This window comes from Anabaena sp. UHCC 0399 (assembly GCF_034931465.1).
Lineage (GTDB): Bacteria > Cyanobacteriota > Cyanobacteriia > Cyanobacteriales > Nostocaceae > Trichormus > Trichormus minutissimus.
Genome location: NZ_JAYGGZ010000022.1, coordinates 27,146 through 84,816, shown reverse-complemented (window position 1 = coordinate 84,816; position 57,671 = coordinate 27,146). Strand labels below are relative to the sequence as shown.

49 protein-coding genes, 1 tRNA gene and 1 pseudogene are annotated in these 57,671 nt (G+C 41.5%); 34 read left to right on the top strand and 17 right to left on the bottom strand.

Annotated features, from left to right (window positions below; all coding sequences use genetic code 11):
* The first annotated feature begins 396 nt into the window (after positions 1–396).
* The 10 genes from VB693_RS13900 to VB693_RS13855 all read left to right on the top strand — a co-directional run bounded on the left by VB693_RS13900 (position 397) and on the right by VB693_RS13855 (position 7,649).
* Positions 397–600 (top strand): hypothetical protein, encoded by a 204-nt coding sequence (locus tag VB693_RS13900; protein WP_190696624.1) that lies wholly within the window; start codon positions 397–399, stop codon positions 598–600.
* A gap of 276 nt (positions 601–876) precedes the next feature.
* A complete protein-coding gene (locus VB693_RS13895) occupies positions 877–2,133 on the top strand; it encodes a GNAT family N-acetyltransferase (protein ID WP_323266781.1) in 1,257 nt (418 codons plus the stop codon).
* 214 nt (positions 2,134–2,347) lie between these two features.
* Entirely contained in the window at positions 2,348–2,809 is a 462-nt protein-coding gene (gene ruvX / locus VB693_RS13890; protein WP_323266780.1) for a Holliday junction resolvase RuvX, read from the top strand.
* 140 nt (positions 2,810–2,949) lie between these two features.
* Positions 2,950–3,522 (top strand): DUF3727 domain-containing protein, encoded by a 573-nt coding sequence (locus VB693_RS13885; RefSeq protein ID WP_190696621.1) that lies wholly within the window; start codon positions 2,950–2,952, stop codon positions 3,520–3,522.
* 281 nt (positions 3,523–3,803) lie between these two features.
* Complete coding sequence (locus VB693_RS13880; protein WP_190695889.1) at positions 3,804–4,343, top strand: YqeG family HAD IIIA-type phosphatase; 540 nt, start codon at positions 3,804–3,806, stop codon at positions 4,341–4,343.
* A gap of 411 nt (positions 4,344–4,754) precedes the next feature.
* Complete coding sequence (gene proB, locus VB693_RS13875) at positions 4,755–5,864, top strand: glutamate 5-kinase (protein WP_323266779.1); 1,110 nt, start codon at positions 4,755–4,757, stop codon at positions 5,862–5,864.
* Between the two features lie 412 nt (positions 5,865–6,276).
* Positions 6,277–6,909: a hypothetical protein gene (locus VB693_RS13870; protein ID WP_323266778.1), complete on the top strand. Its 633-nt coding sequence runs from the start codon at positions 6,277–6,279 to the stop codon at positions 6,907–6,909.
* Between the two features lie 138 nt (positions 6,910–7,047).
* The gene (locus tag VB693_RS13865) at positions 7,048–7,320 is read left to right on the top strand and encodes an N-6 DNA methylase (protein ID WP_323266777.1); all 273 of its coding nucleotides are present in this window, start codon (positions 7,048–7,050) and stop codon (positions 7,318–7,320) included.
* Positions 7,321–7,323: 3 nt separating this feature from the next.
* On the top strand, positions 7,324–7,467 hold the full coding sequence (locus VB693_RS13860; RefSeq protein WP_323266776.1) for a hypothetical protein: 144 nt from the start codon (positions 7,324–7,326) through the stop codon (positions 7,465–7,467).
* A gap of 97 nt (positions 7,468–7,564) precedes the next feature.
* Positions 7,565–7,649 (top strand) — tRNA-Ser (locus VB693_RS13855).
* A gap of 1,544 nt (positions 7,650–9,193) precedes the next feature.
* Here VB693_RS13855 and VB693_RS13850 read toward each other — a convergent pair.
* A complete protein-coding gene (locus tag VB693_RS13850) occupies positions 9,194–10,255 on the bottom strand; it encodes a J domain-containing protein (RefSeq protein ID WP_323266775.1) in 1,062 nt (353 codons plus the stop codon).
* A gap of 164 nt (positions 10,256–10,419) precedes the next feature.
* Here VB693_RS13850 and topA point away from each other — a divergent pair, with 164 nt between their 5' ends.
* Together topA and VB693_RS13840 are read left to right on the top strand one after the other, a co-directional pair.
* Positions 10,420–12,579 (top strand): type I DNA topoisomerase, encoded by a 2,160-nt coding sequence (gene topA, locus VB693_RS13845; protein WP_323266774.1) that lies wholly within the window; start codon positions 10,420–10,422, stop codon positions 12,577–12,579.
* Between the two features lie 281 nt (positions 12,580–12,860).
* Positions 12,861–13,031: a hypothetical protein gene (locus VB693_RS13840; RefSeq protein WP_414577768.1), complete on the top strand. Its 171-nt coding sequence runs from the start codon at positions 12,861–12,863 to the stop codon at positions 13,029–13,031.
* Positions 13,032–13,109: 78 nt separating this feature from the next.
* On the opposite strand, the gene VB693_RS13835 is transcribed toward VB693_RS13840, so the two are convergent.
* The 4 genes from VB693_RS13835 to VB693_RS13820 form a co-directional block, all read right to left on the bottom strand.
* A complete protein-coding gene (locus VB693_RS13835) occupies positions 13,110–13,967 on the bottom strand; it encodes a mechanosensitive ion channel family protein (protein ID WP_323266772.1) in 858 nt (285 codons plus the stop codon).
* Positions 13,968–14,254: 287 nt separating this feature from the next.
* The gene (locus tag VB693_RS13830) at positions 14,255–15,121 is read right to left on the bottom strand and encodes a mechanosensitive ion channel family protein (protein WP_323266771.1); all 867 of its coding nucleotides are present in this window, start codon (positions 15,119–15,121) and stop codon (positions 14,255–14,257) included.
* A gap of 98 nt (positions 15,122–15,219) precedes the next feature.
* A complete protein-coding gene (locus VB693_RS13825) occupies positions 15,220–15,435 on the bottom strand; it encodes a hypothetical protein (RefSeq protein WP_323266770.1) in 216 nt (71 codons plus the stop codon).
* A complete protein-coding gene (locus VB693_RS13820; RefSeq protein ID WP_323266769.1) occupies positions 15,419–15,880 on the bottom strand; it encodes a PIN domain-containing protein in 462 nt (153 codons plus the stop codon). The genes VB693_RS13825 and VB693_RS13820 overlap by 17 nt, the downstream gene beginning before the upstream one ends.
* Positions 15,881–15,940: 60 nt before the next feature.
* Here VB693_RS13820 and leuB point away from each other — a divergent pair, with 60 nt between their 5' ends.
* The 4 genes from leuB to accD all read left to right on the top strand — a co-directional run bounded on the left by leuB (position 15,941) and on the right by accD (position 20,074).
* The gene (gene leuB / locus VB693_RS13815) at positions 15,941–17,023 is read left to right on the top strand and encodes a 3-isopropylmalate dehydrogenase (RefSeq protein ID WP_323266768.1); all 1,083 of its coding nucleotides are present in this window, start codon (positions 15,941–15,943) and stop codon (positions 17,021–17,023) included.
* 258 nt (positions 17,024–17,281) lie between these two features.
* The gene (locus VB693_RS13810; protein ID WP_323266767.1) at positions 17,282–17,548 is read left to right on the top strand and encodes a hypothetical protein; all 267 of its coding nucleotides are present in this window, start codon (positions 17,282–17,284) and stop codon (positions 17,546–17,548) included.
* 116 nt (positions 17,549–17,664) lie between these two features.
* Complete coding sequence (locus tag VB693_RS13805; protein ID WP_323266789.1) at positions 17,665–18,474, top strand: A24 family peptidase; 810 nt, start codon at positions 17,665–17,667, stop codon at positions 18,472–18,474.
* 649 nt (positions 18,475–19,123) lie between these two features.
* Positions 19,124–20,074, top strand: a complete 951-nt coding sequence (gene accD, locus VB693_RS13800; RefSeq protein ID WP_323266766.1) for an acetyl-CoA carboxylase, carboxyltransferase subunit beta — start codon at positions 19,124–19,126, stop codon at positions 20,072–20,074.
* Positions 20,075–20,193: 119 nt separating this feature from the next.
* Here accD and VB693_RS13795 read toward each other — a convergent pair whose 3' ends face one another.
* The gene (locus tag VB693_RS13795; RefSeq protein ID WP_323266765.1) at positions 20,194–21,603 is read right to left on the bottom strand and encodes an MFS transporter; all 1,410 of its coding nucleotides are present in this window, start codon (positions 21,601–21,603) and stop codon (positions 20,194–20,196) included.
* A 301-nt stretch (positions 21,604–21,904) separates the two neighbouring features.
* On the opposite strand from VB693_RS13795, the gene VB693_RS13790 reads away from it, so the two are divergent.
* A complete protein-coding gene (locus tag VB693_RS13790) occupies positions 21,905–23,143 on the top strand; it encodes an ABC transporter substrate-binding protein (RefSeq protein WP_323266764.1) in 1,239 nt (412 codons plus the stop codon).
* Between the two features lie 8 nt (positions 23,144–23,151).
* Here VB693_RS13790 and VB693_RS13785 read toward each other — a convergent pair whose 3' ends face one another.
* On the bottom strand, positions 23,152–25,518 hold the full coding sequence (locus VB693_RS13785; protein WP_323266763.1) for an ATP-binding cassette domain-containing protein: 2,367 nt from the start codon (positions 25,516–25,518) through the stop codon (positions 23,152–23,154).
* Between the two features lie 159 nt (positions 25,519–25,677).
* Here VB693_RS13785 and VB693_RS13780 point away from each other — a divergent pair, with 159 nt between their 5' ends.
* From VB693_RS13780 to cobS, 5 genes are all read left to right on the top strand, one after another.
* Positions 25,678–27,336, top strand: a complete 1,659-nt coding sequence (locus VB693_RS13780; protein WP_323266762.1) for a protein kinase domain-containing protein — start codon at positions 25,678–25,680, stop codon at positions 27,334–27,336.
* Positions 27,337–27,370: 34 nt separating this feature from the next.
* Entirely contained in the window at positions 27,371–27,856 is a 486-nt protein-coding gene (locus tag VB693_RS13775; protein WP_323266761.1) for a hypothetical protein, read from the top strand.
* A gap of 30 nt (positions 27,857–27,886) precedes the next feature.
* Positions 27,887–29,305 carry a serine hydrolase gene (locus tag VB693_RS13770; protein WP_323266760.1) on the top strand — a complete coding sequence of 473 codons (1,419 nt, stop codon included), beginning with the start codon at positions 27,887–27,889 and terminating at the stop codon, positions 29,303–29,305.
* 540 nt (positions 29,306–29,845) lie between these two features.
* Entirely contained in the window at positions 29,846–31,612 is a 1,767-nt protein-coding gene (gene argS / locus VB693_RS13765; RefSeq protein ID WP_323266759.1) for an arginine--tRNA ligase, read from the top strand.
* A gap of 165 nt (positions 31,613–31,777) precedes the next feature.
* A complete protein-coding gene (cobS, locus tag VB693_RS13760; protein WP_323266758.1) occupies positions 31,778–32,551 on the top strand; it encodes an adenosylcobinamide-GDP ribazoletransferase in 774 nt (257 codons plus the stop codon).
* Positions 32,552–32,694: 143 nt separating this feature from the next.
* Here the strand turns inward: cobS and VB693_RS13755 are convergent, their stop codons facing one another.
* The 3 genes from VB693_RS13755 to VB693_RS13745 all read right to left on the bottom strand — a co-directional run bounded on the left by VB693_RS13755 (position 32,695) and on the right by VB693_RS13745 (position 34,571).
* Entirely contained in the window at positions 32,695–33,156 is a 462-nt protein-coding gene (locus VB693_RS13755; RefSeq protein ID WP_190696609.1) for a PPC domain-containing protein, read from the bottom strand.
* 69 nt (positions 33,157–33,225) lie between these two features.
* Positions 33,226–33,897: a ComF family protein gene (locus VB693_RS13750; RefSeq protein ID WP_323266757.1), complete on the bottom strand. Its 672-nt coding sequence runs from the start codon at positions 33,895–33,897 to the stop codon at positions 33,226–33,228.
* Positions 33,898–34,064: 167 nt separating this feature from the next.
* Positions 34,065–34,571 (bottom strand): GNAT family N-acetyltransferase, encoded by a 507-nt coding sequence (locus VB693_RS13745; RefSeq protein WP_323266756.1) that lies wholly within the window; start codon positions 34,569–34,571, stop codon positions 34,065–34,067.
* A 310-nt stretch (positions 34,572–34,881) separates the two neighbouring features.
* On the opposite strand from VB693_RS13745, the gene VB693_RS13740 reads away from it, so the two are divergent.
* Together VB693_RS13740 and VB693_RS13735 are read left to right on the top strand one after the other, a co-directional pair.
* A complete protein-coding gene (locus VB693_RS13740) occupies positions 34,882–35,181 on the top strand; it encodes a type II toxin-antitoxin system RelE/ParE family toxin (protein ID WP_323266755.1) in 300 nt (99 codons plus the stop codon).
* Positions 35,182–35,192: 11 nt separating this feature from the next.
* Complete coding sequence (locus tag VB693_RS13735; RefSeq protein ID WP_323266754.1) at positions 35,193–35,483, top strand: HigA family addiction module antitoxin; 291 nt, start codon at positions 35,193–35,195, stop codon at positions 35,481–35,483.
* 38 nt (positions 35,484–35,521) lie between these two features.
* On the opposite strand, the gene VB693_RS13730 is transcribed toward VB693_RS13735, so the two are convergent.
* On the bottom strand, positions 35,522–35,929 hold the full coding sequence (locus VB693_RS13730) for a VOC family protein (protein ID WP_323266753.1): 408 nt from the start codon (positions 35,927–35,929) through the stop codon (positions 35,522–35,524).
* An 18-nt stretch (positions 35,930–35,947) separates the two neighbouring features.
* Positions 35,948–36,547 carry a tRNA-(ms[2]io[6]A)-hydroxylase gene (locus VB693_RS13725; protein ID WP_323266752.1) on the bottom strand — a complete coding sequence of 200 codons (600 nt, stop codon included), beginning with the start codon at positions 36,545–36,547 and terminating at the stop codon, positions 35,948–35,950.
* A gap of 794 nt (positions 36,548–37,341) precedes the next feature.
* Between VB693_RS13725 and VB693_RS13720 the strand changes: the two genes are divergently transcribed.
* From VB693_RS13720 to VB693_RS13690, 7 genes and pseudogenes are all read left to right on the top strand, one after another.
* The gene (locus tag VB693_RS13720) at positions 37,342–38,961 is read left to right on the top strand and encodes a tetratricopeptide repeat protein (protein WP_323266751.1); all 1,620 of its coding nucleotides are present in this window, start codon (positions 37,342–37,344) and stop codon (positions 38,959–38,961) included.
* 133 nt (positions 38,962–39,094) lie between these two features.
* Positions 39,095–39,664: a hypothetical protein gene (locus tag VB693_RS13715; RefSeq protein WP_323266750.1), complete on the top strand. Its 570-nt coding sequence runs from the start codon at positions 39,095–39,097 to the stop codon at positions 39,662–39,664.
* A gap of 231 nt (positions 39,665–39,895) precedes the next feature.
* Entirely contained in the window at positions 39,896–40,429 is a 534-nt protein-coding gene (locus VB693_RS13710) for a cytochrome C (RefSeq protein ID WP_323266749.1), read from the top strand.
* Between the two features lie 333 nt (positions 40,430–40,762).
* A complete protein-coding gene (gene secA / locus VB693_RS13705) occupies positions 40,763–43,555 on the top strand; it encodes a preprotein translocase subunit SecA (RefSeq protein WP_323266748.1) in 2,793 nt (930 codons plus the stop codon).
* A 200-nt stretch (positions 43,556–43,755) separates the two neighbouring features.
* Positions 43,756–44,448: pseudogene (locus VB693_RS13700) on the top strand (DUF3800 domain-containing protein).
* A gap of 315 nt (positions 44,449–44,763) precedes the next feature.
* Positions 44,764–48,405, top strand: a complete 3,642-nt coding sequence (gene smc / locus VB693_RS13695) for a chromosome segregation protein SMC (RefSeq protein WP_323266788.1) — start codon at positions 44,764–44,766, stop codon at positions 48,403–48,405.
* 58 nt (positions 48,406–48,463) lie between these two features.
* A complete protein-coding gene (locus VB693_RS13690; RefSeq protein ID WP_323266747.1) occupies positions 48,464–49,447 on the top strand; it encodes a PRC-barrel domain-containing protein in 984 nt (327 codons plus the stop codon).
* 364 nt (positions 49,448–49,811) lie between these two features.
* Here the strand turns inward: VB693_RS13690 and VB693_RS13685 are convergent, their stop codons facing one another.
* From VB693_RS13685 to surE, 4 genes are all read right to left on the bottom strand, one after another.
* Positions 49,812–50,720, bottom strand: a complete 909-nt coding sequence (locus VB693_RS13685; protein ID WP_323266746.1) for a MoxR family ATPase — start codon at positions 50,718–50,720, stop codon at positions 49,812–49,814.
* Between the two features lie 244 nt (positions 50,721–50,964).
* Positions 50,965–52,047, bottom strand: a complete 1,083-nt coding sequence (locus tag VB693_RS13680) for a bifunctional riboflavin kinase/FAD synthetase (RefSeq protein WP_323266745.1) — start codon at positions 52,045–52,047, stop codon at positions 50,965–50,967.
* Between the two features lie 131 nt (positions 52,048–52,178).
* Entirely contained in the window at positions 52,179–53,075 is an 897-nt protein-coding gene (locus tag VB693_RS13675) for an MBL fold metallo-hydrolase (RefSeq protein WP_323266744.1), read from the bottom strand.
* Between the two features lie 467 nt (positions 53,076–53,542).
* Complete coding sequence (gene surE / locus VB693_RS13670) at positions 53,543–54,340, bottom strand: 5'/3'-nucleotidase SurE (RefSeq protein WP_323266743.1); 798 nt, start codon at positions 54,338–54,340, stop codon at positions 53,543–53,545.
* A gap of 221 nt (positions 54,341–54,561) precedes the next feature.
* Here surE and pheS point away from each other — a divergent pair, with 221 nt between their 5' ends.
* The 3 genes from pheS (at position 54,562) to clpP (ending at position 56,940) form a co-directional block, all read left to right on the top strand.
* A complete protein-coding gene (pheS, locus tag VB693_RS13665; protein ID WP_190695794.1) occupies positions 54,562–55,554 on the top strand; it encodes a phenylalanine--tRNA ligase subunit alpha in 993 nt (330 codons plus the stop codon).
* An 87-nt stretch (positions 55,555–55,641) separates the two neighbouring features.
* Positions 55,642–56,112, top strand: a complete 471-nt coding sequence (locus VB693_RS13660; RefSeq protein WP_323266742.1) for a shikimate kinase — start codon at positions 55,642–55,644, stop codon at positions 56,110–56,112.
* A gap of 213 nt (positions 56,113–56,325) precedes the next feature.
* On the top strand, positions 56,326–56,940 hold the full coding sequence (gene clpP, locus VB693_RS13655; protein WP_190695789.1) for an ATP-dependent Clp endopeptidase proteolytic subunit ClpP: 615 nt from the start codon (positions 56,326–56,328) through the stop codon (positions 56,938–56,940).
* Between the two features lie 97 nt (positions 56,941–57,037).
* On the opposite strand, the gene VB693_RS13650 is transcribed toward clpP, so the two are convergent.
* The coding region (locus VB693_RS13650; RefSeq protein ID WP_323266741.1) for a hypothetical protein at positions 57,038–57,671 on the bottom strand (634 nt) is incomplete at its 5' end.

The window sequence follows — 57,671 nt, the reverse complement described above, 5'->3', positions numbered from 1 at the left end:
ACAAAATGCTCGCAATCATTGCCAAATCAGGGTTTTCTCCAAAGTATTGGCTATAGAGAAAAGAACTGCGTACCGAGTAGAACTACTAAGACACTACAAAGTTAATAAAGCCACTTCCAGAAAATATACCCTGATCAGATAAAAATTTTTTACTAAATACAGCACGGCGTAAATAAACTACCTATTCCAAATCAACAAAACCCTTAAGCTGTCTTCATTTTGACTTTTGATTTTTGACTTTTGACTTCCGCGTAGCGGTACTAGCCCCTGATCCCCAGTCCCTCTTTTGCAAACAACCGTTAAACTTCGTTGCAAATTAAGAAGCCCAGCAAAACAACATGATAAGTTTTTATGATGTGAAGACACAGCACTAGAGATAAGGAGAACACAGTGGCAATGGAATCAAATTTATCCAAGGGCGCGGTTTTAACAAACGAAGATATCAGTGAATACGTTGCCCATCTACAGTTGCATATGACTCTACAAGCGCGCAATCTGCTTCCAACCCTCAAGCCAACACAGGAAGATAGTAGAGAACAATTGTTACATCAAACCCAAGCCACCGTTGAAAAGCTGGTTTCTCGTCAGGGCTTATACTAGATAGCACTGAAAAAGCACATAAAAGCCTTGTGTAGTCAGGGTTAATACTTCACTCCTGGGGATGCGTAGTTAAGAAAAAATATAATTAACAAAAAAAGCAAATAAAATAAAAGCAGATTATGTTGGGTGAACACCAAAAGTCTACTCAACAGGTCTGCTTCTTCTATTTTTTAAGTATTTTAGTGACGAAAATCACCCTTTTGGAGCAATAGTAAAGAACGGAAAGCCGTTAAGATAATTGCAGCAGTTCCTCTGTTCCCAGTTAGTTAAGGCTACATGGCAGCCCAAATTAAAATGAATTCCTTACTTCCCCAAAACCTCAGCGTTGTCATCCGGCCAGTCCAATACCGGGATCTGGATGGAATTGAGCGCATATCTCAAGAGTCATTCGCCGCCTTGTCTCCCAAGGGTATCAGCGTTGTGAAGCAGCAAATGGAATTGTTGCATCGCTGGTATGGGTTACTTCGATTTTTGAGTTGGTTTCCCAACCCGCTAAAATATCGTTTCTGTGCCTATGTAGCCGAACAGGGACGGATGCTCTTAGGGATGATTCAAGTATCACCGTTCAATCGGACACGCAGCACTTGGCGCGTTGATCGGGTGGTGTTGGATCGAGGTGCTGATAAGCAAGGAATTGGTTCGCAACTCTTACGCCATTGCTTCGAGTCGATTTTGGAAGCTCGGACTTGGTTATTGGAAGTGAATGTCAATGATCTAGAATCGCTAGCACTTTATCGCCAAAATGGATTTCAGCGTCTAGCGGAAATGACTTACTGGGAAATAGAGCCGGAACTGCTCACAGAACTAGCGCAAGCCGAACCAGACTTGCCTAACCTTCTACCTGTAAGTAATGCTGATGCCCAGTTACTATATCAATTAGATACAGCATCAATGCCGCCTTTAGTGCGTCAAGTATTCGATCGCAATAACCGCGACTTTAAAACCACTTTGTTCGCTGCATTGTCTGATGCTATTAAGCAATGGGTAACAAAAACCGAAGTAGTCAGTGGCTACGTGTTTGAACCCCAACGTAAAGCAGCCATCGGCTATTTTCAGGTGCAGCTTGATCGCAAAGGCGAAACCCCCCACGTCGCTACCCTCACCGTTCATCCTGCCTATACTTGGCTATATCCAGAGCTACTGGCTCAGTTGGCTCGCATTGCCCAAGATTTTCCCCAACAAGGGTTAAAACTAGCGTCTTCTGACTATCAGCCAGAAAGAGAAGAGTATTTAGAGCGCATTGGAGCGAAACGCATAGAACATACATTAGTTATGTCGCGCTCTGTGTGGCACAAACTACGGGAATCAAAATTGGTTTCCTTAGAAGGCATTCAGTGGACTGACGTACTCCAAGGCTTACAACCAGCCCGCAAACCCATACCTGGAGGGATGTCTTGGGCAGAAGCCAGACAGCAGCAAGCTTCAGAAATCCCCATCAAAAACCCGTCAGAATCAGTCAATTTTGGCTGCAAAAACTGTAATATTGATCCGTCTTGCCACCATGAATCAACGGATGGCAAACAGGAGAATTAGTCACTTCTGGGGACTATGAATTTTAGATTTTGCGGAAAGTTCTGTAGGCGGGTTTCCCGCCGTAGGAAACTTTTCAAGACAGATTTTAGATTTTGGATTGAATAATCTAAAATCCACTCATTGCAAAGCTGGGGACTGGGTAGACAAGGTAGACAAGGTAGACAAGGGAGTTAAATCAGTGAACTGTTTACTGTTCACTAATAACTGATAACTAATGACCACAAAGTATATATCAGCACTGGGATTAGATGTAGGTAGCAAGCGGATTGGCATTGCGGGATGCGATCGCACGGGATTAATCGCTACAGGGATAACAACTCTGGAGCGTAAATCCTTTGAGCAAGATGTGGTGCAAATCCGTAATTTAGTTCATGAACGCGAAGTACAGGTGCTGGTTGTAGGTTTACCCTATTCAATGGATGGCTCTATAGGTTTTCAGGCTCGCCATGTCCAAAAATTTGCGAATAGACTGGCGAAAGCTCTACAACTGCCTATAGAGTACGTCGATGAGCGACTAACTTCTTTTCAAGCCGAACAACTACTCATAGCTGAAAATCGCTCACCTTCACGGAATAAAGCTTTAATCGATCGCAAAGCTGCATCTCTAATTTTGCAGCAGTGGCTAGATAGCAAACGAGCTATTACCCACGGTTCAGAGATAGCTATAGAGTATTGATACCTTTGAACATGATATTCTGAAAGCTGTTACACAGCAGTTGTATTTAAATCTAAAGCTATTTGCTTGACATTATTAGTCATAAAACAGCAAAGCGATTTTCACAACTGTTGGTACTTATCAAGTTTCATCCATTAGCTATGTTTTCTTCTCCATTTTCTGAAAATAACGATCAAGCTCCCACAGGTTCCATCACTTTGACTGATGATAAGGGGCGAACCCTTGAATGTTACATAGAACATTCGCTTTCAGCAGATGGACAGGAATATGTTCTGTTGCTTCCTGTAGATTCACCCATAGAAATTTTTGCTTGGGAAGGTGATGACGAAGAAGAAGAAGCTGTTCTGGTAGAAGATGATGCCATAATTGACGAAATTTTTAGCACAGCTCAAGCTGTCTTAGCGGAGCAAAACTTGTTGCTAAAAAACACTGCTTACGCTTTGACAGTTGCTGGCGAATTACCACCGGTAGAAGATTCAGAACTTTTTACTCTAGAAATCGAAGAGGATGAGGCAGATTTAGAACCAGAGCAATTGCAATTACTTACCACCTTCTATCATGATGAGCAGGAGTACGCAATTTATACGCCGCTTGATCCACTGCTGTTTTTTGCCAGAATAGCAAAAACTGGCGAACCTGTATTACTGTCTCCAGAAGAGTTCCGCGAAGTGCAACCGCTTTTAGAAGAGCAACTTTTTAATGAAGTGGAATAAAATGAAAAGTTTCCAATTAAAAATTAAAATCTGGCATTTTTAAATTTTTAATTAAGAATTTTCAATACAACCGAAAAATTCTAGTCACAGAGTCAAGCAGTTATCATGACTTAGGTTGATTCAACCTGCAATTAAGTTACTGTGAAAATCAATATCAGGGGAAAGGTGACAGGGGAAAGGTGACGGGTGACAGGGTACAGGTGACAGGGGAAGCAGTCCGATAACTGTTGACTAATGACTAATGACTAATGACTAATGCTAATGATTAATTACTATTGACTATGACTTGGAACAAGTTCTTACAGCCTAATTTGATTTTGGATGGTTCTGTGTTGAACCTCACACCAGAGATTATTCAACATTATGGGCTGAAAGGGCTAGTGTTGGATGTCGATGAAACTTTAGTACCGATTAGAGTCGGAGCAGCTTCCCCAGAACTTAAGGACTGGGTAGAGCAAATGCGTATCTGTACATCGCTTTGCTTAGTGAGCAATAACTTGAGCGAAGCCCGGATTGGTAGCATTGCTCGCTCTCTGAACTTGCCATACTACCTAGGAGCAGCCAAGCCTTCCCGCAGAAAAATTCGTTCTGCACTCCAAGCGATGGATTTACCTGTGCATCAAGTAGGGATGGTAGGCGATCGCTTATTTACCGATGTCTTAGCAGGGAATCGTTTAGGTATGTTTACCATTTTGGTAGAACCCATTATCCATCCTGATGCTGCTCTGCGCTCCCATCCTATTCGTAACTTTGAAGTTTGGTTCTCAGAAATCCTCGGAGCTTCGATCATCTCCCAGGACACAAAAATTCACAAAGATTAATCAATACTTAAAGAATCTAAATCTAAAAAAATAATTAAGAAAAATGGTAAGCAGCAAAAAATCGAAGATTATAAGTATTAGTAACATGGGGTCAGCCAAAAAAGACCCTAGCCCATAACAAATTAAATATAAACTAGTAAAGCGTCAGCCTTCACTTATAGAAGGACTGGCGTTTTGCAATTTATTGGTTAATTAATTAGTCCAGAACTCAGGGCTTTTTTGCCCGAAGGAGAAAAGGATACAAGCCTCTAAATTCATTTATGGATAACTTAGAAACAATTGTGCCGCGATGCTTCAGCACAAAGCAGGAAAAGTCTTTGTTTCAATTTCTTAAATTTATTTATGGGGATTGTCATTTTTAATTTTTAATTTTTAATTTTTAATTTTTAATTCCCTAAAGGGGATTGACTAATGACCAAAACAATTGTCGTCAAAATCGGCACATCTAGCCTAACTCAACCACAGACTGGACAACTGGCACTTTCGACGATCGCCACTTTAGCAGAAACTCTGACTTATTTAAGACAGCAGGGTCATCGAGTTATTTTAGTGTCTTCTGGGGCTGTGGGAGTGGGTTGTGCGCGTTTGGGTTTAACCGAACGTCCTAAAGCGATCGCACTGAAACAAGCCGTAGCCGCCGTTGGTCAAGGGCGATTAATGCGGGTGTATGATGATTTATTTACCACCTTGCAACAGCCAATTGCTCAAGTCTTGTTGACTCGTAGCGATTTAGTCCAGCGCAGCCGCTATCTCAATGTCTACAATACTTTTGGTGAACTGCTGGGATTGGGGGTAATTCCTGTCGTTAACGAAAATGATACCGTAGCCATCGATGAACTGAAATTTGGCGATAATGATACCCTTTCGGCTTTGGTAGCCAGCCTTGTAGAAGCAGATTGGTTATTTTTGCTCACCGATGTCGATAAACTGTACTCTGCTGATCCCCGTTCTGTACCCGACGCGCAACCAATCTCTCTAGTGACGAGCATGAAAGAATTGGCAGAATTACAAGTGCAAACAGGCTCTCAAGGTTCACAATGGGGTACTGGTGGTATGGTGACAAAAATCTCAGCAGCGAGAATTGCGATCGCGGCGGGAGTGCGTACCGTGATTACACAAGGAAGATTCCCGCATAATATCGAGAAGATTTTACAAGGGGAAGCCATTGGTACACATTTTCAACCCCAACCAGAACCAACCTCTGCGCGTAAACGCTGGATTGCATATGGTCTTGTACCTGCGGGGAAATTATATTTAGATACAGGCGCGATCGCCGCTATCGTCGAAGCAGGTAAATCTTTATTAGCAGCTGGGATTAAAACCATTGAAGGCGAATTTGACAGCCAAGATGCAGTGCAATTATGCGATGTCAACGGTCAAGAGATTGCCAGGGGACTAGTTAACTACAATAGCACCGACCTGGAAAAGATTCGTGGGTGTCACTCTAGAGACATTCCCGCAATCTTAGGTTATGTCGGTGCGGAAACTGTCATTCACCGGGATAACTTAGTTCTGACTTAAAAGCAAAAACTCATCATACTTCAAGAATCAAAGAAATACCTCTAGAGTTTTGCTTGTTGAAGAACATAAAAGTGGGCATTATAAGCAGGACTTACGCAACTGGTACAGGGCGATTGCTTTCAGCACCAGCGAAGCTGATCGCAAACGAATAGTACAGCGCAATATAAACGTATTACTCTAAAAGAGATATCTTTCACTAGCTCCTATTCTCTAATTAAGAATAAAAAATTGTGGGAGCATCCAATTTTGGCAGATCATTTTTTTTAGAAACCCCATATAGTGGAGTTTCTGGCACTAGATAATTATGTTTTTTCCAAAAGTGAATGCACCCTCTTAAGTTCGTATCATTACTAAGTTGTCAGACTATTACCCTGGATGAATACATAACACCCATCAAATTGCATAGCTAACCATGTATAAAAATCCTTTAAAAGACAAAAAAATCTGGTTTTGGGTAATAGGAAATACTATTGGCTTAAGTAGTGGTATTATTACTGCTTTCTTTTCCACCTATACATATACACTAGAATACTTGCCTATATCAGGTGCTACTTGCGGATTCTTTTTGGGATTTGCCCAAGGTTTATTTTTACCAAAACTTTTCAATCAAAGAATCTTCGCAATCAATAATCATATTCTGGTTAAATGGATTTTAGCAACAACTTTCGGTATGTTTATAGGTGGGGGAATAACAAGCTTATTAGGTCGTTACATCTCTAACCCGGCTGTTGTTTTAATATCAGGTGTATTTATCACCATAATTTCCCTAAGCTTTGCTCAAGGATTGGTTATGAGATGGGAAATGAAAAAAATTTATAGCTGGTTATTTGCTAATCTTTTAGGCTTTTTATCTAGTGGGACAGTAGGTGTATTCGTATATTTTCTTTGCACTTCAATTGTCGTAGAATTAACGGGGGGCGGTTTGGGAGCTTTATTTGTACTTATACCTGTGGCGGGTTTATCAATTAGTTTATCTACTGGGTTGATTTATGGTAGCATTACTGGCTTATTTTTACTCAGATTATTAAATGATAAAAAAGTCTAAGGCAACATTTTTATAAAGATACTTTAGTGCAGTTCTTAAGTGCAGTTCTTAATTTATCTTGATTTCAGAAATGCCAATCAAGACTTTGCACATCTTGTTTATTCATGGCTAAGAATTCAGTAAATCCTATATCTAACATTGTTTCTACTACTGTTCCGCACCAATGAAACAGCCTTCCTTCAAACTAAATGCAAGCTATTAAATGACTGTAAACTGTGGTGTATTGTGAGCTTACTTGCTGGTACATTCGTAGCTGCTGGTGGGGGTGTAAAAGCCAATATTCTGTTCTTTACTCGTGGCCAGGTGACAGAGAAAATTTGGTATTATGACTTGTTTGATATCAAGATAGGAAAACGCACCCCACTAAGCCGTAAACACTTTAAAGAATTTTTAGAACTGTTACCCATGTAGGAATTGAAGCCAAAAACTTATGACCTCAAGGCGGTTAACCCTAACGTCAAGGTTGAGGAAGATACCCACACCCCAGAGGACTTGTTGGATTTTATTGAGGAGAAGGGACAGGAAGTGGCCGCAGCGTTGGCAGTGTTGCGGGGGTGAAGGGATGCTATGATGACAAGAGGAAACTGAGTCTCAGTAGTTTCCTAAACTCACTAGGATTGAACTTTTAAACACTCAAACCCGTGAGTTAATATCTGGAGAGGTGTCCGAGTGGTTGATGGTGACGCACTCGAAATGCGTTTTGGGGAAACTCAACGGGGGTTCGAATCCCCCCCTCTCCGTTTAATCTCATCTCAAGCTGTAGGATATGTCTCCTATTATTGCGATCGCAATGAGATATATTTTCCATAAATTTTGACCCCTTCAAAAAGTGCAGAGTCAATTTTGGACGTTACTTCCCTTAGATATCAAAAAAAGGGATATTTAAACACATCCTTTAGGAAGATGACCTATAACAAGAGTAGTTTTAAATTAATTCTGGTGTGTCGAATAACTGCTTTCTATGGAGGTTTAGCACTAGCTAAACCTTTTCTATAGGTATACAAAATTTTGGGTTATCAGGTGACAATATTTATTTCATTTCTATTAAATGTATATTTTAAAACTTGCTCACTAGATTTTAGGCTATGTTTACACACCTATTGATAGATGGACTAAAGTAGTATTTAAAATATATTACGTGGCATATGGTAAACTCTTGGTTTGTATAGGCTTGGATAACAACCAAGCCTATTTTGTAAAAACTTAAAAAACAATTTTTTATTTTAATATTTACAACTTTAATTAGAAAATAATATTTTGTTTAAATACTTTAATTAATTTAAAATAATCTGCTAATTATCAAGCAAAAACTGAATCAGCATCTTTCCATAGATGGGGGATATAAATTTCCTAAATAGGTAGAATTTAGCTTGTTAATGCCTGAAAAACGTGTGTGTACCCTGGATTATCTTCCAGGGTCTTCTTTTAATTTGATTAAATTTGTACATGAGACTTAGAATTAGACATAGGTTGGGTTGACGCAAGTAAACCTAACATAGATAAAGGTTTTGAGTTCTTTGCGTTAACCCAGGCTAAAAATTTTTGCCTCATTTAAGCCTTGTTATACCACTACAAATTGGGGATTTTTTAAATTGAAAATCTCTATAATGCTGAATACAGAATTAGTATTCTAGAATTGCATACCAGATTTTTTAAATTTTGTACACATCTTTTTGACAGATGAATTATTCTCAAATTAGGCATAAATTAAAAGCATATGGTAAACACCTGGTATGCCTAGGGGCTGAGTGATGACTCAAGCCTCTTTTTACTTTTTATTAGTTTTCTGGACATAAAATTTATTGCTGAGAAGTTAAATCTGACAAAATGATGAATTTACCATTTATAGCAATAAATTGATACATACTGAAGGAAGATGCTATGTCAAGACAGTCGTTTTAAATTAATTTTGTACGTTGTTAAGCACAGCAATTATAGAGGTTTGGTTAAAGACCAAACCTTTTTTATTATCAGCTAAATTAGCACATATCAGCTTTGAGATGATTTGTATACACTCTATAGGAAGATGAACTAAAGTAAGAGTAGGTTTACATTAATCTTGGTGTAGTAAATGCTTGGTATATATAAAGGCTTGGTTTAACCAAGCCTTTTTTTATGAGTAATGGGGTTATTTTTGGAGGAAATTTAAAGGTTAGTAGTGAGTTAGCTTCAAGAAACATAGATGACAGGCTTCCTTGCGGACGCTCTCTCGGAATTGTCAACTCTAGGATCATTAAAAATGGTGCAAGTTGAGAGTTAGTACAGTCTGCGCCTAACTTTCTTTCTAAAATACTATTATTCCGTCTAATTCTGACATCATTTGCTCAAGCATATCTTCCATCATTGCCTCATTCAATGAACGTAGAGTTACTGGACCACTCAGAAATTCTTTAATTGTCAATTTCTGGTCACGGAAATTTTGGACAAAATCACGAATTTCCGTGACTACATTAATCTGATGATCTATTGTCTCTAGCATCATATCAATAGAGTCAATACCTTGTTTAGCTGCTTTACGAGCATCAGCAACCATTGCGCCTTCAGGAGTATTTTTAGCTGAACGTAGTTCCTGTTTCAAGTTCTCATATTGATTGAGTAGAATTTCATTTTGCTGTTCTATAATTTTACATTTGCGAGTTAAATCATCTTCGCTATTATTATCGATAGATTCGCCGACTTGATGCTTTTGCTCTATTTCTAAGAGTCTTGCCAAATCCCCTTCTTGGTAAGCTTTATTGATTTCCTTCATGATTTCGGTATGGTACTGAAGGGTTTCGTTATCTTGGACTTTATCAGGGTGAAAAATCTCTGCTAACCTCAAAAATGTTTGCCGAACTTTTCTAGATTCATCTGTTCTAGTTGCAGAAGGAGATTCTATAGATTGTTGTGTTTCCCAAGCTTGATGGCTGTCTTTACTTGTTTCTTGGGAATTATCATCTTGAGGACGGAGATTTTCAAACAATTCATCTAGTTCTGTATCTGCATCAGAAACATCAAATTTTAAACTGATGATTCCTGTTAACTGGAGTTGTTGATAAACTGCTTCTATATTTTTTTTTGTTTGTTTACCGAACTTTCTTTTAGTTAAAATTTCTTTGAATAGAGTATGAATTTCTTGGTCAAGTTCTGCCATTTTTCGGAAATTGGGATTGGCTTTGTGAAATATCTCCGTGGCTAAAGAACGTATCTGGTCAACAAAATTCTTTAGTTCTGTTCGCTTTCTCTTAATTTGTTTCAGTAGCGATTGATGTTCCTTTTCTAATCCCTCTAAGCGGATATGTAACTCGGAAAGAGCCAAGGGTATTGTTTTGCTGGTGTGAGGTGGAGACGCAATTTTACGAGGCATGGAAGGTGTAGGTAAATTGAGGGCTTCAAGCAGAATAACTGTCAGGGTATGTATAAATCAACTGACACAAGATATATTTAGTATGTAAGTATTGATAGTACATAACTACTAAGTGTATGATCAAAAGTTGCTTCTGTTATAAGAGTATTTAACAAGCGGGTGCTATGGTGAAACGTCTTTTAGTCGTTGAATCCCCTGGTAAAGTTAAAAAACTTAGTCAAATTCTGGGTGCAGACTGGATTGTCCGTGCTAGTTGTGGTCACATTCGAGAACTCAGCAATGAAGGTGAGGATTCACTGGGATTTAGTATGGATGGCGGTAGTGTCCGATGCAACTATGTGCCGCGTGACCAACGGGCTAAGGAGACAATTCAGCAGCTAAAGGCGTTTACTAAGCAGGTTGACGAAGTTGTCTTGGCGACTGACCCAGACCGGGAGGGAGAAACGATCGCCTGGCATCTTAAAGAAGTGCTAGGATTACGTGATGCGAAACGAGTTATATATACTGAGATTACAGCATCGGCGGTGAGGTCTGCGATCGCTCGCCCCAGAAAGCTAGACTCTAACTTGGTAGGTGCAGGATTATGCCGCGACTGTTTAGATAAGTTGGTAGGTTATAAAGGCAGTCCCCTCGTTTGGGCATTAAATAACGGTGCTAAAAGTGTCGGTAGAGTCCAAAGTGCTACATTACATCTAATTTGTCAGCGCGAAAGAGAGATTCAAACTTTTGTTCCCCAAGATTATTGGAATGTCTGGGTAGATTATGCCGAGGGTTTCCGAGCTTTTTACAAGGGTATGGCAAACTCAGCCCAAGAAGCGGAACAACAAGCAGTAGAAACCCATGATGATGCCGCAGATAATACAACAAAAGCACCAGAATCTAAGCGTGTGCTGTCGGAAGCAGAGGCTACAAAGTTAGTCGAGGAAGCACGAAAATATCCTCACCAAGTTATCCAGGTGGAAGGTAAGACAGTTCAGCGTCAACCGCCTCCACCCTTTACCACCTCCACTTTGCAACAAGCAGCCGGTTCTAAGCTGAGATTTGCCCCAGACAAAACTATGCAGGTGGCGCAAAAGTTGTATGAGGCTGGGTTAATTACTTATATGCGAACAGACTCAGTAATATTGAGTCCTGAATTTTGTGCGAGTGCGCGTCAGTGGTTAGAACAAAATGACCCGCAGAACGTGCCACCCCAAGTAGCCAAGCATCGCAGCAGCAAATCTGCACAAGAAGCCCATGAAGCAATTCGCCCTACAGACGTATTTCGTCCCTCAGCACAATTACGAATTGAATTACCAGCCGATGAATTTAATTTATACGTGATGATTTGGAAACGGGCAGTTGCTTCTCAGTGTCGTTCTGCCCAACTCCGTAAAACTCAAGTGGTCACGCAGTCAGGGAATCTGTTGTGGCAAGCTAGAGGGCAAATCATAGAATTTTATGGTTATGCCAAGTATTGGAATAATCTCAGCAAGGATTCGGTTTTACCTTCTGTGCAGCAAGGACAAGCTCTAAATCTGAAAAATGCCAATTTTGAGCAAAAACAGACACAACCGCCGCCACGCTACAGTGAACCCAAATTAGTGCAGTTAATGGAGTGTAAAGGCATTGGTCGCCCTAGTACCTATGCGCCTACTGTCGCCACCCTCAAGCATCGGGGTTATGTGGAGTTGGCAAAGGGAAGCCTACAACCCACAGCTTTAGGATTAGAAGTTGATGCCTTTTTACAGAAAGCACTGCCGGATTTACTAGAAGCAGAATTCACCGCTAAGATGGAAGACGCTCTAGATGCGATCGCTCACGGTAAACAAGGCTGGCAACAATATCTCACTACTTGGAATCAGGATTACTTTGTACCAGCACTCACCAAAGCTAAAACTGTAGTGGTGGGCGTGTCAAATATTACGGCATCTGCTACACGCCAGTACGAAACCTCTAGGACGCGTTGCCCTGAGTGTAACAATTTTCTCTCTAAGATTAAAAGCAGTAAACTTAAGAAAAAATATTTTCTCAAGTGTACTAGTGGCTGTGCCAACATTGTACTGTTTTGGAGCGATCGCAGCAAAACTTGGGAAGCACCCAGAAATCAAGCCAGCGCAGGAGAGAATCAGCAAAAGCCGCCTGCTAAGGTCACGTCTTATCCTTGTCCTGTATGCAAACAGCCTTTAGAGGAGTACAGTTACACCAAAGATGGACAGCCCAAAACCATGCTGCGGTGTTCTAATCCCCAGTCACGCCAAGATAAAAAACATAAAGATGTCGCTTATTTCAGCACACAAAAAGGCTGGTGGAGTCCTAAGTTGGGTAATTTAGGAGAGTCATAACCTTGTTTAAATTCAAAATTTTGTTAGGAAGAATAAGAATAATTTTGAATTAATTAATTCTGGGTACATATGTTAACCGAAATGTATTGGAAGTGATGAGCCAAGGTAGATCAGGAAAATTGATAAGTGCAACAGCAACCCGTTCCCACAAGATTTGAAAATTTAAGCTAACATAGGTTTTGAATTAACTGTCAGTTTTAGACTTTATGCCTCAAAACCATAACAGCAATTCCCGAAAAACAAGAAAATTTAAACCTAAATTTAGTTATCTTTTGGTAACAATGGTTACTTTAGTAGTTGCATTTCCTTGGTTATACGAAGTTAAAACAAAAGCTGGAATTAATATATCAAAGAGTCGCCACGCGGGTACTTTTATCGAAAAGCATACACGAGGACTATTTCGATGTGAGTGGCTGTACCCTTATCATTGCGATCGCTCTCAGATGAATTAGATTAGCATCTTGGGTTTGTAGTAAGCACTTTAGTGCTTAGAAAATCAGGACTAAAATGCTTACTACAAACTTATAGTCTTATGAATTTCTCAAAGATGTAGAGGAAACAAAAGGCTTAGTTCCATCCTCAGAATTACCAGTAAATGCGTAGCGTTGTTCAGGAACAGGATAACCAGCTTCGCCAAAGGTTTGTTTGATGACTTTATTCGTGTCAAAATAAACCTGCCAGTAATGTTCATTATTACAATAGGGACGTACCGCTAATACAGTCCCTGCCAGATTAAAATCCAAAATCTCTACATCTGGGGCTGGGTTATTTAACACATGGGGAATTTGGCTGATTCGCTGTTTTAATAGCCTAATTGCTTCGTTATGATCAACTTTGTGATGTAGTTGTGCTGTTAGATCAACACGACGGTAAGGATTGACAGAGAAATTTTCAATATTGTCAGCAAAGATTTTATTATTAGCAACTATCGTCATCACATTATCAAGTGTATTGATAGTTGTTGTAAACAGTCCAATTTCTGCCACTTTTCCGGTTACACCTGCGGCTGATATCATGTCACCTATTTTAAAGGGACGAAAAATCATTAAAAAAGCACCAGCTGCAAAGTTTGCTAATAATCCACTCCACGCTGCACCAATGGCTATACCAATTGCTGCTAACAATGCAGCAAAAGAAGTAGTTTCAACACCAAAAAAGCCAAGAATTGCCACAATTAGAATAATTTTTAGCGTTATGGAAATAATATTCAGCAAATAGCTAATTAGTGTCGGCTCAATATTTTGGCTGCGGAAACCGCGACGTAGTAATTTTAAGCCAAAATCAATCAACCTTTGACCAATAATCCATATGGCGATCGCGCCTAATAATTTCAAACCAAATTGTGTTAAAAGTCCAATGGCAACCGGCCAAATTTGAGTTAAATTCATAGAATTTTCTCGATTTGTAAAATTACTAAAGTTGACAAGAGATTCAGGATAAATTTCTGAAATTATTGGTACTTGCCATAATGGTGTGAATAAGCAGAAAACCCCACCTCTTCCTAAAGAGAGGTTTTGTCGCTGCTGATTTTTAGAAGCTACTTACTTAGTTAGAGTTTTCGCTGAAACTAACAATAAATAATCAACTAAAAAAAGTAGATAAAGTATTTACTTTACCTACTTTGCACTTATTATTTTGTTGTTAATTTAATACATTGCAAATCAGCGCATAGTTTTTACTGTGAAATAAATTCACTTAATGAGCCGGTGGGAACTACAGCATTCATTGCAACTTCTGAAGGACTGCTGACAGCATAACGTTGTTCAGGAACTGGGAAACCCGCTTCACCAAAGGTTTCCTTAATAGCTTTATTAGTATCAAAATACACTTGCCAATAGTGGTCATTATTGCAATAAGGACGCACCGCTAATACTGGCCCTGCCAAATTGAAGTCGAGAATTTCGACATCTGGCGCGGGATTATCCAACACATTGGGAATTTGGCTAATCTTAGCCTTTAATAGCGCGATCGCCTGATTATGATCGACAGTATGATGCAGTTGAGCTACCAAATCAACTCGACGGTAAGGATTGGCAGAATAATTCTGGATATTGTCACCAAAGATTTTGTTATTAGCAACAATTGTTAACACGTTATCAAGTGTATTGATGCTGCTTGTGAACAGTCCAATTTCGACAACTGTTCCCGTCACACCACCGGCTGTAATAAAATCACCAACGTTAAACGGACGAAAGACAATTAAAAATGCACCAGCCGCAAAGTTGGCCAATAGTCCACCCCAAGCTGCACCAATGGCTATACCAGCAGCTGCTAGTAAAGCTGCAAAAGAAGTTGTTTCAATCCCAAAAAAGCCGAGAACTGCTACAACTAAAACGATTCTCAGGGTTACGCCAATGATATTGAGCAAATAATTAATCAGCGTCGGCTCAATATTTTGACTGCGGAAAGCGCGTCGCAGCAGCTTGAGTCCAAAATCAATCAGTCTTTGAGCAATCAGCCATAGCGCGATCGCACCTATAACTTTCAAGCCAAACTCGGTCAAGAGTTTCAGCGCAAATTCTCCAATCTGCGGCAAGTTCATAAATTATTCTTAATTATTGGTATTTATCAAAGAACATACTAGAAATTCTGCTCAAAATGCGTATAAATACTTTTTTTTAAGATTTAAGAATTTTTATTCTACTCACTTTGTTTTCGTCGCTCTTCAATGCGAGCGAAAATTTCATCAAGGGTGGGATTTCCTAATATTTCATCTCTATCGGTTGTGTAATCTCCACTACCTTTTTCAAATTGCTGCATAAATCGCGCCATTCCAGCAGGACCAAGAGCCTGAGTGAGTGCCTCTATTCCTAACCGTCTAATCTCAGCTTGAGTCAGCTTAGTTACGTCTAGCATCTATTACCTCCAGTACCCATCGTAATGGATTCTCTACTCTCACTTGTAGCATGGCACTGTATCTGGCTGCTAAACGCACCATTCTGTTATCAGTTGTTAATAAAACATCGGCATTTCCAGTTTCTGCACAAGCAATATGAGCCGCATCAAAAGCTTTAAAACCAAGAACAGCAAGTTGCCTCGCACGATATTTAACCTGTTCATTAGCTAGAATTTTGGTGTTGGCTACAGCCATCAAAATCATCATTTGCTGTTTTCTTTCTCCTTCCGGTGTCTGTTCCAACTCATCATCTATGACTTCACTTCCCAGTAATTGCCATTCACCAATCTGACAATGAGTTAAGATTATCCGCACTGCTTCTGTTTCCAAAAGAATGCGTTCTTGTGTCTGGTCATCGAAAGGCCGATTCAGACAACACACATCCAAATAAATTAAACACTCCATAGGTACATCTTGCTCGGTATGATATTTGATCTGCAAGCATTTACCGCATAAAAACTAGCTATGACTCAGAACTACCGTATTACCCTACTCCCTGGCGATGGCATTGGCCCCGAAATTATGGCTGTGGCGGTAGACGTACTGAAAGTTGTAGGACAGCAATTTGATATTCAGTTCGATTTTCAAGAAGCTTTAATTGGTGGTGCAGCCATTGACGCGACAGGTGAACCTTTGCCGGCTGCTACTCTAGAAACTTGTCGCAACAGTGATGCTGTTTTACTCGCCGCCATCGGTGGTTATAAGTGGGATACTCTCCCATCCCACCAACGTCCAGAAGCAGGTTTATTAGGACTCCGCGCAGGTTTGGAACTATTTGCCAACTTACGTCCAGCCCAAATTCTACCCCAACTTATAGATGCCTCCACCCTGAAGCGGGAAGTCGTGGAAGGCGTAGATATTATGGTAGTGCGTGAACTTACCGGGGGAATTTATTTCGGGAAACCCAAGGGCATTTTTACCACCGATACAGGCGAGAAACGCGGTGTCAATACAATGGTGTATACCGACTCCGAAATTGATCGGATTGGACGAGTAGCATTTGAAGCCGCACGGAAACGCGGGGGTAAACTTTGCTCAGTCGATAAAGCCAACGTATTAGAAGTATCGCAGTTGTGGCGCGATCGCATGATCAAATTATCCACAGAATACCCAGACGTAGAACTCTCACATCTATATGTAGATAACGCCGCCATGCAATTGGTACGCGCTCCCAAGCAGTTTGATACTATCGTCACAGGCAACTTATTTGGTGATATCCTTTCTGATGCAGCAGCCATGCTGACAGGTAGCATTGGAATGTTACCCTCTGCTAGTTTAGGTGCTGCAAGTCCTGGAGTATTTGAACCAGTCCACGGTTCTGCACCCGATATCGCAGGACAAGATAAAGCCAACCCCCTAGCCCAAGTTTTAAGCGCAGCGATGATGTTACGCTACGGCTTAGACCAACCCCAAGCCGCAGACAAAATCGAACAAGCCGTATTGCAAGTTTTAGCACAAGGCGATCGCACCGGAGATATCATGTCAGCAGAGATGAATCTTTTGGGTTGTCGCGCTATGGGTGACTCACTCATTAAAGCTATTAGTTAAGAGTGCTGTTGAGTGCTGAGTGCTGAGTGCTGAGTGTTGAGTGTTGAGGTAAGAGTCATTCTCCTCTGCTCCTCCCCAATCTCCAATCCCCAGGAGTTATTTAATTAATTTTGACTTTTGACTTTTGACTTTTGATTTGATTAGTCCCCAGTCCCTAGCCTTTTTCAATAATTTTCTAGTTTAATCGGCCAAATTGGCAACCGTTACCAAAAGTTTCAGCTAAACTAGAAGCAAATCTAGCAAATACGCAGCAATATAGTGTACGCTTTACGACAAGAGCAAGGAAAAGCTAATTTTACTGCCCCCAGAAGCCAGTCTCCTTTGATTGATCCTGCCGTAATCAGAGCTGCGGGGCAAATTTACTACACCCATTGTGAAGTACATCCTGAAATAGCTGGCCAACCTTCAGGTGTGGCAATTAATCGCATGACTCATCGGGGTAAAGTAATTTTTACCAGTCAACCGGTTCTTTTACCTCAAGAGTGTTTTGTACCCTTGAGCCAAATTGAATCTCATATGTATTAGTTATTAGTTATTAGTCAATGGTCATTAGTCATTAGTCAAGAGTAAAAATTAACTAACTCTCGACAAAGAACGAAAGATAAACGACAAATGACTCAGGACTTGTGACAAATAACTATATGGATACTTTGATGGTAGCCGTGGCGAGTATCATTGTTTTCGCCTTGGGTGCGTCTATTGGCAGCTTTATTAACGTTGTAGTTTATCGATTACCTGCTGGATTATCAATTCTCTGGCCGCCTTCTCGTTGTCCCCATTGCTTAAACCAGCTAAAAGCCTATGATAATGTGCCTGTGCTGGGTTGGGTGTGGTTAAAAGGGCGATGTCGTTATTGTAAAAGCAAGATTTCTCTGCGTTACCCAGTGGTAGAAGCGGTGACAGGGATAATCTTTCTCCTCATATTCTTTTTATTTAACGTCTCAATCCTGACAATAGGATATTGGGCTTTTTGTAGTTGGTTATTAGCATTATCACTGATCGACTTAGATACGATGACTTTACCCAATGCCCTCACCAAATCGGGGTTAGTGTTGGGAATTATCTTTCAAATGGTACTAGGTTATTTTACTGAAGCCAGCATTGAGGGAGTAGTCAAACACCTGATGATGGGGATAGTGGGATCTGTATTAGGTTTATGGTTATTTGATGCGATCGCAATTCTCGGTATTTTCCTGCAAAAAGAAGCAATGGGTGCAGGAGATGCCAAACTAGCAGCCATGATGGGTGCGTGGCTAGGTTGGAAGCATTTACTCTTGGCGGGATTTATCGCCTGTACCCTAGGAGCTTTAGTAGGTATCGGCGCAATTCTGCTCTCAAAACGCAAATGGGGGCAAAAAATCCCCTTCGGCCCCTTTTTAGCCGCCGGCGCATTCTTCACCCTATTCGGCGGCGAAGCAATTTTATCAGCTTACCTACGATTGTTTTTTTAGGGTTAAGTGAGAGAGTGCTGTTAGCGGTAGCGGGGCGTTTAGCCCGTGCTGAGTGGGGAGTGGGGAGTAGGCGATACTCATTCTGTCCTATCATCTATCATCTATCACCTGTCCCCAATCCCCAATCCCCAATCCCCAGTCCCCTGTCACCTGTCCCCAATCCCCAATCCCCAATCCCCAATCCCCTAAATTTTCATGACTGTAGCGTTCATTACCCCATTTACGCTTGACATTTTGGTAATATCAGCTTGTGACCAGTATCACCCTCTAATTGAAAAGTACCTGTTGGTAAATGCTCAATGCTTGTCAACTGGCAAGGCAAACCGCAATCTTGGGGGCAAGATTTCAAGTCGGAGGTTGAGGAAAGGCATACTGTTGGGGGGTTGGTATGATAACGTCTTTAATTTTGCCAATACATATACAAGAAGAGACGAACCAGAGACTTGTATTGGCATCAGTATTTTCGTTAAGCTGGCAACCAAAGATGCAAATTTAGGTCTGAATTGCTTATAAGCGTAATTTGGTGATGTAGTCAACAGTTACAGGCTAATAATCAATAGTCAATAAAATTACTCAAGACTAATGATAATTAAATTATCCTAGCTGCTTGACTGATTTTCGACCTCGTACCCACTTGAATAAGATAAAAATGGCAAACAACGAAGAATCACGCGGTTTAAAGTCTCTATTTGATTGGTTCGCAAATCGCCGTAAATCGGGAGCAACCAACCCCGAACGCCAAGAACGTGAGATTGCTGACGGGCTATGGCACAAATGTACTAAATGCGGTGTATTGACCTATACTAAAGACCTTCTAGCCAATCAGATGGTGTGTGCTGAATGCGGACATCATAATCGGGTAGACAGTGATGAACGTATCCGCCAATTGACAGATCAAAACACTTGGCGGCCAATCGACGAAAATTTGCGGCCTACAGATCCTTTGCAATTCCGCGATCGCAAAGCCTATAGCGATCGCCTGCGGGAAATGGAAGACAAACTAGGTCTTCTAGACGCAGTTAAAACTGGTTTGGGTCAAATCAACGGTTTACCCATTGCTCTAGCTGTGATGGATTTCCGCTTCATGGGCGGTAGTATGGGTTCTGTCGTGGGCGAAAAAATTACCCGCCTCATTGAACAAGCTACCCAACGACGTTACCCAGTAGTTATTGTCTGCACCTCCGGAGGAGCGAGAATGCAAGAAGGTATGCTCTCCCTCATGCAGATGGCGAAAATTTCCGCCGCCCTAGAACGTCACCGCGATGCTAAATTACTTTACATACCTGTTTTGACTAATCCCACCACAGGCGGCGTAACAGCTAGCTTTGCTATGTTGGGAGATATTATTTTGGCAGAACCTAAAGCCACCATTGGTTTTGCAGGTCGGCGCGTGATTGAGCAAACCCTCAGAGAAAAACTACCAGAAGATTTCCAAACGGCTGAAGACTTGCTCAAGCATGGCTTTGTCGATGACATTGTACCCCGTACCCAATTAAAGTCCACCCTAACCAAACTCATCGCTTTACACCAACCCATCCCTACCGCCCCTCCTATGGTGCTGTGGGAGACGATGAGTCTTAGTACCACAGCTGTTGAATGAAAAGGTGGGGGACAAGGGAAGGGGGACAAGGGAGAGAATTTTTATAAATCCCAATCCTTAGTCCCCAATCCCCAGGAGTTCTTTCATTTTGAATTTTGAATTTTGAATTGATTTGTCCCTCACTCCCTGACAAACATTAACGGAATCAAAGCTACTAGGCGCAACATACCCGAAAGAGCAAAAATTCCCAATAAACCGCCATGTTGAGCAAATTGGGCAATGCAGCTACCGATAGTTGTGCCTAAAGCACCACTAAAGCCAGCCACAGCAGACGCGATCGCAAAATAAAGTGACTGGTTTTTTATTGGGGCAATTTCTAACTGTATATTGTTACTACATAAGTCAATAGCTGCCCACGTTCCACCAGTTAAAATATGTAACAGTGGCAAGCACAACCACAAGTCAAAATTATTAGTATCTATCCCTAGCCATAAAAATGGTGTCACCGCTACTAAAACACCAATAAAAATCAGAATTAAACGATTACCAATTTTGTCTGCTAACTTGCCCCAAAATATCATCAATAGCATATTAGCTCCCACCTGCAAACTAGCATAAAGCGTCACCCAACTTACATCTAAATGCAGCGTATCCAGCATATAAAGGTTAAAAAAAGGTGCGCTGAGATTTACAGCCAGCATCCACAAGGCAGAATAAAACAGAAACATCAAAAAGTTAGAGTTTTTCCAGATACTGTCTGTAGTATTTACTGGTAGAGATGTAGTTTTGGGTAAAGATTTAGCTGTATTGCTATTTTCAGTTTGCTGGCGAGGATACTCAACGATCGCATTTTGGACTTTGGGATTAATATCTAGTTTGAAATACTGACATCCCAAGCTGACAATCCCAAAAACTATACTCACCAACAGCACTACACCATAACCTTGGAGAGTACCGCCGTACCAATGAGAAATCAACAAACCCGCTAAAGGTACACACAGCAAGTTAGTTAGACTCGCTGCACTATTGCGTATACCAAAATACCTACCTCGCAATTTTCGAGGAACAATCACGGCTAGCCAACTCAACCAAGATGCGCTCCCCAATCCCCCTAAAAGGTGGCTAGCTAAGACAATCGATAGAGTCAGTATTTCTAATTGTAGGGAATTCACCCATCCCCAACTAAAACCAACAACCCCAATCAATAAAATCAGCCACAACAGTCTACCAATTCCAACCGTCCACAGTGCATATTGAAATCGGCTGGTACTGCGTTCAGATAAGTAAGCACCCAACGGCTGAATCAGATTTACCAACATTGGGATCGAAGACATCATCCCAAACACCACCGGACTAGCATCTAACTCCACCAAGAAATTACTTAATAAGATCCCACCAGTTGCTAGGGAAAATACAGCTGCGAAAACCGCATCCGCAGTAGACGCTTTTAGACTCGTGCGAATCGCATTCTTAGTAAATCGGGTGCTAGATTTGGAGCTAGGAGTAGGAGTGAGAGGAGCTTGTAGTTGAGGAATCTGGGGAAGTTCCAGAATCAGAGACGAAGCTGTTTCAATCTGAACCGAATCCATAGACAGTATTTATGGGTAACGCACCCTAGCGTGAAATCAGCTTGAGGCATTCGGTATGCCCTCAGAAGCTTTGGTGATAATTCTCGATATTTTACCTTGCATTTCTCAATAAAACTTCGGAATAGGTAGATGAAAATTTATAAAATTTAACAAAAAAATTAAAATGTGTAAGTTAGGTTGAGGAACGTAGGTGCAGCCTTTCCTGGGGAACTTTGCACCTACATAAAGCCTAAACCCAACCTCCAATACACTTATCTGACCCGTATTGACTCGTTACTCACTACTCAGCACTATTTTTGTGATGAAAAAAAGCTTTTGGCGGTTTTGGGGAATAGTAATAGCGATCGCCATTACTATTATTAGTTGTCATAATCTACCCAAACCCAACCATGTCACCATCAAACTCAGTGGTTGGGGAGGTTCACCTGTAGAGCAAAGATTATTAAAACAAGTTCTGCAAGACTTTGAAACCGAACATCCCCAAATCAAGGTCAAATATGAGGTAATTCCTGACCAATACATGGATGTGATAAAAACTCGCCTGGTTGGGGAAGCCGCACCTGATGTTTTTTATCTAGATGCGCTGGAAGCTCCTTTTTTGATGAGTCAGAATGTCTTAGAACCTTTGAATAATTACATCACACCCAAATTTGACTTAGCAGACTTTGAACCAACTTTATTAAACAGCTTTAAGTATCAAAACTATATTTACGGTTTTCCCAAAGACTATTCCACCTTGGCACTGTTTTATAACAAAAAAGCATTCGCGGCGGCTGGGTTGAACACTCCGCCAACCACTTGGGATGAACTCCGCACCTACTCCAAGCAATTAACGGGTAAACTCAACAGATACGGCTTTGGAGAAATGCCGGAATTAGCACGTCAGATTTATAAAATTAAAGCCTTTGGTGGACAAGTCATTGACGCAAACGGTGACGCTGCATTTGCTAGTCAGCAAGCTTTGCAGGGATTACAGCTAGTCATAGACCAGTATCGTCAAGACCGTTCCTCAGCCCAAAAATCTGACGTGGGGACAAACTCAGGTAGTGAAATGTTTGGTCAGGGTAAGGTTGCAATGGTGATTGAAGGTAACTGGTCAATTCCTTACCTGCAAGAAACCTTTCCCGAATTAGAATTTGCTACCGCAGAAGTACCAACTATTAATAATAAAAAAGGCACAATGGTTTATACCGTTGCCTACGTGATGAGCAAGCAATCAAAACATAAAGCTGAAGCTTGGGAGTTAATTTCTTATCTCACAGGTAAAGCGGGAATGCAGAAATGGACAGGAAAAGGGTTAGCTTTACCAACACGCCAATCAGTCGCCGAGAAGTTGGGATATGACCAAGATGTGTTGCGATCGCCTTTAGTCGCTGGTGTTAATTACGCTACACCCTTGCAAGTTGGTAAACATCCAGCCACCATTGTCAACAATTTTGATAACCAGTTTATCAGTGCTTTATTAGGGCAGCAAACATTAAAACAGGCAATGTTGCGAGCGCAAAATGAAGCTAATCAGCAAATCCGAGCGATGGAGTGAACAGGTAATCAAAAAATATCTTTGCGCTTTTGTAAGTAAAATGTCATCATCAAATAAATGATTGTATGTAAGCACAAAACACCCCAATTTACACTTAAATTAGACCATGTGGCTTCATAGATAGATGTAGGTTCAAATGGTTGGGGAACTGTACTACCATTACCTAGGATGATTGGTGCAGGAACTAGGGCATTCAGATTAACTAAAGTACCATAAGCTCCCACTGACCAACGACTGAGCATTAACCAAGAAACTATACTAGCAGCACCTTCTATTTTGAATAAAACACCAGAAAAAATAATTTGCGGTAGCAATAGAAGTGGTAAAGCACTATTAGCTTGACTAATATTTTTTACAAAGGATGAAACTAGTAAACCTAGACTAATACTAGTTAAAAGTGTCAGAAATGTAGTGATTACTAATCCTAATTGCCAAGGGATTAAGTCGGGCTGTGGTGATTTAAAACAAATCAAAATTATTGTTGCTATCAATAAAGTTTGCAGAAGTGCTAAACCCGAAAGAATCGCTACTTTAGAACTGAGATAAGCCATTAAACCTAAGTTAACTAACCGTTCCCGCAGGTAAATTGCTGACTCTTTCACTATTTCTTGTAATGAACCAGAAAGTCCTACCCATAATGCTGCACAAGTAAAGATAAATAACACCCGCAAAGCTAAAGGTGCAAGGGTCACATCGGGTTGTTCTCCTAATACTAAGGGTTCTTGACCTCTGATGGCGAGGGTCATTAAACTAATTCCGATGGGTGCAGTTAAAAGTGCTAAACCAAGGTTAACGCGATCGCGCTTTTGAATCTGCAAGTAACGTTGCGCTAGAATCTGGAACTGTCCCCAAAAGGAAGTTCCAGAACCCTGTGAATTAACTAGATGTGTCTGTGGCGTTTGATTTCCAGGACTGAGGTGATTTTCAATATAAAACCGATAATCATCGGATTGGTGAAATCTGGTAGCCTGATCAACGACATTTTCGGGATTTTCTAGCTGATTATAAATATCCGCAAAATCATCTCTGACACCAAAAAACTGTAAACATTCATCAGGAGGGCCGAAATAACATAATCTTCCTCCTTGACCGAGAAAGACCACGCGATCACATAGTTTAATATTAGCTGTAGCGTGAGTCACTAAAACCACCGTCCGCCCTTGATCAGCTAATTTCCGCAGTAACTGCATCATCTTCTTATCCAACCCCGGATCAAGTCCTGAAGTCGGTTCATCTAAAAAAAACAACTTCGGATCAGCTAACAATTCCACGCCGATACTTACCCGTTTCCGTTGTCCCCCACTCAGTTGGGACACCTTCGCCTGACGACGGTGGGACATTTCTACATCTTGTAAGGTCTTTTCTACCACATTTACCACATCAATATCTGGTGGTAGTCGTAACTTAGCGGCGTAAGTCAGCACTTCTTCCACCGTCAATTCTTTGTGAATAATATCGTCCTGTGGGACATAACCAATATGGATGCGGTAGAGGTGGAAATTATTTCGCAGATTTTCACCATTGAGGTAAACTACACCTTGAGTTGTTTGCTCAATTCCCAACAGGGTACGCATCAAAGTGGACTTACCCGCACCGCTACCACCCACCAAAGCCACAAACTGTCCTGGTTCAATGGCTACAGATATATCATCCAAACGTCGCTTGTCTTTATCTTGAATGACCAAATCACAAGCATCTAAACGAATTTGATTACCTTGATCGATAAATTGTAATTCATCACCACGCAATACCAGGGCAAATGGCCCAATACGAATCAATGCACCTGGGGTGAGTACGGTACTGCTGTTAATTCGTTGTCCATTGACAAACACCCCATTGGTACTGTGATCACGCAGAATGTAGCGTCCTTGAGTATCAGTATCAATGGTGGCGTGACGACGGGAAACTGTAGGCGCGTCTAAAGGTAAACTAGAATCGCCATCGCGTCCCAGTAAAACAGACCTGTTTTTGAGAGAAATTCCTTGTGAAATCGGCGCAGGATTCACTACAGGATTGGCTGGATTATAGTATTTCAGCACAACCATATTTTGGGGATCTTGACCAATACTGATTTCTGTATCGTGTGTTAGATAATGCCCAGAATCGGAAGTGATGCGGATGCGATTAATATACAGTCCATTCGTACTAGGCTTTTGACCATCCCCATCATAAATTCGGTAATCTTTGCCATCTTTATATAACAAGGCTTGACATCGCCCCACAACTTGCCAATCTTCTGGGACAACTAGATCAGCCATTGATTGTTCACGCCCAATTATATGCTGTTGCTGGTTGAGTTCAAAGTGTAATATGTTTCCTTGTTTTTCCAAGCTTAAATATGGGTTCGTAATGACACCATTTTTATTTGTATTCATAGAATAAACGTTTTGTATAATTTTCTTGATTTTCAGTTAAATATATGTTTTTGCACCAAATTTTAACAAAGTATTTTTCTGATTTATAAAAGTATATATTCGGAGGCAGATGTATTCAATTATGCTAAAATAATTTTTAATTATTAAAATATAATAATTATGCAAACACCTACATTATTAAATCATCGCTATCGGGTGATTCGGGTATTGGGGGCTGGTGGATTTGGCGAAACATTTTTAGCAGAAGATACCCAAATGCCGTCAGGTCGGAGATGCGTTATTAAAAAGCTCAAGCCTGTAGAAAATAACCCGCAGATTTATCAGTTAGTGCAAGAACGGTTTCAACGAGAAGCTGCCATATTAGAAGAATTAGGCGATGGGTTCAATCAGATTCCTAAACTATACGCCTACTTTGTAGAAGATGATGACTTTTTTCTAGTCCAAGAATATATAGAAGGCGAAACACTACAGGAAAAGTTGCTGCAACAAGGACTTTTAAGTGAAAGTTCAGTCAGAGAAATTTTGAGTAATATTCTGCCGGTTCTGGATTACGTTCACAGTAAACGTATCGTCCATAGAGATATTAAGCCAGAAAATATTTTGATTCGCTATGCTGATGGTAAACCAGTGTTGATTGACTTTGGTGCAGTCAAAGAAACAATGGGAACAATAATGACTGTTTCTGGTGAATCCAGCCGGTCGATAGTGATTGGTACGCCTGGATTTATGCCCAGTGAACAATCAGCAGGTCGCCCCGTATTTGCTAGTGATTTGTATAGTTTGGGGTTAACAGCAATTTATTTGCTAACTGGTAAGATTCCGCAACAATTAGAAGCTGATCCGGGGACGGGTGAGCTGATCTGGCGACACCATGCTTTAAGCATTAGTCCCAGTTTTGCAGCATTTTTAGATAAAGCGATCGCCTCTCACTCACGCGATCGCTACTCCACCGCTAAAGAAATGCTTCAAGCCTTACAACATGGTGTAACACCAATCGCCCCAACCATACCAGTTTCGCCTCCTACATTAGTTTCTGCACCCCCAGCATATGTGCAGCAGCAGCAAACAGTAGTCTCCGCACCACCCGCAGGAGTTCCATCTCAACCACCTGTTTATTCTCAGCCACCAGCACCAGTTAGCAAAGGAATGGGTGATTGGCAAAAAGCAGTCATCATCGGCGGCGTAATTGGGGCCTGTGTCATTGGCGGTTTATGGATAACTAGGCCATCGGAAACGCAAACCAGTTCCACACCAGTAGAAACAAATGCTTCATCAACATCTGTCTCGACTCCTCAGCAACAGCAACAGCAACAGCAACAGCAACAGCAACAGCAACAGATACAATCTCCCAATCCACCTGTAGAAGAACCGATTAATCAAAGACCACCTGTCGAAGAACCGCAGTTTTCCTCTCCCAATTCATCAATTACCCAACAAGAAGCCGTAGCTTTAATTCAGAATTGGCAAGAGGCTAAGAGAGTTTTATTTGCACCACCTTATGATCGCCAACGTGGGGCTGAACTAACAACAGGTGAAGCATATAGAAAGAATATTGGATCAGGCAGTTCACAGGAATGGTTAGAAAATAATAACTCTTATTATAGATATGGCGTACAGAGGATCGATTCTGTTAGAAGATTTGTTGCTAATGACAACCAAGCAACCATCGAAGTTGTGATCACTGAAGATCGTAAATTGTATCGAAATGGAAAATTAATAACCGATAAAAATACTGCTTTTGAAACTGTACTAGTACGCTACTCTTTACAAAAAGAGAATGGGCAATTAAAAATAGCTGACTACGCTACCGTACCCTAAAATTAATCCTCCTTCAATTACTAGATGCAAATAAATGAAAAATACAGCTAGAAAGATTTCACCAGCACTATTTGGCATGACTTTGATTTGCTTTTTTTTGCCGTTCACGAAACTTTCCTGTCAGCAACAAGAAGTTATGACTTTAACTGGTATTCAGTTAGCCACAGGTACAAGTATTAAGCAACCTAGCTTTGGAGGAGTGGGAAAAAGAGAACAAAAAATACCAGGAGAGCCTTTAGCAATGCTGGCGATCGCTTCCAGTATTATTGGCTTTGCAACTAGTTTTATGAAAGCCAATAATACCGCGATCGCACCAGCTGGTTCTGGAGCAATTGGCTTCATTTTATTGTTAATGCTCAAGTCCAAAATTGATGATTCCATCGTCAGAGAAGGACAAGGTTTGATATTAGTTAGTTACGGATTGGGATTTTGGTTAGCGTTTCTACTTTTTGTCGCTGCAACTGTAATAAATATTTATAGCCTTATACCAGACAAAACAGAAGAGAATCCTCAAGAATAAATAATATTATCTTGTAAGAAGGTTGAGCTTGTGCCTGAAAACCCTCACATCAAACAACGCAATCAAATAATTACTGAACTGCAAGCAGACTTAACTCATGCTTATCAAGTAATTAACCAACAGCAAGAATATATCAATCAACTAGAAGAACAATTATCACAAAAATCTCCAAAGACACATATTTCCTCTGCACCTTCAGATAAATCAGCTTATCCACAAGGAAAAATAAAAACTCGATATCAGGTAAAAAAAAGAGTGTTACCTTATCAAAAAAAATCTGGTAAATTGTCTCAATTGCAGTTTACCGCCATAGTAGCTGTTGTTGTCGTATTCATTACCTTGATAGGTTCTGCATTAATGCGCCGACCCAGTTCCAATCCATCTAAACAAACTACAGATAAAGCTGCAACTTCACCCAAATCAACAACATCATTTCCACCTGCACCAAATTTAACACCTATTCCTCAAAATAAATCTAATCCTGTTATTTTGCCTCCAAAAGCATTAGTAAATTCAGAATTATCAGAATTAGTATATAACGTTCAAACTCCTCCCAACTTTCGCAAAAGTAAAACTCTGCAATCTACAGTTGATGCTGCTGTTAATCTAGCTGTTTCTCAAGGACTACCAAAAAAGCCATTATCAATTACATTAATTGATGTAAAAACTGGTGAATATGCACAATATCAACAAGAAAAGCCGAGGTTTCCCGCCAGTGTAATTAAAATGTTCTGGATGGTGTATTTATATGGTCAAATTCAAAATGGTAGGGCTGATGAGATAGCATTTACGCCATATATAGATGCAATGGTTAAAAAGTCTGATAATAATGCTGCTAGTACAGTTATAGATGCAGTTACTCAAACTGAATTCACAAAAGACTTAAAAGAAGAAAATTATCAAAATTGGCTAAAAAAACGCAATCAGTTAAACATTTTCTTTCAAAAAGCTGGCTATAACAAAATTAATATTAATCAGAAAACTTATCCTATAACTGATAAAAAAATCTATGAACCCCAAGGTGCTGATCTGAGAATGCGAGGCGACCCAAAAGACCCAATTAGAAATAAAATTACAACACAGCAAGCAGCTAGGATTTTGTATGAAATTTACAGTTCTCAGGCTATATCCCCACTTTACAGTGAAAAAATGGCTAACTGGCTATCAATAGATGCTGAGACAAGAATTGAGAAAAGAGAACAGCAAGATCCTAATGTGTTTAACCCAGTCAGGGGATATTTCAGTGAGTCTTTACCCACAGATGTTTACTTTGGTGGTAAAGCAGGCTGGACTTCTGCATCTCGTCAAGAAGCTGCATATATAGCCACAAGAGATGGAGCTACTTATATTCTAGTTGTCTTTGCTGAGGATCGTGCTTATGCCTACGACTGGAAAATTTTCCCCAAAATATCTGATTTAGTATTTAAACGTATGACAAATACTAATTAAAAAATTTAATCTTGCTCAAATTCAACTCATCACCAATGCTCATTGGTTCACAACCAGTGCGTAAGTCCTATAATAGTTACGCCTCTGGAGATATCGACCTCTGCTTGGGTGGAGAAATCCCTCCTAGTAAGCCCTGACTTTTCACGGGATCTGGTGGAAAAACCCTTTCCAAAGACGCGGAGCGGCTACTATACGAGAACGCTTTGGCGCAGCCTCTCGTAGAGAAGAGCGAACTCGCTAGAGTACCTCTCCCCTACAACTGTAGAGTAGAGACGTTGCATACCATGTCTCTACATACTCCCCCTTCCCTACTAGGGAAGGGGGTTAGGGGGCTAGGTTTCACGTTAGCTTTTCCACATAACGTGAAAAGTCAGCTAGTAAGCCGAGTCGGGGAAAGAGGAAACCCAAGAAGCGATTCTTGGAATCCCCCATTTAGAAAACGGGGGAGTATGTCAATAGAATGAAATAATCAAGCCTTGGAGAATCTCCAATCAACAAGCAGCCTATACTATAGCCCCCTCAAACAGATAAAATTTATATATGAATGCTACACAAGAACAACTAAAGGTAAAACTTGAGCAGGCTTTGGTCGCTGCTTTTGGGGATGAGTACGCTGGAGTAGATCCGATTTTAGTTGCTGCTAGCAATCCTAAATTTGGTGATTATCAAGCCAACGTTGCGTTGTCGCTGAGTAAGAAATTAGGACAGCAACCAAGAGCGATCGCCTCTGCTATTGTAGAAAAATTAGATGTCTCCGTAATCTGTGAAACTCCAGAAATTGCGGGGCCTGGTTTTATCAATCTCAAACTCAAAACCGCCTACCTAGAAGCCCAACTTCACGCTATTCATGCAGATACCAGACTAGGCGTTCCCACAGCTAAACACCCACAACGGGAAATCGTCGATTTTTCCAGTCCGAATATAGCTAAAGAAATGCACGTCGGACACTTGCGTTCTACCATCATCGGTGATTCCATCGCTCGTATTCTCGAATTTCGCGGACATGATGTATTGCGGTTAAATCATGTCGGTGATTGGGGTACGCAATTTGGAATGTTAATTACTTACCTGCGGGAAGTCTACCCAGAAGCCTTAACCACTGCAAATGCGCTAAATATAGGTGATTTAGTCAGTTTTTACCGCAAAGCCAAACAAAGGTTTGATGCAGATGAAGTTTTCCAAGAAACAGCACGCCAGGAAGTTGTCAGATTACAAGCAGGTGCAGAAGATACTCTCCATGCTTGGAAATTATTATGTGAACAATCACGCCAAGAGTTTCAAATAATTTATGACTTGCTAAATGTCAAAGTAACTGAACGCGGCGAATCTTTTTACAACCCCTTACTACCAACAATTGTAGAAGAATTAGAGAAATCTGGTTTATTAGTAGAAAATCAAGGTGCAAAATGTGTTTTCTTGGATGGCTTTACTAATAGAGAAGGTGAACCTTTACCCTTGATTGTGCAGAAATCTGATGGTGGTTATAACTACGCCACAACAGATTTAGCTGCACTATGTTACCGGATTCAACAAGATGAAGCCAAACGGATAATTTATGTCACCGATGCTGGACAAGCCAACCACTTTGCCCAATTCTTTCAAGTAGCGCGTAAAGCTGGATGGATTCCTGATGATGTCGAACTGGTTCATGTACCTTTCGGTTTGGTATTAGGTGAAGATGGGAAGAAATTTAAAACCCGTTCTGGCGATACTGTCAGGTTGCGGGATTTGTTAGATGAAGCAATTTCTCGCTCTCATAGAGACTTGGAAGCTAGATTAAAAGAAGAACAACGGGAAGAAACGGACGAATTTATTAACAACGTTGCTGAGATAGTTGGTATCAGTGCGGTGAAATACGCTGACTTGAGCCAAAACCGTACTAGTAACTACATTTTCAGCTACGATAAAATGCTGGATCTCAAAGGTAATACTGCACCCTATATGTTGTATGCTTATGCCCGGATTCAAGGGATTAGCCGCAAGGGTGAGATTAACTTTGCCGAGTTGGGAGATAATGCCAAAGTCATATTGCAGCATGAAACAGAATTTGCACTGGCTAAATTCTTATTGCAACTAGGTGAAGTGGTTAGCACTGTAGAGCAAGATTTGCAACCTAATCGGTTATGTGAATATCTCTACGAACTGAGTAAAAAGTTTAATGTGTTTTATGACCGCAATCAAGGAGTCCAGGTATTGAGCGCAGAAGAACCACTGCGGACATCCCGTTTAGTTCTGTGTGATTTGACAGCTAGAACCTTGAAATTAGGCTTATCTTTGTTGGGGATTCAAGTATTAGAGAGAATGTAATTTTGTAACCTGGCGACTGGAAGTCGCAGCTACACAAACAAAACCCACCTAGGTGGGTTCAAAACCCTTGATTTTTCATTAGTCCGCGCACTATTCGGACTTAGTTTGTGTAGCGAATTATATTTTCCCAAGACTTTTTAAACATCCTCTGATACCAATATAAATATGCTCAAACTATTCCAATGGGGGAAAAAAATACTATTTAAATTATTGGCAAGTTTGATATTTTATACTACTATTCCCTTGCCTTACATCAAGGATTTAGAGTTTCACGAAATAGCACATTTTGCGCCTTTTGTGGGATTGGTAATTGGTGGAATTTTAGGATTACTTGATGCAGGGATGAATTATTTGGGTATGCCATTGCTGATTCGTAGTGCTTTAATAGTAACTGTTTGGATGGGCATAACTGGCGGACTGCACCTAGATGGGGCGATGGATACGGCCGATGGTTTGGCTGTGGGTAATCCAGAACGACGACTGGAAGTAATGGCGGATAGTGCTACAGGTGCATTTGGTGCAATGGTAGCGATCGCCTTAATATTGTTAAAAACTACTGCCTTGGTAGATATCACAGACAACCGTTGGCTAGTTTTAATGGCTGCTTGCGGCTGGGGACGCTGGGGACAACAGCTAGCAATTCTCCGCTATCCCTACTTAAAACCTACTGGTAAAGGTGCATTACACAAACAAGCTATCCGTTCCTATCGAGATTTACTACCGGGACTGTTGTTAATGTTGGCTATCAGTGGCTTAGTTTGGCTGCTAGATCGACAGAAATTAGTTATACCAGTAGTAATGATGATAGCTGGGAGTGCGATCGCTACTTTCACAGGTGCTTGGTTCAACCACAAATTAGGCGGACACACAGGCGATACCTACGGCGCAGTCGTAGAGTGGACTGAAGCTTTATTTCTTTGTGTTTTAACTACTATGTAATTCGTAACGATGCTCCCCCCGCTACGCTAACCTAATTTGTAATTAAGTAGAGACGTATTATGCGTAAAGAAAATGCAATTTTGTGTTTCTACTTAATTACTCAGCACTCAATACTCAATACTCAAGACTCAGCACTCAGCACTCTACTTCATAGGTTGTAATTTTGTCACTTTCAATTTAAAAGCCCCAACTCCAGTTTCCCCAAAAGAACGGACACGAATAATAAAAGTCCCTGTTTCGTTAATGCGGGTAAACAGTAGAGAATTACTAGTACCATCAGGCCCATCATCATTTTCTGCTAATGTCGAACCATCGGGTGCTAGCAGTGTAATGATACTATCAAAACTTTCAGAAGTTAAATCAACTGCTAAGTTATCACCTTTATTCAACTTCACTGCATAATCACGAGCAAATCCACCCTGGCCGGTGGGAATATCTTTTTCTGAGAGCGTATCACTAATTTCTTTAAAATCAGTCAACATAATTGGACTGTACAACTTATTGTTTTGAGCCAAAGTTGCTGTTGTAGTGATACCAAGTACAAATAATGTCGCGGGAAATATGATGATTCTACTGAAATTTTTAATAATATCTCGACTGAGCATAGTAGGCGATGTTCCCAAAATAACAGGGTAATTTGGTTAATTATAGATTTCTCAGAGATAGCTTGCCCATTAATTTTTGATATATTTGTCTTTGACAGCAGTAGCAACTGCGGCTAACCCTAAGACTTTGATTCCAGATTGACACAGTGTTTGCACAGCAGACTTCGCAGTCGCGCCAGTCGTGTAAATGTCATCCACTAACAATACTGACGTTTTGGGGTGGAACTTGATAAAATCTGACCCAATAGCAAAAGCTTCAGCCAAGTTTTTTTCTCTATCAGCTCCCGATAAACCAAACTGTGCTTCAGTCTCGCGCACTCTTATCAAACCATTTAGTTTCAATTTTAATCCAGTTGTTTGACAAAAGCTTTGGGCAATTAAGGCCGCTTGATTGTAACCCCGTTGTTTTTGCTTACTGGCGTGCATGGGAATTGGTACGACTACAATTTGTTGCTCTTGATGAAGGGAATGTAATAACCAAGTTTCCCCTAGCCATTGTCCCAAAGGACGAGCAATTTGAGGTTGATGATCATATTTCATCACAGCGATCGCACGTTTGATCACCCCACCATACATCCCCCAGCCAAATACAGGTATTGGCTGTTTCCACAAAGCTTGCGGCTGTTGATGATGACATTTTTGTAACTGTCTGGTGCAGTTTTCACAAAACACACCAGATGTAGAACGTTGACACAAAGGACAGTTAGATTGCAGAAATAAATCAAGAAAACCTTTGAGCATTATTAGACCTCTTGCAAAAGTCCGAAAATAAGATGTGCCATTCTGAATGAAATGTAGAATCTTTGAGGTGTTTCGCTTCGCTCAACATGACAGCTTCAGCATTTATGCAAGAGGTCTATTTTACAGCCTCCTACTAGCACAGCAACGCACTAGCATCTCCTTCACTATCACCTGTCGCCTGTCACCTGTCGCCTATCGAGATATTTCACATAAACGCGATCGCAGCGTGAAGTTTCTACACCTGTCGCTGGCTGATAGCCATTGTGTTCATACAACTTGACTGCTTCTACCAACACACTGGCGGTTTCAATCCAAATTTGCTCAAAACCACGGTTGGCGATCGCTGCTTCTAACTGTTGTAACAAATATTTCCCTAATCCTAAACCCCTAACACTGGGTAAAAGATACATTTTCCTGATTTCAACGGACTTTTCCGCCCGATGGGTGGGATAGTATGCCCCCGTACCGACTATTTGGCTTTGGTGTTCAATTACCCAAAACTCGCCGCCTGTGGCTAAGTAACATTCTTCCACTTCCAGGACATCGCGGTCAGCAGCTTTAGGTTCCCAACCCAAACCGTATTCTGATAATACGTAACTGATGACGGCGGCAGCTTTAGTGCGATCGCTTTTTTGCCAGTTACGAATTAAGAAGTCTTTGTAGTGGCTGTTCATTACCATTTGTGGGTCAAGTTTGTACGGAAAAGTCTTCTGGATTTATTCCCGAATTTACCCAGCGTATAGCTTCTCTAGCTGATTCTAACTCAGGTAACACTCGCAAAGCATGAATTTATGTCCCTATATGCGAGTCAGGGAGTCGAGTTGTGGATCTGGGATTTCCTGACAAATGCGATGGTCTCCGACGATCGGGCATCACCTACTGTGGGGCATAGCTCATCGTTTCAATTTCTTATGCTAGGATATTTTTGAGAGTTACACGTTACGTAACCCATAACATATACTGCTGTTTTATTGCTATCCAAGTATGTCTCCGTCAGACGAATACACTAAATACAAGGATAAAAGAACGGAGAAATTTGCTTCAGGAGAAAGAGTTAAAGAGTTTCAATCTTTTGAAAGACAGGCTCAAAAAAGACTTGACATTTTAGAAGCAGCCCCTCACAAAGAAGCTCTGATGCAATTACCAAGTAATCGTTTCGAGTCATTAGGAGGCGATAGAAAAGGTCAGTACATTATCCGAATTAATGAGCAATGGAGAATTTGTTTTAACTGGCCTGATGATTTTCCTAAGCCCTTCAACATAGAAATAACAGATTATCACTGAAGGAGATTTAAATGGCACGTTCACCTATCCACCCTGGAGAAATTCTTGCTGATGAAATTATTGAACTCAGCATGACTGCGAGTGATTTAGCTCGTGTTCTCCATGTTCCTAAAAACAGAATTACCGAAATTATCAATGGTAGAAGAGGGATAACAGCTGATACAGCTTTGCGATTAGGACAATATTTTGGTACTGGTGGAGAATTTTGGCTAAATCTTCAGAAAAACTATGAATTGAAATTAGCTGAACAAACAGTAGGGAAGACAATTCGGGAAACAATTAAACAAGTAGCAAAAATCTAATTTAAATTTACACCCTCAATTCCCCATCCAGCAAAACCCTAATTCAAGCTGCTCATATTGCTGAATATTTCAATCAAATTACCATCAGGATCGCGAAAGTGGGCTGTTCTTAATCCCCATTCAGGACGATCCATTGGTTGCGTCACAATGATGGCATTCTTTTCTTTGAGATGATAATATAACTCATCTACATTATCCACTGCAAATACCAAAGCCATTTTATTTTGACACTCCATTGCTGAAGGTTGATAAGCACTAGGAATCGCTTCCGCCATTAACTCTTTTCTAAACAAAGCCAGCTTGACACCGTCCCCGGTATGCAACTCAGCGTAACCGCTATTTTCATCACCCCAATCAATAACAAATCCCAGCGCATCGCGGTAGAACAAAAAACAGTCTCTGTAGTTGGATACAAGTAACCTAATATGTGTTAACTGTAGGAACATAAATAACGTGTGATTCTATTAACTATGAATTCTCGGTTCTGGATGTAAATTTGCGAGTAACTCGCTTTCAACTATTGATAATTCATCTAGTCGTTTGGTGACAATTTCTCGGTCAAAATAAGTATCAGCTAAAACCCAATAAATACCGAAGTGTCGCGCTTCTGATGCCATTAAACTTTTATAAAACTTAGCTAATTCTAAATCAGGACAGTGTATAGCTAATAATCCTAAGCGTTCGTGACTACGCGCTTCAATTAAGCCAGTCACGAGTAAGGAATCTAAAAACCGTTCTGGTTCTTGAGGACGCACAGCAGCTTTCAACCCCGCACCATAGGGAGGTGGAGGTAAGGGTGCTAGAGGTATATTTCGCTTTTCTAGCCACTGATTCACCAAGTCAAAATGTTCGAGTTCTTCACGGGCGATCGCAGTTAATTCTCTCACCATTTTAGTGTTAGAAGGATAGCGAAACATAAAGTTTAACGCCACCCCTGCCGCTTTGCGTTCACAGTGGGAATGATCAAGCAAAATGATGTCTAAATTAGAAACCGCTTGTTCTACCCAAGCATCACTCGTTGGTTGCTTGAGTGCATTGATAGTTGACAACACGGAAGTAAGCACAGGGTAATAAAATTAAATAAATTGGCATTGCGCTGAATATCCCAGCAAACTAATCTTAATGTGACTGGCGATATTTTTATTTGTTTCTTTATATAAACTGCAAAAGCTTCTTTAATCAGAGGCGTTGGCGTTCCGCATCGTAGCATAACATCACAACTCAGTGATTTTAACGACTTGGAGGGATCTATTTCTTTATAATTATACCAATAAGTAAATCACCAGAATGCAGGAAATCACTTACCTAATAGCACAATTGTTGCTGTTAACTCAGATCCAATCAAACTAATTTAGGGGAAATTCCTCAACATCCTGGTGCTTTTTTAGCGGTATTTCCGCTATTAGGGTAAAAGTAAAGGGTTTTGAAAGCATATAACAGCTATTAGATTTTTTTTGTATCAACACGCACAGTTTCTGCGATTTTGAATCATTCACTATTAAGAACATTATTAAGCTATAAAATCTTGATATTAACAGAGTTATAGATTTTTTATTTTCTATGTCATGGGTAAAAATCATAAGATTTCAGACACCCTTTTTCTTTAAGCAATTGAGTTTCTTGGCAGTGATTCATGCTTGAGAATGGAATTAATTAAGATACTTGTATCTTTTAATCCACTAGCAAAAATCTGTGATAAACATATGAAAGAGGAAATAATATTGGTATATACGTACTTGTGTAACTCCTCTGTACATCGGTCAAAACATACAAATCAGTAAACTAAATGGAATATCAGGTTTACTTAAACTCGATATATCATTAAAATAATTTCAGCAAGAAATTCGCAGAACTTTACATGGACTGGATTACACTACTGCGATCGCTACAGTCTGATTTTATTAAAAGGTTATCATCTGGTTGTTTACTTCATTGTGAAAATGAAGGTCAATATAGTGAATTGACAATTATTGCCGGTGAAAGATTAAAAGCCTTACGTAATTTCTGCTGGCAAATGGCGGAAAAATATAAACGAGTTTCGCCAGTCCGGGATGTTTTTATTAGCTACCTCAAAGGAAAATTGGGTGAGGAAGTTGTTAAAGAACGTTTAGCTGATTTTATTACAGAAGTAGATTATGAAAAGCGATTTGGTGGTGATGGGAAGATAGATTTTACTCTCACTGCTGATCCATCTCTTGGTATTGAGGTAAAATCTCGTCACGGGAGTATTGATAGAGTGAGATGGTCAGTTAGTTCTGAAGAAGTTGAAAAAAATGCAGTGGTAGTCTGCATTTTGATTCAAGAAGTGGTGCATGAAGCACAATCAGAATATCACTTGTTATTAGCTGGATTTCTCCCCACGCGGATGATTAAATTGAAAACTGGTAGCATATCTTTCGGGATAGATCAATTATTGTATGCTGGTGGCTTATATTGTTATTTAGAACAGTTACAAGCTGCTAGCAATAATCATATTGTAAACAAAAAAACTCTATTGTACAAACATGATAATAAACCAGAATCCATCTCTCAGCTAAAGATAAAACAAGCAGATATTAACAATTCCATTGTATCCAGAGAAACAGATTTAAACCTAGACTATAAACAATTGGGTGATGAATGTTTTAGTAAAGGGGAGTATTCAGCATCTATTAGTCACTATACCCAAGCTTTAAAGCTGAATTTGCAAAATACAGAATTATATTACAAACGGGGTTTAGCTTATGATCAATTAGGAGATTATAAAAGAGCGATCGCAGATTATTCTCAAGTCATAAATATCAATATAGATGATGCTAAAGCTTACCATAAACGCGGTTTGGCTTTATCTCAATTGGGAGCATATGAAGCAGCAATTGATGATTATACCCAGTCAATTAGAATTAATCCTCATGGTGCTATCGCTTATAAAAACCGTGCAGAAGCACGCTCTTGTTTAGGAGATAATCAAGGAGCAATTGAAGATTATAATCAGGCAATTAAAATTAATCCTCAGTATGGGGATATAAATAAAAATCGTGATATTGCTCGTTATATTGTCGGCAATCAGCCGGGATTTAACCAAGCAATACAGCTTAACCCTAATGATGCCAATGCTTACAAGAATCGTGGTAATGCTCGTGCAGATATTGGAGATTATCAAGGCGCGATCGCAGATTATACTCAAGCAATACAGATTAATCCCCATCTTGCCGATGTTTATTATAACCGGGGTAACGTGCGTTGTGATGTAGGTGATGAAGAAGGTGCGATCGCAGATTACACCCAGGCAATACAAATTAATGCTAATTATGCCGATGCGTATTATAACCGAGGTAATATTTATGCTGGCATGAAAAATCTACAAGCGGCAATTATAGATTTTCAAAAAGCAGCAAATATCTATCGTCAAGAAGGGAATTTAGCAGCACTCAAAGATACAAAAGACAGAATTTTAGAGTTAGAAATAATAGAGTCAATCGATATTCTAAATTTTTAGTTTAAGAATACCACCCCACAAAAGCTAGGCTGTTTCTCCTCGCTTACCTATCGCATTTTTTCACTCATCCGTAATTTCAGCCAAAAAATTGGAAATACAAGTTAAGTATTCCATTGAAAATAGGCCTTGCAAAATGATGTTGAACTTAAAAAATCTTGGGAATGTATGTGCAGTAATTTTATTAGTTAGTGCTAGCAGCTTTCATCAGTCAGCTATAGCTAATACTAACAATCAAAAGCAAATATTAGCACAACAGCAAATTAAAACAGCTAACTCTCAGTCGCACCCAGCTTTTAACTCTATTTTGCCTAAATTAAAGCAAAAGAGCCAAATTAAAATCTTATTACCAAAATATATTCCTGAAACTGACGGCACAAACCCAATTTACGCCATTCTAGAAACTGCTACACCCAAAAAATATGAAATTCTCCTGGGTTTTACTCCTGACTGCACAGGTGGAACAGCTTGCCGTTTGGGTGTAATTTCTGCTGAAGCCGTCACCCGCAAAACACCCCGCCTCACTGGTAAACGTGTCATTTTAGCCAAGGGTATTACTGGCTATTTTGTAGATTTTCGTTGTGGTGCAAATTGCTCAGATGCTACCCTAACTTGGCGACAAAAGGGTGTGCAATATGTTCTTGGGTTGAAAGCTGGTAAACGTGAGTCTTTAATCAAAATGGCTAACTCTGCCATTAGTCTATAGATTCATAAAAATCTTTCTTCCCCTGTCACCTGTCACCTGTCACCTGTCACCTATTCCTAGCGTGTTACGATCTCCTACAAAATGTTGGGTAGGGTGCGTCAGTATGAATAATTTCTGAGTATAGTTAGGTTCTATCGCACTGACGCACCCTACAGTTTGGATATTTTTTTATCTGGAAGTCCCTTATCATTAGCTACAAGGGATAAATCTAAGTATCTGGGAATGTGAGGAATGTCAAATCAGGTTAAACGTAAATCCCGTACCCGCCAACTCAAACGCCGTCCGTTAGGATTAATCTTCACCATTTTGGCTTGGAGTTTGGTGATGGGTTGGCTGTTAGCCTTAGCCACTAGCGTCCAAAGTGCCACCCCTGTATCAAAAATTGGCACAGTTGATGTAGTTCCCGCAAGATACCAACTAGGACAGGAATTATATCTGGAAAATTGCGCTAGTTGTCACATTGCTTTGCCACCTGCGGTTTTACCCACCCAAACCTGGAAAAACCTCCTAGAAGACTCACAGCATTATGGTGCAACCCTTAACCCTCTATTAGATCCAAGTCGTACTCTAGTTTGGAGATATCTTTCTACCTTCTCACGCTCTCAGCTAAAAGACGAAGCAACACCCTATCGCGTGAACAATTCTCGCTATTTTAAAGCTTTACATCCCCAAGTTGATTTACCACGCCCTGTGCAAATCAGTAGTTGTGTCAGTTGTCATCCCAGTGCGAAGGAGTACAATTTTCGTCGCCTGAGTTCAGAGTAGGTATTGGGGACTGGTAACAGGTGACAGGTGACAGGGCAGAATGAGTATCGCCTACTCACCACTCATTACTCATTACTCACCACTCCCTAATCAGTCGGAGTTATCTGCCTCATCTGAGGGTGAAATGATACTATTAAAAGAGTTTCCAATTTAAACTGGGAAATCAAACGGATCATCTAAATACATAGATTGAATCTAATTTTTGCTGTTTTTGAGTTAATTTTCATCTCATACCCATCTATTACTTAAAATGGCTGGGTTGGGTTAAATTCTTATAATCAATAGCCAAAACCTTTTAATTCCCATCCCCTCAATTTATTTCCATAATCTGCCATGCTAAAACTCTTGTTGGGCGACCCCAACGCTCGTAAGCTGAAAAAATACCAACCCTACATTACAGAAATTAATCTCTTGGAGGAAGACATTCAAGCTCTTTCCGATGAGGATTTGAAAGGCAAAACAGCAGAGTTTAAACAGAGGCTTGCCAAAGACGAAACCCTGGATGATATTCTGCCAGAAGCCTTTGCTGTGGTCAGAGAGGCAGGAAAGCGAGTCTTAGGTTTGCGGCATTTTGATGTCCAGATGTTAGGCGGTGTGATTCTACACACTGGGCAAATTGCGGAAATGAAAACTGGTGAAGGTAAAACCCTAGTGGCTACCTTACCGAGTTATTTAAATGCGATCACTGGTAAAGGTGTACACGTAATCACGGTTAACGATTACCTGGCTCGTCGGGACGCAGAATGGATGGGGCAGGTGCATCGCTTTCTGGGTTTGAGTGTAGGGTTAATTCAGGCGAGCATGACTCCCAGTGAACGCAAGAAAAATTATGATTGCGATATCACTTATGTTACTAACAGTGAAGTAGGCTTTGACTACCTGCGGGATAATATGGCTACATCAATGGCTGATGTGGTACAGCGTAATTTTAATTATTGTGTAATTGACGAAGTAGACTCAATCTTAGTTGATGAGGCGCGGACACCATTAATTATTTCTGGTCAGGTAGAAAGACCGACAGAAAAATACATCCAAGCTGCGGAAATTGCCGTCACTCTGCAAAAAGATGAGCATTACGATGTTGACGAAAAAGCTCGTAATGTGCTGTTAACTGATGAAGGTTTTGCAGAAGCAGAAGATTTGTTAGGGGTTACAGATTTATTTGACCCGGAAGATCCTTGGGCGCATTTTGTATTTAATGCAATTAAAGCTAAAGAACTGTTCCTGAAGGATGTGAACTACATCGTCCGTAATGGCGAAGTGGTAATTGTCGATGAATTTACAGGGCGTGTGCTACCTGGAAGGCGTTGGAGTGATGGCTTGCACCAAGCCATTGAAGCCAAAGAACATGTAGACATTCAGCCGGAAACTCAAACTCTAGCCACAATTACTTATCAAAACCTGTTCTTGTTGTATCCCAAATTGGGTGGGATGACAGGAACGGCGAAGACAGAAGAAGCCGAGTTTGAAAAAATTTACAAATTAGAAGTCGCGGTCATTCCTACCAACAGAATCAGAAAACGGGAAGATTGGTCTGATTTGGTATTTAAAAAAGAGACCGGTAAATGGCGAGCGATCGCTAGCGAATGTGCCGAAATGCACGAACTAGGTAGACCTGTTCTCGTGGGAACTACTAGTGTAGAAAAATCAGAATATCTCAGCCAATTACTCAAAGCCCAAGGCATTCCCCACGAATTGCTGAATGCGCGACCAGAAAACGTCGAACGGGAAGCAGAGATTGTCGCCCAGGCAGGACGCAGGGGTGCTGTAACTATCGCTACGAATATGGCGGGACGGGGTACGGATATTATTCTCGGTGGTAACTCCGAGTATATGGCGCGGCTGAAACTGCGAGAATACTTCATGCCACGCATCGTCAGACCAGATGATGAAGACGTGTTTGGCGTACAAAGGGCTACGGGACTACCAGGGGGACACGGTGGCGGTCAAGGCTTCACTCCTGGGAAAAAAGTCAAAACTTGGAAAGCTTCCCCGGAGATTTTCCCCACCCAACTTTCTAAAGAAGCAGAACAGCTATTAAAAGAAGCCGTAGATGTGGCGGTGCGGGAATATGGCGATCGCTCTTTACCAGAACTAGAAGCAGAAGATAAAGTAGCTGTAGCCGCCGAAAAAGCCCCCACCGATGACCCTGTAATTCAGAAATTGCGGGATGCTTACAAACGGGTGAAGCAGGAATACGAAGATTTTACCGAACGGGAGCATAACGAAGTTGTAGAACGGGGTGGTCTGCACGTAATTGGTACAGAACGCCACGAATCACGACGGATTGATAACCAGTTGCGGGGACGCGCCGGACGACAAGGCGACCCCGGTTCGACAAGATTCTTCCTCAGTTTAGAAGATAACTTATTGCGGATTTTTGGTGGCGATCGCGTTGCTGGTTTAATGGAAGCCTTCAATGTTGAAGACGATATGCCCATTGAGTCTGGTATGCTTACCCGCAGTTTAGAAGGCGCACAGAAGAAAGTCGAAACCTACTACTACGACATCCGTAAACAGGTGTTTGAGTATGACGAGGTAATGAACAACCAACGCCGCGCCATCTACGCCGAACGCCGCCGGGTGTTGGAAGGTCAAGACTTGAAGGAACAGGTGATTAAGTACGCTGAAAAAACGATGGACGACATCGTTGACTATTACATCAACCCTGATTTGCCCTCAGAAGAGTGGGAATTGGAAAAGTTGGTGGAGAAAGTCAAGGAGTTCGTTTATTTGCTGGCTGATATGCAAGCAAGTCAACTAGAAGACATGGGAGTAAGCGAGATTAAAGCTTTCCTCCATGAACAGGTGAGAATCGCCTACGACCTCAAGGAAGCGCAAATTGACCAAATTCAGCCAGGATTGATGCGTCAAGCTGAACGGTTCTTTATCTTGCAGCGTATTGATACCCTGTGGCGGGAACACTTACAGCAAATGGATGCTTTACGTGAGTCAGTAGGATTGCGCGGTTATGGACAGAAAGACCCGCTTATTGAGTATAAGAGTGAGGGTTATGAGTTGTTCTTGGATATGATGGTCAACATCCGCCGCGATGTGGTTTACTCGCTGTTCATGTTCCAGCCTCAGCCTCAGCCGATGGCGCAAGCTTCTTCTGAGATGGTTTAACGGTACAAAGTGTCTGTCGCGCACAGGCGCAGAGAGTTTTAGAACTACCTCTGCATCTTGCTGATTAAACAGCTAGACGCAAGCCAGTCTTGCTAATAGCTTCTATAATAGAAATAGCAGTCAAGAGGTCTGACTTTTTCAGCCCGTGGGAGCAAGGTCTTCCCTTGACTGATTTTTATTGTCTAAAGATACACAAAAGTATGTACTTGCTATATGCAGATGAATCAGGTACTACCCATGATCCAAAACAACAATATTTTGTCCTAGCTGGCTTTTGTGTATTTGAGCGTCAAGGATATTGGATTGCTGATCAGCTGGAACAAATCGCAGCTAGATTTAACCCAGCAGACCCGATGTCAGTTGAGTTGCATGGTAGCCCAATGGTAAGTGGTAGAGGAAGTTGGCGAAGCTATCCTAAAAGTGATAGATATCAAGCCATTGAAGATATTTTACAGGTTTTTCTACAATCACATCCGAGTAACCGACTATTTGCTAGTGTTATCAAAAAAGCTGTAGTCTCACCTCAAGATCCTGTTGAAGTTGCATTTGAACAATTAGCTAGCAGGTTCGATAGGTATCTGATTAGGTCTCATAAAACTGGTAATACATAGAGAGGTATCATAATCTTTGATAAGTCAACTTATGAGACAACAATTCAATCATTAGCAACTGACTTTAGAACTATTGGCTACCGTTGGGGTGTAATCAGAAATTTATCTGAAGTACCTTTATTTTTAGATTCAAAAGCTTCTAGACTGATTCAACTTGCCGATATACTAGCTTATACAATTTTTAGACATTTTGAAAAGGGAGATAGTCAATTTTTTTCTATTATTAAACCTAGATTTGATTCGGAAGGTGGCATAGTTCATGGCTTACATATCAGCCAATAAATTACCCCAAAAGCTTTGATAAAAATATGTTAATTTCTCAAATTTTCTTTTGTAAAGTTCATTCTTAATATTTTTTATCAAGGTATCAGCATAGTTAGACTGATTTGTACTGACACCGTGGATCAAAAAAACAATACCCATGATTTAGTCATCAGGCATTGTCAGTCTGGTTGTATGTTGTACTATGAACAGACTGGCAAATGCCGGCATGGGAGTCTCTGGAATGAAAAATCTGGAATTCTCTCGGCTAAACTAGTTGCTAATTTTAAATTAATTGATACACTTGTTCTTCATTATCCCTATGATCTAGCACCTATGGTGCATATTAAGCGCGTCGAACTTACCAACTTTAAATCCTTCGGTGGTACTACTTCAGTCCCTCTACTACCGGGGTTCACTGTCGTCTCTGGGCCAAATGGTTCGGGTAAGTCGAATATTTTGGATGCACTGCTGTTTTGTTTAGGACTTTCTAGTTCTAAGGGTATGCGCGCCGATCGCCTCCCAGATTTGGTGAATAACACTCAAACGGCTAAAAGTCGCGCGGCGGTGGAAGCTAGTGTGACTGTGACTTTTGATTTATCTGATTTGGTAGATGTCAATGATCAGTTGTCAGTGGTCAGCAGTGATGAAGAATTATTACAAGATGAGGCAGAAACTGAACCACAGCCAATAGTTAATGGCAATGGTCACAAGCCAACGGAATGGAGTGTAACTCGGAGGCTACGGGTAACTCATCAGGGAAGTTATACGTCGAATTACTATATTAATGGTGCTTCTTGTACGCTGACAGAGTTGCATGAGCAGTTGGAAAGTGTGCGGATTTACCCAGAAGGGTATAACGTGGTGCTGCAAGGTGATGTGACTAGTATTATCTCGATGAATGCTAAGGAACGTCGGGAAATTATTGATGAGTTGGCTGGGGTGGCTGCTTTTGATCGCAAGATTCATCAAGCTAAGGCTACTTTGGATGAGGTGAAGGAAAAGGAAGATAGTTGTCGGATTATTGAGACTGAGTTAACTTTACAGCGCGATCGCCTGTCTCAAGATAAGGCTAAGGCGGAGAAGTATCAAAAGTTACGGACTGAATTTTTGCATAAGCAGTCTTGGGAAGCGGTTTTATCTTGGCGTTCTCTGCAAGCGCAGCAGGAAAAGTTGGCGATGGAAATTCAAGCCGGCGATCGCAATTATGGGGAACTGACAACTCAACTCACCAGCCTAAATACAGAAATTTCCCAAAAAACGGCTGAATTAGAACAACTCAATGCTCACGTCAAAGCTTTGGGTGAAGAGGAATTATTGGCGGTACAGTCTACCCTCGCTACCCAAGAGGCGGAACGGAAGCAATTACAACGACAGCAAACGGAGTTAACCACAGCTTTGCAGGAAACTGTTAGGCGGTTGGCGCAAACTCAGCAAGAAGTTCAACAGCATCACCAGGGATTGACTGAAATTGTCCAAGCGCAGGGTCTAGAACAGCAATCTATCCTCTATTGTCAGCAGCAACGGGAGGAGACACAACAAGGGTTAGAAAAGTCCCGTGAAGCCGCCGCAGCGATCGCTACAGCTTCGGAGGCGTGGGTACAGCAACAAACTGCACTCAACCGTCAAATTGAAACTTTGCTGCAAACTTTAGAACCCCAGCGTACTGAACAAGCACAACTCCGGGAACGCAACAGTCAATTACAGGAGTTAATTCAAGAAGAAACGCAGTTAATTGCTACTTTAGAACCGCAGTTAGCAGAAAAGCAAGCTGAGTGTACAAAGTTACAAGCAGAGTTTCAGACTTCCAACGAACCTATTCAAGATTTAGCCCAAAATCTCGCCGCCACGGAACAGGAATTACAAATCCAACAGGAAACCCAAAAGCGACTGTTGCAAGAACAACGGGAAAAGCAGCGTCAGTTAGATAAAATTGACGCGCAAACCCAAGCACAGCAAGAAGTCCAAGGAACTCAAGCGAGTAAAGTGATCATCCAATCGGGAATGCCTGGGGTTTGTGGTTTGGTGGTACATTTGGGACGGGTAGAACCCCGTTTTCAATTGGCGTTGGAAATTGCGGCTGGGGCGCGTTTGGGACACATTGTAGTGGAAGATGACGGTATCGCCTCCGCCGGGATTCAATTACTCAAACAAAAACGCGCCGGGAGAGCAACGTTTTTACCTTTAAATAAAATTCAAGCCCCTAGAATTACCCAAGATGCAACACTACGATTAGCTAATGGCTTTGTGAGCTATGCAGTGAATTTAGTAGAATGCGATCGCCGTTATCGTGATGTATTTAATTATGTTTTCGGTAACACAGTCGTATTCGCCAACTTGGAACAGGCGCGAAAGAATCTCGGCTTGTATCGCATCGTCACCCTAGACGGAGAACTTCTAGAAACCAGTGGCGCAATGACTGGCGGTAGCATGAACCAGCGTTCATCGTTGCGCTTCGGGAAGGGAGAAGCGGCGGAGTCAGACGAAGTTGTAACTTTAAAACAGCGTTTGCAGGATATTGATCGGATTTTAGACCGTTGTAGTGATGCGATCGCTACTTTATCAGTTAAAACCAAACAACTATCTCAAGAACTCACAGAAACACGTCAAGCACGGCGAGAACAGCAGTTGCAATTAGAGCAGTTGCAAAAAGACATTAAGAGTTTAACAGCCCAGTTAACAGGGACGCGATCGCAACTCACCCAAAACACCGAAAAATTCACCACAGCCCAATCCCGCCTAGAAATATTAAATAATGAACTTCCAGGACAAGAAAGCCAATTACAGCAACTCCGCCACACCCTAGCCGAGTTAGAAGCCTCCCAAACCCCCAGCGAATGGCAACAAATCCAGGCGACAATTAAAACCCAAGAACAGCAATTACAGCAACGAGAAACAGCCTTTAGGGAAGCCGAACAAAGATTAAAAAATCTGGAAAATCAGCAACAACGTCTGCAAGAACGCATCCAGGAAGCCGAACAACGCATTACCGACTATCAACAAGAACAACAAACCCAACAAACCCAAATCACCGCCCTCAGCACTCAGCACTCAGCCCTCAGCACTCAAATCACCGCCACCCGCACCCAAATGAACGAAATGGAAAAGAATTTGGGTGAAGAAAAGCAACAACGGGATGCACTAGAACAGAAAGTGCGATCGCATTTGCTGCGCCAACAACAATTAGAATGGGAAATCCAAAAACTCCAAGAAACCCAACTTAAACGGCGGGAAGACTTAGCAGCACTGCAAACCCAACTACAAGAAGTCGCCGCCGAATTGCCGAATCCCTTGCCGGAAGTCCCAGATAAAGTAGACTTAGAAGAATTGCAGAAAGAATTGCGATCGCTCTCCAAACGCTTGCAGGCAATGGAACCTGTGAATATGTTGGCTTTGGAAGAATACGAACGTACCCAAAACCGCCTGGAAGAACTTAGTCAAAAATTGCAGACATTAGAAGGAGAACGCACGGAATTACTCTTAAGAATTGAAAACTTTACCACCTTGCGACAACAAGCCTTTAAAGAAGCCTTCGATGCTGTTAATATCAACTTTCAATCAATTTTTGCCATCCTTTCCGACGGTGACGGCTACCTGCAACTCGACAATCCCGAAGATCCCTTTGCTAGCGGCTTGAATTTAGTCGCCCACCCCAAAGGTAAACCAGTCCAAAGACTTGCTTCCATGTCTGGGGGTGAAAAATCCCTCACCGCCCTCAGCTTTATCTTCGCCCTGCAACGTTACCGCCCTTCACCCTTCTACGCTTTTGACGAAGTTGATATGTTTCTTGATGGCGCAAACGTCGAACGATTATCTAGAATGATTAAACAACAGGCACAACAAGCCCAGTTCATAGTTGTGAGTTTGCGCCGTCCGATGATAGAATCAGCCGAACGCACAATTGGCGTTACTCAAGCAAGGGGAGCTTACACCCAAGTTTTGGGCATTAAATTGCAATCCTCGAATACATCTGCTTGAGTTTTTGTTAATAATAGTGTATAGATAAACCGGATTCGAGATCAGGACTCCGTATAGAATGACCTCTGAACAGATAATTAGGCGTTCCGACATATTAAATACCCAGGTGATTACCCGCGACAATGGCAAACGACTAGGCATTGTGAGTCAAGTTTGGGTAGATATTGATCAAAGAGAGGTTGTGGCTCTTGGTTTGCGAGACAGCCTGATCTCCATCTCTGGTCTGCCACGTTATATGTACCTTAGCAGCATCAACCAATTTGGTGATGTCATCCTGGTTGATAACGAAGATGTCATCGAAGATATTGAAGTCGAAGGCCTCAGTAACCTGATGAACTGGGAAGTAATTACAGAAACAGGTGAAGTATTAGGCAAAGTGCGCGGCTTCAAATTTGAAGGCGAAACAGGTAAATTAAACTCCATCGTCATCGCTTCCCTGGGAGTGCCACAAATTCCTGACCAGTTTTTGAGTACCTACGAGATATCAATAGAAGAAGTTGTTAGCACCGGCCCCAGCCGATTAATTGTGTTTGAAGGTGCTGAAGAACGCATCAACCAGTTAACAGTCGGTGTTTTGGAAAGACTGGGCATCGGTAAAGCACCTTGGGAAAGAGGTGCAGAGGAAGAATACGGCTATTCTGCACCCCGCACCGTTGCACCATCCAATCAACTTCCCAGTGGCGTACCCTTACAGCCACCCAAGCCTAAAGTTCGCACCCCCGAACCCGTAGCCATAGAAGAAGAATGGAATGAGGACTACATAGAAGAAGAAAGGCCACGGCGTGAAGTCATGAAGGCGCGTTCTTACGAGTCCATTCAATACGAAGAAGACGAAGAGGATAACTGGAGTGAAGCCACAGGTAGGGACAGATATCAAGAACCACCAGCCCAACCATTCAAGCCCAAGCCCTACGCCAACGATTACGATGATTATGAGGATTTAGAAGGCGATGCTTGGGAAGATACACCACCGCAACCAGTGAATATCCCTAAAAAAGTCAAAGAAAGACAGCCAGAATACGAAGAAGAAAGTGGATATTAACTCGCCTCATGACTGAGGTGAAGGTGTGATACCAGTTCATCGTGCCAATTTTGGATTTTGGATTGTTTTTTCGCTACAAGTCCCACCCCTTGTGGGTGGAACAAATCTAATGGTCTATCAAGTTAGTTTTGACGGTTCGTAGTAAGGACTTTAGTCCTGATTTTTCTAAGGACTAAAGTCCTTACTACGAACTTTCTTATCCCTCAATTCAAATTTGATGACCTACTAAAATTGCCAATTTAAAATCCAAAATTGATTGAGAGAAAGTGACTTGAAAAGCCGTCAAACGAGCGTGTCTTTAGACTTGGAGTATTTGACAGATGCTAACACCGCTCAACTTCAGGCTAGATCAGGAAATTTCAGCTTAAGGAATAGAAAGCGATCGCAATAATCGCTCAACAACACTTCTCGCACTACGCCCACCCCTGGGAATGAGTCTATGACACAGCACATGAGGCGCGAGCATTTTCACGTCATCAGGAATCGCATAATCACGCCCCAGCAGAAAAGCTAAGGCTTGGGTGGCTTTTTGTAAGGCTACTGTACCCCGTGGACTCACACCAAGGCTAATCTCTTCATCTTGGCGTGTTGTCCGCACCAATTCTAGAATGTATTGTTGCAAGGAAGTTTCGACTTTCACCTGGGAGCAGAATTGACGTAATTTTGCTATTTCTGCCAAAGTTATACAAGATTGTAAATCATCTACCTTGATTCCATGCTGGAGATTTTGCAGCATTTCTAATTCTTCGTCCGCCGAGGGATAGCCCAAACTCAAGGAGAGCATAAATCGATCCATTTGAGCTTCTGGAAGCGGGAAAGTACCTTGATATTCGATAGGATTTTGGGTAGCAATCACAAAGAAAGGTTGCGGTACAGGGCGGGAAACACCATCCACTGTCACCTGATGTTCTTCCATGACTTCCAGCAAAGCCGATTGAGTGCGGGGTGTGGCGCGGTTGATTTCGTCAGCTAACAACACATTCGCAAACACAGGGCCGGGAAGAAAACTAAATTCGCCGCTTTTGGGATTCCAGATGTTAGTACCTGTGATATCTGTTGGTAGTAAATCAGGGGTACATTGTAGCCGTTGAAATTTACCATCAACTGAACGTGCTAAGGATTTAGCCAGGAGAGTTTTACCGACTCCAGGGACATCTTCTAAAAGGGCATGACCACCGCCTAATAATGCCACTAGAACTAGGCGTATGGCTTCGGTTTTACCAACGATGGTACGGTTAAGATTTTGGGTTAGAGCGTCAATTTTTTCTCTCATGTACCACAGGTTGGGGTTGGTGATTGGGCTAGAAGAAACTGGAGTAGAGAATAACCTATGCCTTATTCCCCACCCCGGTATTTACAGTGTTCCCACTTAAGCAATTCAAAATTCAAAATTCAAAATTATACTCCTCCGGAGAAGCAAGCTACGCGTTAGCGTCACGCAGTGAAGAATTTTTGCCTTTTGACTTTTTTTGCATCCTCCTCCCTGCCCCAATTCCTCTTAATCCCAATGCCCAAATTCAGCTTTGTGATAAAACTTCTCTAGCGATCGCGCAATCTTGTTGAATTTGACTTTTGAGGGCTTCTAGGGACGGAAATTTTTGTTCAGGACGCAGAAATTCGACTAACTCCACAATTAGCTTTTTTCCGTACAAATCGCCAATCCAATCTAATAGATGTACTTCTACTGAGGAATAAGTCCCGTTGACAGTGGGACGGTTGCCTATATTCATCACTCCCCAAATCTCACGTGATGTATTAGTTTCCGGTGTCTCACTCAGAATCTGCACGCGGACAGCATAAACACCTTTGCAGGGGACAAACTTATCAATAGGGAGTTCCAGGTTAGCGGTAGGAAAGCCAATGGTTCTACCTATTTGCTCACCTTCCACAACCGTACCAATTAGGGTGTACAGTCTTCCCAAGCATCGATTAGCATTTTTGATATCTCCAGTTTCTAGAGACTTGCGAATTAGTGAAGTGCTAATGGGAGCATTGTCACTGATATCTAGGCTGGTACAACTATTTTTGTTGAGGGCGGGAAGGGTGGAAGTTTCTAGAGTAACTATGGTGACAGGAATATTATATGTAGCGGCGATCGCTTGCAAATCTTGAGCAGTTCCACGACGATGTTTACCAAAACAAAAGTCTTGCCCGACACTAATTTGCTGACAGTGTAGCCTCTGCACAAGAATTTTTTCTACAAATTCTTCGGGAGACAAAGCCGCTAAATCCCTGTCGAAAGGCAGTAAGACTAGTTGTTCTACCCCAAGCGATCGCAATTGTTCGACTTTTTCATCTAACGGTGTTAACCAAGTCCGGGCTTGTCCTGTGAAAAATTCTTGGGGATGAGGGCGAAAAGTTACGACTGTGGAGTATATCCGTTCTTGTGGTGCTGCTAGGGGATCTGCTTGTGGGAGTGGTGGCGTAGCGAGTCCCAGCTTCCCATCTCTTTTGACTGGCTGCAAAACTGGTTGAATCACCCTTTGATGGCCAAGATGGACGCCATCAAATTTGCCAAGGGCGACAGCAGTTGGCGTTAGCAGTCTTTCAGTTGCATCAGCAACCCACACAGAACACCCATTTTGAGACAGATTTAGCACTTGGATTTTGGGAATTGAGGTTTATTTCACCATCAATCGGTTGCTAGTTACCTCACAGGTACGCTCAAACCAGTTGATAGTTCCTAATCACCAATCTAATCTAAAATCTACCATCACTCCGACAGCAACTTTTATCCAGCAAGATTACTAACAGAAAAAGATTCTGATAACGGGGCTGAAACAGGAATTTGAAGTACCATGCCTTCCCGTGCCATAATTGCACCAGGAAACTGGGCAAAGGCTTGAGAACCTACATGATCTAAAAAATCATCGTCATGGGCAGGATCATGATGAAAAATGACTAGCGTCTTGACATTGGCCGCTTTAGCTACTTTTATCGCCTCTTGCCAAGTAGAATGTCCCCAACCAATTTTCGGTGATTTAGGAGAATAGTATTCGTCATTAGTATAAGTGGAATCGTAAATCAAAATATCCGCATTCCGAGCCAACCACAGCACATTTTCATCCAATTTATCAGGAAAATGTTCTGTGTCGGTAATGTAAACTGCCGCCCCACCACACCAGTTGACTCGATATCCCACCGCTTCACCAGGATGGTTGAGTGATGCTGTTTCTACAGTAATGTCATCAATTTGTATCGGTTTCCCTGGGTGAACGTCATGAAAATGCAGGTTAGCCTGCATGATCTGCAACGGTACAGGAAAATTGGGGTGGAGCATCTGATCATTAAGACGCTGTTCTACGGTAGAACCATCAGGAGCGATCGCACCGTGAATATGAAAATTATTCCCTTTCACAAATCCTGGTACAAAAAAGGGAAACCCCTGCACATGATCCCAGTGAGAGTGAGTGAAAAATAGATAGGCTTCTAGTGGCATTTGGCGCAATAAAGATTGCCCCAAAACGTGCAGCCCTGTACCGCCATCGAAAATTAAGCGTTTACCGCCCACTTGCATTGAGATACAAGGGGTGTTACCGCCATAACGGACAGTGTGTGGCCCTGGACTGGGGATGCTGCCGCGAACGCCCCAAAATTGTACGGTAAATTGATTCTCTATCCTTGACATGGGTATTGCTTTCTGGACTGAGCAGGCGAGCAAGAAAAAAGTGTTAGTTGTTTTGTTAAATTTATACTGTTTTACCGGAGAAGATAGAGAAATAAATTATTGGTAATTATTGGTAAAACAGCATAAGTAGTTTGAGCTAAGTTATGTAAACCAGGTGAGGTCGTACCAAGCACGTACCTAATTATGCCCAGAATATGTGTATCAGTAATATCAAGCTCCTACTTTATAGCCTAAATTTGACTCTATTGCATAATAAAGATGCAATGGGCATGGGAGTAACGCGATTTTGTGAAATGGGGAGGCAGAGGGAGAAAAAGAAATTAAGTGAATAGACGAGAAGGTTTGATAGTAAAAATTACTCGTATTTTATCTTTGCTCCCCCTGCATTGCTCATTTCACGATGATCTCACTTTTTTGCATTGCTCCCCTGGGCATTGAATTTTTCTGTCCCTGCTTCCCAGAAACCCCTAAGAAAAATTGAATTCCCAGTTAGATAACTTATCTAGCGCATTACCATAAGTAAGATTGTATTGCAATGGCGTAATACTAATGTAGTTATCTCGAATCACATTTACATCAATGGGGAAGTTTTGCTCAAGATTTAATCCAGCTGGTGGTTCAACATCTTCTAAAACTTCGCCAGTTAACCAGTAGTAGGTTTTACCACGCGGATCGATGCGTTTATCAAAAACATCTACATAGCGGCGCACTCCTTGGCGAGTCAGTTGGACACCAGCAATTTCTTCCCAATTAACTGGAGGAACATTAACATTGAGCAACATTAAATCGGGGATAGGCTTAACACTGAGTTGTGCTATAAGAGTTTTAGCAAAGTGCGCCGCAGGTTGAAAGTTTTTGTAAGTATGACTAGTTAAGCTCATAGCTATACTGGGGATACCTTCGATCATGCCTTCCATAGCAGCAGAGACAGTTCCAGAATAAAGAATTTCCGTACCTAAATTTGCACCTTGATTGATGCCAGAAACCACTAGATCGGGGGGAGAATCTAATAAAGCCCACAACGCCAGTTTTACACAGTCCGAGGGCGTGCCATCACAAGCCCAAGCTTTGATTGTGGGATGAAAAATTGACGCGACAATTTCGGCGCGAATCGGTTGGTGTAAAGTCAGTCCGTGGCCAGTTGCCGATCGCTCCCGATCTGGACAAACTACAGTTACATCATGTCCTGCTTCAGCTAAAGCGTTAGCCAAGGTACGAATACCCAAAGCATAAATGCCGTCGTCATTGCTAATTAGTAGTTTCATAGGTTAATAGGTGACAGGTGACAGGTGACAGGTGACAGGTGACAGGTAACAGGTGATAGGTGATATTCTGTCACCTGTCACTTTTCATTCAGCTCTAAACTGGTAAAAAGAGCTATGGTTTTAACTCCTGTGTTTGATAAATAAATGGCATACTACTAAAGTTATTTGTCGAATAGTCCAAAACTGTGGACTATTGACTATTGACTATGGACTATTGACTAATGACTAGCAACTTAGAAGCTCAACTTTTAGCACTGCGGCAGGAAGGAGAACAAGCGATCGCTGCTGCCAATACCCTAGAAATTTTAGAAGAACTCAGAGTGAGTTATCTGGGTAAAAAAGGGCAACTAGGGGCGATGTTGCGGAGTATGGGGCAGATGAGTGCGGAGGAAAGACCAAAAATTGGGGCGATCGCCAATACAGTCAAGGAAGCCTTACAAGCCAGTTTAGACCAGCAACGAGCCGCCTTAGAAACTGCCCAAATTCAGGCACAGCTAGAGGCGGAAACTCTTGATGTCACCATGCCGGGTATTTACCGTCCCCAAGGTCGTATTCATCCCCTTAACGGCATTATTGACCGAGCTTTGGATATCTTTGTTGGTATGGGCTACACGGTGGCACAAGGGTCGGAGATGGAAACAGATTACTACAATTTTGAGGCTCTGAACACGCCACCTGACCACCCCGCCCGTGATATGCAGGATACTTTCTACCTGCCAGATGGTAATCTTTTACGTACTCATACCTCATCAGTACAAATTCGTTACATGGAAAAGGAAGAACCACCCATCCGGGTTGTTGCTCCAGGGCGAGTTTATCGGCGAGATAATGTTGATGCTACCCACTCAGCAGTTTTCCATCAAATCGAACTGTTAGCCATTGATGAGGGGCTGACTTTTAGCGACCTCAAAGGCACGATCAAAGTATTTTTACAAGCAATGTTTGGCGATTTACCCATTCGCTTCCGTGCCAGTTATTTCCCCTTCACTGAACCATCGGCTGAGGTAGATTTGCAGTGGAATGGCCGCTGGTTGGAAGTCATGGGTTGCGGTATGGTCGATCCAAATGTAATGAAATCTGTAGGTTATGATCCAGAAATTTACACCGGATTTGCGGCTGGTTTTGGTGTAGAACGCTTTGCAATGGTCTTACACCAAATCGATGATATTCGCCGCTTGTATGCCAGTGATTTGCGGTTTTTGCGGCAGTTTTAAAACATAAAAATTCCAGAGTTATGAGTTAGAAATTAAACTAAATTTTTAACTCATAACTCCTATTTATAATTTAAAAAAATCAATAAAATGTATCGAATTTTGATATTTGGTAATTCCGGTTCGGGGAAAAGCACTCTATCACATAAACTTGGACAAAGTTTGGCTATTCCAGTTCTCGATCTTGATACTATTGCATGGGAACACAATCAAATTGCTGTACGCCGTTCTCACGAAGATACAGCTAATGATTTACGACAATTTATCAAAAATAATACTGGGTGGATAATTGAAGGTTGCTATAGTACGCTCATCGAAATTGCTATAGAATTCGCCACGGAAATCTATTTTCTCAATCCCGGTATTGATAGATGCCTCGAAAACAACCGTAATCGCCCTTGGGAGTCTCATAAATTCCAATCACCAGAGGAACAAGCTCAAACTTTTGAGTTTCTCCAAAATTGGATTCAACAATATGAATCTCGTGACGATGAATTTGGTTATTCATCTCATTGGGCATTATTTGAGGAGTTTAAAGGTAAAAAGCATGAAATTACCTGATTGCTGCATCCACTATGTAAGTAGTCTTTTTTAAAAGACATGGGGCAGGAAATAACGCCTGTAGAGATGCCGCACTGCAACGTCTCTACCCACTGAACATTCAGAGAAATGATGCAAGGACGGATATTCCTCCATCTACTAACTTTGACCAAAGACCACAATTAGCCGTTGTCATCGATAAAATAGAATTTAAAATAGCTACAAGTAAGCTGCATGACTATTCCTATCGTCATTGAACAATCGGGTCGCGGTGAACGCGCTTTTGATATATACTCACGCCTGTTGCGTGAGCGGATTATTTTTTTGGGTGAACAAGTTGATAGCCATTTAGCTAACTTAATAGTTGCCCAATTGCTATTTTTGGATGCTGAAGACCCAGAAAAAGACATTTATTTGTATATAAATTCTCCTGGTGGTTCTGTAACTGCTGGTATGGGAATTTTTGATACAATGAAACACATTCGCCCTGATGTCTGTACTATTTGTACTGGACTAGCGGCAAGTATGGGTGCTTTTCTCCTTAGTGCTGGTGCTAAAGGCAAACGGATGAGTTTACCCCATTCGCGGATTATGATTCACCAACCGCTAGGCGGCGCACAAGGTCAAGCAACTGATATTGAAATTCAGGCGCGGGAAATTTTGTATCACAAGAAACGGCTGAATGATTTTTTAGCTGAACACACAGGTCAGCCCATTGAGCGCATTGCAGAAGATACTGAACGTGATTTCTTCATGTCACCAGAAGAAGCCAAGGAATATGGCTTAATTGACCAAGTGATTGACCGTCACGCTACTGGTATCCGTCCTCCAGTAGCGGTTGTGGGTTAACTAGTAAATGTAGGTTGGGGAGTCAGGAAACCCAACACCCTAATCCATGTTGGGTTGCGCTGCACTTAACCCAACCTACATCTAAGTAATGATTGAATTAAAACCCGGCAATGGGGTCAGGTTGTGATTCTAGGTATTTGAGGAAACTGTGTAACTCTTCTTCTGTCAGTAAAGTGCGTCCTCGCTTACCGTAGGTTTTAATTAAGTATTCTCTTCCTTGTTCTGGTGTCCATCCTAGACGCTGCAACTCGACATCAGTTTTAGCTATGACATCAGATAAATCAACAGGTTCAGCTTTTTTCCTTTTCTTCCCCGTTCCCAATATAGGAGCTACATTTTCTGGGGGATTGTAACTACGTGGTGTAAACGGGGTGACATTACTCGCAGGCATATCAGTCAAGGCAGTATTGTCTGAGTGTTTAGCAGACATCAATGGTAAGTCTTCTACTGCTACATTGACTTCTGGTTCTGGATAGCTGAAATCTGGGCTGTGGATGCTATCACTGGGAATAAATGTGTCAATTTGAGATTGACTGTCATCGCTAGTTGATGACCACTGATTACTGTCAAAGTTAGTGTCTGGAAGAGAGGCAGTATTAACAGGATTAAACTGTACTGGTGATATTGCTTCTGGGGCAACTTGTACTGATTGTACTGGTGATATTGCTTCTGGGGCAACTTGTACTGATTGTACTGGTGATATTGCTTCTGGGGCAACTTGTACTGATGTC

Excerpts from the sequence above, each read along its gene's own strand:
- VB693_RS13900 (WP_190696624.1), top strand. The coding sequence starts at position 397 with ATGGAATCAAATTTATCCAAGGGCGCGGTTTTAACAAACGAAGATATC.
- VB693_RS13895 (WP_323266781.1), top strand. The coding sequence starts at position 877 with ATGGCAGCCCAAATTAAAATGAATTCCTTACTTCCCCAAAACCTCAGC.
- ruvX (WP_323266780.1), top strand. The coding sequence starts at position 2,348 with ATGACCACAAAGTATATATCAGCACTGGGATTAGATGTAGGTAGCAAG.
- VB693_RS13885 (WP_190696621.1), top strand. The coding sequence starts at position 2,950 with ATGTTTTCTTCTCCATTTTCTGAAAATAACGATCAAGCTCCCACAGGT.
- VB693_RS13880 (WP_190695889.1), top strand. The coding sequence starts at position 3,804 with ATGACTTGGAACAAGTTCTTACAGCCTAATTTGATTTTGGATGGTTCT.
- proB (WP_323266779.1), top strand. The coding sequence starts at position 4,755 with ATGACCAAAACAATTGTCGTCAAAATCGGCACATCTAGCCTAACTCAA.
- VB693_RS13870 (WP_323266778.1), top strand. The coding sequence starts at position 6,277 with ATGTATAAAAATCCTTTAAAAGACAAAAAAATCTGGTTTTGGGTAATA.
- VB693_RS13850 (WP_323266775.1), bottom strand. The coding sequence starts at position 10,255 with ATGCCTCGTAAAATTGCGTCTCCACCTCACACCAGCAAAACAATACCC.
- topA (WP_323266774.1), top strand. The coding sequence starts at position 10,420 with ATGGTGAAACGTCTTTTAGTCGTTGAATCCCCTGGTAAAGTTAAAAAA.
- VB693_RS13840 (WP_414577768.1), top strand. The coding sequence starts at position 12,861 with ATGGTTACTTTAGTAGTTGCATTTCCTTGGTTATACGAAGTTAAAACA.
- VB693_RS13835 (WP_323266772.1), bottom strand. The coding sequence starts at position 13,967 with ATGAATTTAACTCAAATTTGGCCGGTTGCCATTGGACTTTTAACACAA.
- VB693_RS13830 (WP_323266771.1), bottom strand. The coding sequence starts at position 15,121 with ATGAACTTGCCGCAGATTGGAGAATTTGCGCTGAAACTCTTGACCGAG.
- VB693_RS13825 (WP_323266770.1), bottom strand. The coding sequence starts at position 15,435 with ATGCTAGACGTAACTAAGCTGACTCAAGCTGAGATTAGACGGTTAGGA.
- VB693_RS13820 (WP_323266769.1), bottom strand. The coding sequence starts at position 15,880 with ATGGAGTGTTTAATTTATTTGGATGTGTGTTGTCTGAATCGGCCTTTC.
- leuB (WP_323266768.1), top strand. The coding sequence starts at position 15,941 with ATGACTCAGAACTACCGTATTACCCTACTCCCTGGCGATGGCATTGGC.
- VB693_RS13805 (WP_323266789.1), top strand. The coding sequence starts at position 17,665 with ATGGATACTTTGATGGTAGCCGTGGCGAGTATCATTGTTTTCGCCTTG.
- accD (WP_323266766.1), top strand. The coding sequence starts at position 19,124 with ATGGCAAACAACGAAGAATCACGCGGTTTAAAGTCTCTATTTGATTGG.
- VB693_RS13795 (WP_323266765.1), bottom strand. The coding sequence starts at position 21,603 with ATGGATTCGGTTCAGATTGAAACAGCTTCGTCTCTGATTCTGGAACTT.
- VB693_RS13790 (WP_323266764.1), top strand. The coding sequence starts at position 21,905 with ATGAAAAAAAGCTTTTGGCGGTTTTGGGGAATAGTAATAGCGATCGCC.
- VB693_RS13785 (WP_323266763.1), bottom strand. The coding sequence starts at position 25,518 with ATGAATACAAATAAAAATGGTGTCATTACGAACCCATATTTAAGCTTG.
- VB693_RS13780 (WP_323266762.1), top strand. The coding sequence starts at position 25,678 with ATGCAAACACCTACATTATTAAATCATCGCTATCGGGTGATTCGGGTA.
- VB693_RS13775 (WP_323266761.1), top strand. The coding sequence starts at position 27,371 with ATGAAAAATACAGCTAGAAAGATTTCACCAGCACTATTTGGCATGACT.
- argS (WP_323266759.1), top strand. The coding sequence starts at position 29,846 with ATGAATGCTACACAAGAACAACTAAAGGTAAAACTTGAGCAGGCTTTG.
- cobS (WP_323266758.1), top strand. The coding sequence starts at position 31,778 with ATGCTCAAACTATTCCAATGGGGGAAAAAAATACTATTTAAATTATTG.
- VB693_RS13755 (WP_190696609.1), bottom strand. The coding sequence starts at position 33,156 with ATGCTCAGTCGAGATATTATTAAAAATTTCAGTAGAATCATCATATTT.
- VB693_RS13750 (WP_323266757.1), bottom strand. The coding sequence starts at position 33,897 with ATGCTCAAAGGTTTTCTTGATTTATTTCTGCAATCTAACTGTCCTTTG.
- VB693_RS13745 (WP_323266756.1), bottom strand. The coding sequence starts at position 34,571 with ATGAACAGCCACTACAAAGACTTCTTAATTCGTAACTGGCAAAAAAGC.
- VB693_RS13740 (WP_323266755.1), top strand. The coding sequence starts at position 34,882 with ATGTCTCCGTCAGACGAATACACTAAATACAAGGATAAAAGAACGGAG.
- VB693_RS13735 (WP_323266754.1), top strand. The coding sequence starts at position 35,193 with ATGGCACGTTCACCTATCCACCCTGGAGAAATTCTTGCTGATGAAATT.
- VB693_RS13730 (WP_323266753.1), bottom strand. The coding sequence starts at position 35,929 with ATGTTCCTACAGTTAACACATATTAGGTTACTTGTATCCAACTACAGA.
- VB693_RS13720 (WP_323266751.1), top strand. The coding sequence starts at position 37,342 with ATGGACTGGATTACACTACTGCGATCGCTACAGTCTGATTTTATTAAA.
- VB693_RS13715 (WP_323266750.1), top strand. The coding sequence starts at position 39,095 with ATGATGTTGAACTTAAAAAATCTTGGGAATGTATGTGCAGTAATTTTA.
- VB693_RS13710 (WP_323266749.1), top strand. The coding sequence starts at position 39,896 with ATGTCAAATCAGGTTAAACGTAAATCCCGTACCCGCCAACTCAAACGC.
- secA (WP_323266748.1), top strand. The coding sequence starts at position 40,763 with ATGCTAAAACTCTTGTTGGGCGACCCCAACGCTCGTAAGCTGAAAAAA.
- smc (WP_323266788.1), top strand. The coding sequence starts at position 44,764 with ATGGTGCATATTAAGCGCGTCGAACTTACCAACTTTAAATCCTTCGGT.
- VB693_RS13690 (WP_323266747.1), top strand. The coding sequence starts at position 48,464 with ATGACCTCTGAACAGATAATTAGGCGTTCCGACATATTAAATACCCAG.
- VB693_RS13685 (WP_323266746.1), bottom strand. The coding sequence starts at position 50,720 with ATGAGAGAAAAAATTGACGCTCTAACCCAAAATCTTAACCGTACCATC.
- VB693_RS13675 (WP_323266744.1), bottom strand. The coding sequence starts at position 53,075 with ATGTCAAGGATAGAGAATCAATTTACCGTACAATTTTGGGGCGTTCGC.
- surE (WP_323266743.1), bottom strand. The coding sequence starts at position 54,340 with ATGAAACTACTAATTAGCAATGACGACGGCATTTATGCTTTGGGTATT.
- pheS (WP_190695794.1), top strand. The coding sequence starts at position 54,562 with ATGACTAGCAACTTAGAAGCTCAACTTTTAGCACTGCGGCAGGAAGGA.
- VB693_RS13660 (WP_323266742.1), top strand. The coding sequence starts at position 55,642 with ATGTATCGAATTTTGATATTTGGTAATTCCGGTTCGGGGAAAAGCACT.
- clpP (WP_190695789.1), top strand. The coding sequence starts at position 56,326 with ATGACTATTCCTATCGTCATTGAACAATCGGGTCGCGGTGAACGCGCT.